This is a genomic window from Microcoleus sp. B5-D4 (genome assembly GCF_036705145.1).
Lineage (GTDB): Bacteria > Cyanobacteriota > Cyanobacteriia > Cyanobacteriales > Microcoleaceae > Microcoleus.
Genome location: NZ_JAUBTV010000060.1, coordinates 1 through 47,431 on the forward strand (window position 1 = coordinate 1; position 47,431 = coordinate 47,431).

Annotated in this window: 36 protein-coding genes; 25 read left to right on the plus strand and 11 right to left on the minus strand. The window is 46.2% G+C overall.

The features are described 5' to 3' along the window. The first annotated feature begins 243 nt into the window (after positions 1 to 243). The 4 genes from QUB10_RS23545 to QUB10_RS23560 all read left to right on the plus strand — a co-directional run bounded on the left by QUB10_RS23545 (position 244) and on the right by QUB10_RS23560 (position 7,764). Entirely contained in the window at positions 244 to 1,794 is a 1,551-nt protein-coding gene (locus tag QUB10_RS23545; RefSeq protein ID WP_333205669.1) for an adenylate/guanylate cyclase domain-containing protein, read from the plus strand. 237 nt (positions 1,795 to 2,031) lie between these two features. Continuing rightward, positions 2,032 to 6,246, plus strand: a complete 4,215-nt coding sequence (locus QUB10_RS23550; RefSeq protein ID WP_333205670.1) for a chemotaxis protein CheB — start codon at positions 2,032 to 2,034, stop codon at positions 6,244 to 6,246. A 193-nt stretch (positions 6,247 to 6,439) separates the two neighbouring features. Beyond that, positions 6,440 to 6,823: an endonuclease domain-containing protein gene (locus tag QUB10_RS23555; protein WP_333205671.1), complete on the plus strand. Its 384-nt coding sequence runs from the start codon at positions 6,440 to 6,442 to the stop codon at positions 6,821 to 6,823. Between the two features lie 200 nt (positions 6,824 to 7,023). After that, positions 7,024 to 7,764: an HAD family hydrolase gene (locus tag QUB10_RS23560; RefSeq protein ID WP_333205672.1), complete on the plus strand. Its 741-nt coding sequence runs from the start codon at positions 7,024 to 7,026 to the stop codon at positions 7,762 to 7,764. Between the two features lie 280 nt (positions 7,765 to 8,044). On the opposite strand, the gene QUB10_RS23565 is transcribed toward QUB10_RS23560, so the two are convergent. Further along, complete coding sequence (locus QUB10_RS23565) at positions 8,045 to 8,536, minus strand: N-acetyltransferase family protein (RefSeq protein ID WP_333205673.1); 492 nt, start codon at positions 8,534 to 8,536, stop codon at positions 8,045 to 8,047. Between the two features lie 195 nt (positions 8,537 to 8,731). Continuing rightward, positions 8,732 to 9,805: a tRNA (adenosine(37)-N6)-threonylcarbamoyltransferase complex transferase subunit TsaD gene (gene tsaD, locus QUB10_RS23570; protein ID WP_333205674.1), complete on the minus strand. Its 1,074-nt coding sequence runs from the start codon at positions 9,803 to 9,805 to the stop codon at positions 8,732 to 8,734. 330 nt (positions 9,806 to 10,135) lie between these two features. Between tsaD and QUB10_RS23575 the strand changes: the two genes are divergently transcribed. The 4 genes from QUB10_RS23575 to ilvN all read left to right on the plus strand — a co-directional run bounded on the left by QUB10_RS23575 (position 10,136) and on the right by ilvN (position 13,161). Further along, positions 10,136 to 10,624 carry a Photosystem I reaction center subunit III gene (locus tag QUB10_RS23575; RefSeq protein ID WP_333138816.1) on the plus strand — a complete coding sequence of 163 codons (489 nt, stop codon included), beginning with the start codon at positions 10,136 to 10,138 and terminating at the stop codon, positions 10,622 to 10,624. Between the two features lie 118 nt (positions 10,625 to 10,742). Beyond that, positions 10,743 to 10,871 (plus strand): photosystem I reaction center subunit IX, encoded by a 129-nt coding sequence (gene psaJ, locus QUB10_RS23580; protein ID WP_106151078.1) that lies wholly within the window; start codon positions 10,743 to 10,745, stop codon positions 10,869 to 10,871. A gap of 245 nt (positions 10,872 to 11,116) precedes the next feature. Then, a complete protein-coding gene (locus QUB10_RS23585) occupies positions 11,117 to 11,929 on the plus strand; it encodes a carbon-nitrogen hydrolase family protein (protein WP_333205675.1) in 813 nt (270 codons plus the stop codon). Between the two features lie 713 nt (positions 11,930 to 12,642). Further along, positions 12,643 to 13,161 (plus strand): acetolactate synthase small subunit, encoded by a 519-nt coding sequence (gene ilvN / locus QUB10_RS23590; RefSeq protein WP_332945237.1) that lies wholly within the window; start codon positions 12,643 to 12,645, stop codon positions 13,159 to 13,161. A 131-nt stretch (positions 13,162 to 13,292) separates the two neighbouring features. On the opposite strand, the gene QUB10_RS23595 is transcribed toward ilvN, so the two are convergent. Both QUB10_RS23595 and QUB10_RS23600 read right to left on the minus strand, forming a co-directional pair. Then, positions 13,293 to 16,838, minus strand: coding sequence for an EAL domain-containing protein (locus QUB10_RS23595; RefSeq protein ID WP_333205676.1), 3,546 nt, complete (start codon positions 16,836 to 16,838; stop codon positions 13,293 to 13,295). 156 nt (positions 16,839 to 16,994) lie between these two features. Beyond that, positions 16,995 to 17,702 (minus strand): transposase, encoded by a 708-nt coding sequence (locus QUB10_RS23600; RefSeq protein WP_333205677.1) that lies wholly within the window; start codon positions 17,700 to 17,702, stop codon positions 16,995 to 16,997. 634 nt (positions 17,703 to 18,336) lie between these two features. Here QUB10_RS23600 and QUB10_RS23605 point away from each other — a divergent pair. Next, on the plus strand, positions 18,337 to 19,353 hold the full coding sequence (locus QUB10_RS23605; protein ID WP_333205696.1) for a zinc-dependent alcohol dehydrogenase family protein: 1,017 nt from the start codon (positions 18,337 to 18,339) through the stop codon (positions 19,351 to 19,353). 253 nt (positions 19,354 to 19,606) lie between these two features. Here the strand turns inward: QUB10_RS23605 and QUB10_RS23610 are convergent, their stop codons facing one another. The 4 genes from QUB10_RS23610 to QUB10_RS23625 form a co-directional block, all read right to left on the minus strand. Further along, positions 19,607 to 19,753 (minus strand): hypothetical protein, encoded by a 147-nt coding sequence (locus QUB10_RS23610; protein WP_333205678.1) that lies wholly within the window; start codon positions 19,751 to 19,753, stop codon positions 19,607 to 19,609. Between the two features lie 198 nt (positions 19,754 to 19,951). Further along, positions 19,952 to 21,625: an asparagine synthase-related protein gene (locus QUB10_RS23615; RefSeq protein ID WP_333205679.1), complete on the minus strand. Its 1,674-nt coding sequence runs from the start codon at positions 21,623 to 21,625 to the stop codon at positions 19,952 to 19,954. 88 nt (positions 21,626 to 21,713) lie between these two features. After that, entirely contained in the window at positions 21,714 to 23,174 is a 1,461-nt protein-coding gene (locus tag QUB10_RS23620) for a serine/threonine-protein kinase (RefSeq protein ID WP_333205680.1), read from the minus strand. 132 nt (positions 23,175 to 23,306) lie between these two features. Beyond that, the gene (locus QUB10_RS23625) at positions 23,307 to 24,311 is read right to left on the minus strand and encodes a LysR family transcriptional regulator (RefSeq protein ID WP_333054398.1); all 1,005 of its coding nucleotides are present in this window, start codon (positions 24,309 to 24,311) and stop codon (positions 23,307 to 23,309) included. A 296-nt stretch (positions 24,312 to 24,607) separates the two neighbouring features. Between QUB10_RS23625 and QUB10_RS23630 the strand changes: the two genes are divergently transcribed. The 7 genes from QUB10_RS23630 to QUB10_RS23660 all read left to right on the plus strand — a co-directional run bounded on the left by QUB10_RS23630 (position 24,608) and on the right by QUB10_RS23660 (position 32,033). Beyond that, positions 24,608 to 25,321, plus strand: a complete 714-nt coding sequence (locus QUB10_RS23630) for an NnrU family protein (protein ID WP_333205681.1) — start codon at positions 24,608 to 24,610, stop codon at positions 25,319 to 25,321. A 44-nt stretch (positions 25,322 to 25,365) separates the two neighbouring features. Further along, on the plus strand, positions 25,366 to 25,743 hold the full coding sequence (locus tag QUB10_RS23635) for a thioredoxin family protein (protein WP_333205682.1): 378 nt from the start codon (positions 25,366 to 25,368) through the stop codon (positions 25,741 to 25,743). A gap of 363 nt (positions 25,744 to 26,106) precedes the next feature. Then, positions 26,107 to 28,152 carry an NAD(P)H-quinone oxidoreductase subunit 5 gene (locus QUB10_RS23640; protein WP_333205683.1) on the plus strand — a complete coding sequence of 682 codons (2,046 nt, stop codon included), beginning with the start codon at positions 26,107 to 26,109 and terminating at the stop codon, positions 28,150 to 28,152. 458 nt (positions 28,153 to 28,610) lie between these two features. Beyond that, complete coding sequence (locus QUB10_RS23645; RefSeq protein WP_445300801.1) at positions 28,611 to 30,197, plus strand: NAD(P)H-quinone oxidoreductase subunit 4; 1,587 nt, start codon at positions 28,611 to 28,613, stop codon at positions 30,195 to 30,197. A gap of 223 nt (positions 30,198 to 30,420) precedes the next feature. Then, the gene (locus QUB10_RS23650) at positions 30,421 to 31,407 is read left to right on the plus strand and encodes a hypothetical protein (RefSeq protein ID WP_333205684.1); all 987 of its coding nucleotides are present in this window, start codon (positions 30,421 to 30,423) and stop codon (positions 31,405 to 31,407) included. Positions 31,408 to 31,482: 75 nt separating this feature from the next. Continuing rightward, entirely contained in the window at positions 31,483 to 31,719 is a 237-nt protein-coding gene (locus QUB10_RS23655) for a type II toxin-antitoxin system Phd/YefM family antitoxin (protein ID WP_333205685.1), read from the plus strand. After that, positions 31,716 to 32,033: a type II toxin-antitoxin system VapC family toxin gene (locus QUB10_RS23660; protein ID WP_333205686.1), complete on the plus strand. Its 318-nt coding sequence runs from the start codon at positions 31,716 to 31,718 to the stop codon at positions 32,031 to 32,033. Before QUB10_RS23655 ends, QUB10_RS23660 begins: the two co-directional genes overlap by 4 nt. 120 nt (positions 32,034 to 32,153) lie before the next feature. On the opposite strand, the gene QUB10_RS23665 is transcribed toward QUB10_RS23660, so the two are convergent. Continuing rightward, positions 32,154 to 32,498 (minus strand): metalloregulator ArsR/SmtB family transcription factor, encoded by a 345-nt coding sequence (locus QUB10_RS23665; RefSeq protein WP_333063467.1) that lies wholly within the window; start codon positions 32,496 to 32,498, stop codon positions 32,154 to 32,156. Between the two features lie 97 nt (positions 32,499 to 32,595). Here QUB10_RS23665 and QUB10_RS23670 point away from each other — a divergent pair, with 97 nt between their 5' ends. The 4 genes from QUB10_RS23670 (at position 32,596) to QUB10_RS23685 (ending at position 35,457) form a co-directional block, all read left to right on the plus strand. Then, positions 32,596 to 33,297 carry an MBL fold metallo-hydrolase gene (locus QUB10_RS23670; protein WP_333205697.1) on the plus strand — a complete coding sequence of 234 codons (702 nt, stop codon included), beginning with the start codon at positions 32,596 to 32,598 and terminating at the stop codon, positions 33,295 to 33,297. Between the two features lie 31 nt (positions 33,298 to 33,328). Next, positions 33,329 to 33,880 (plus strand): rhodanese-like domain-containing protein, encoded by a 552-nt coding sequence (locus tag QUB10_RS23675; protein ID WP_333205687.1) that lies wholly within the window; start codon positions 33,329 to 33,331, stop codon positions 33,878 to 33,880. After that, the gene (locus tag QUB10_RS23680) at positions 33,877 to 34,761 is read left to right on the plus strand and encodes a sulfite exporter TauE/SafE family protein (RefSeq protein ID WP_333205688.1); all 885 of its coding nucleotides are present in this window, start codon (positions 33,877 to 33,879) and stop codon (positions 34,759 to 34,761) included. Before QUB10_RS23675 ends, QUB10_RS23680 begins: the two co-directional genes overlap by 4 nt. A 306-nt stretch (positions 34,762 to 35,067) precedes the next feature. Continuing rightward, positions 35,068 to 35,457 carry a hypothetical protein gene (locus QUB10_RS23685; protein WP_333205689.1) on the plus strand — a complete coding sequence of 130 codons (390 nt, stop codon included), beginning with the start codon at positions 35,068 to 35,070 and terminating at the stop codon, positions 35,455 to 35,457. Positions 35,458 to 35,464: 7 nt separating this feature from the next. Here the strand turns inward: QUB10_RS23685 and QUB10_RS23690 are convergent, their stop codons facing one another. Further along, entirely contained in the window at positions 35,465 to 35,626 is a 162-nt protein-coding gene (locus QUB10_RS23690; RefSeq protein ID WP_333205690.1) for a hypothetical protein, read from the minus strand. Between the two features lie 515 nt (positions 35,627 to 36,141). Here QUB10_RS23690 and QUB10_RS23695 point away from each other — a divergent pair. Continuing rightward, on the plus strand, positions 36,142 to 38,172 hold the full coding sequence (locus QUB10_RS23695; protein ID WP_333205691.1) for a bifunctional serine/threonine-protein kinase/formylglycine-generating enzyme family protein: 2,031 nt from the start codon (positions 36,142 to 36,144) through the stop codon (positions 38,170 to 38,172). A gap of 450 nt (positions 38,173 to 38,622) precedes the next feature. Here QUB10_RS23695 and QUB10_RS23700 read toward each other — a convergent pair whose 3' ends face one another. After that, positions 38,623 to 40,398, minus strand: a complete 1,776-nt coding sequence (locus QUB10_RS23700) for an EamA family transporter (protein ID WP_333205692.1) — start codon at positions 40,396 to 40,398, stop codon at positions 38,623 to 38,625. 810 nt (positions 40,399 to 41,208) lie between these two features. On the opposite strand from QUB10_RS23700, the gene QUB10_RS23705 reads away from it, so the two are divergent. From QUB10_RS23705 to QUB10_RS23720, 4 genes are all read left to right on the plus strand, one after another. Beyond that, positions 41,209 to 44,544, plus strand: a complete 3,336-nt coding sequence (locus QUB10_RS23705) for an amino acid adenylation domain-containing protein (protein WP_333205693.1) — start codon at positions 41,209 to 41,211, stop codon at positions 44,542 to 44,544. A 237-nt stretch (positions 44,545 to 44,781) separates the two neighbouring features. Further along, on the plus strand, positions 44,782 to 45,879 hold the full coding sequence (locus QUB10_RS23710; protein WP_333205694.1) for a HAMP domain-containing sensor histidine kinase: 1,098 nt from the start codon (positions 44,782 to 44,784) through the stop codon (positions 45,877 to 45,879). 732 nt (positions 45,880 to 46,611) lie between these two features. After that, positions 46,612 to 46,779, plus strand: coding sequence for a LysM peptidoglycan-binding domain-containing protein (locus QUB10_RS23715; RefSeq protein WP_194067329.1), 168 nt, complete (start codon positions 46,612 to 46,614; stop codon positions 46,777 to 46,779). Between the two features lie 191 nt (positions 46,780 to 46,970). Further along, the gene (locus QUB10_RS23720; protein ID WP_333205695.1) at positions 46,971 to 47,231 is read left to right on the plus strand and encodes a beta/gamma crystallin-related protein; all 261 of its coding nucleotides are present in this window, start codon (positions 46,971 to 46,973) and stop codon (positions 47,229 to 47,231) included. Positions 47,232 to 47,431 lie beyond the last annotated feature (200 nt).

Here is a 47,431-nt window from a genome sequence, read left to right on the forward strand (position 1 = left end):
ATTAGTCATTAGTCATTAGTCATTAGTCATTAGTCATTAGTCATTAGTCATTAGTCATTAGTCATTAGTCATTAGTCGCTGCTGGGTGGTTGACAATTCCCAATTGCCAATTGCCAATTCCCCATTCTTAATTACCGAGATTTAAGATATTTCTGTAGGCCGATGCAGCGATCGCACTTTGAATTAAAAAAAGTGACAGCGCGATCAATCTGCCTAAATAGGCATGGCCTTCAGGAGGTTAATTTGTTAACATTTATAAAGCTCAGAGACATCGGCACAGGTGCAAACTCATCAGAATTCTCACGCCAGAACCAACCAGACGAGCCAAGTATACAACAAAATTCTTATAAATTTCTTGCCCTGACGCTCAAAGGCAAGTGGATTATGAACCTCGAACTATTAAAAGAAAAATTAGAACAGCTAAAAAAACGTCCCAATTCGAGCAAAGGAACGATCGACCAAATCGAAAACTGGTTAACCGGTTCCCACATTTTGCAGAGATTGAGAATTAATCCTTACTACGTAGCAGGCGATACAGTCAAGAATGTTAAAAAAATTACTTCCGAATTTCTGCACGGAGTGAAAGCCGGTGCCTTCGACTTGCACTGGGATATTCACTGCCCCCACTGCAACATGATTACAGAAGAATTTAAAGATTTGGCAGACACATCAGAAATGTCTTTTTGCCCGATGTGCGAGCGCGAGTTTAAAATTGATTTGCTCGATCGTGTCGAAGTTACTTTTTCCCTAAACAAAGAAATCGAAGACCCGCAACTGCGGCCCGTCTGCGCTCCCCCTCCCGTACTCCAGAGCAAACTGCAACTGGTGACACCTCTCTACTGCACCGAATCCGAGATAGTTAGCTTAGAAGAAGGTCGATACCGCTACTGCTGTCCCCTGACTTTAGCTAAAGGGATTTTAAAGGTTGAAGGCGAAGAAACAGAAGAGATACAAGAAATTAAACTCCAGCAGTTAGCCGGTCCAGATTTTGATAAAAAAGAGCTTGCCGTGCGTCCGGGAAAAGTTAAGCTCGAATTAACTAATACCGAACACAATTTGTCGGGACTGATTTTGCATTCCGATGAATTGCCCGATGAATTGACAGTAGAACAACTGCCCCTGCGGCTGTCAGGAATGCAACTGCTTCATCACCCGGATTATAAGCGTTTGTTCGGCAATCAAGTAATATCGGAAAGAGAACGAGTCAAGATTCGGGCGATTACTATTATGTTTACTGATATTACCGGTTCTACCAGAATGTACGAAACACTGGGAGATACTAAAGCTTACAATATTGTCCGCGATCATTTTGAAATTTTCTTTGAGTCGATCGAGAAATTTGGCGGTAAAGTCATTAAAACTATCGGCGATGCTGTCATGGCTTCTTTTATCAGCAACGAACAAGCAATTAGGGCGGTCGCTGGTGCTGTAGGCTGTTTGAGAGAGTATAACTCAACTCGCCAACCGCAAGAGTGGATTCAAGTCAGAATTGGCATTCACCGAGGTACGGCTTTGCTGGTAAATCTTAATAATTCGATCGACTATTTTGGTTCCACAGTCAACAAAGCCGCCCGGATTCAAAATCTTTCTAAAAGTGACGAAGTTTCGTTTTCCGAAGAGGTTTACAGCGACGCAGCATTTTTAACAGCATTAAAAGCTGCTGGAGTCTCCGAAATTCAAAAACGAGTAGAAGATTTAAAAGGAATACAAGGGGCACAAGTCGCTTATACTGCTAGAATTAATACTGAATCAGTAATCCCGCTGTCTGCTACACTTGTCGCTGAAAAAAGCTAAGTACAAAAGCTGATATACTACTTGGCTATTGCCAGCCTCTTGTTGTGCTCGCCCCAACAGCATATAGAATTGTTCGATAGCGCTCAGATCATGGCTCCCACAGTGTAGCTCATGCTTAAGGGAGCTTCATAATGCCGATAACTTAAGTAGGCTTTGATACAAATAGTCCGAATTACTTAGCCACACGCTTACCAAATATGTTGGCTCCTAAATAACTGAAGTCGAGGACTTCACATTATGACTTCTCCTCAATTATCTCCAGAAAATACACTCGAATCGATCGCACCAGCCGCCCTCGATTGCGAACAATTAACCGAAACCGATGCCCCCTTCCCCATTGTTGGGATTGCCGCCTCAGCAGGAGGTTTGGCAGCCTTCACGGGGTTACTGAGCCATTTACCGACTGATACGGGTATGGCGTTTGTGCTGATTCAGCATTTAGAGCCCAATCACAAAAGTCTGCTGAGCGAGATTCTCGCGAGAACGACGCAAATGCCTGTTAATGAGGTAAAAGACGGCGTAGCTGTAGAGCCCAATCAAGTCTACGTTATTCCGCCCAACACCAAGATGGTGCTATGTAAAGGCGTGCTGCAACTATCACCTCGCGAGAAGATTTATGGCAAATATATGCCAGGAGATGCGTTCTTTACCTCATTGGCGATCGATCGCGGGCACAAAGCAATCGCCGTAGTTTTATCCGGGGGAGACGGAGACGGTTCGCTGGGGCTCAAGGCAATCAAAGCAGCCGGAGGCATGACTTTTGCTCAATGTCAAGACACAGCAAAAGTCGATAGTATGCCGAATACCGCTGTTGCGACAGGCAATGTCGATTTCATTCTGCCACCGGAAAAAATTGCCGAGGAACTGGGAAACTATAGTCGCAGTCCCCTTCTCACTGGCCCGCTTCCCCTGACAAAAGTTGAGGAATCGCCCGAACAGGGAGATGCCCTGACAACTATTTTTGCGCTGCTGAAATCGAGCACAGGCGTTGATTTTAGTCACTACAAACCCACCACGATCTCTCGACGCATCCAGCGACGGATGGTGTTGTACAAGCTGGAAAGCTTGAATGATTACGCCCAACATCTTCGACACAATTCGGCTGAAGTCACAGCCCTGTATGAAGAAATCCTGATCCACGTTACCAGTTTCTTCCGCGATCCCGAAGCCTTTGAAAAGTTAAAAGAACTGGTTTTCCCCACGATTACCCAAAATAAATCGGCCGAAACTCCGATTAGGATTTGGGTGGCAGGATGTTCGACAGGTGAAGAAGTTTATTCGATCGCCATTTGCTTGTTAGAGTTTTTGAGCGATCAAGTTATCCAGCCACCGATCCAGATTTTTGCCACGGACATTGGCGAACAGGCGATCGGCAAAGCGAGGTCTGGCGTCTACTCAGAAAACCAGATGGTAGATGTTTCACTAGAACGACGTACTCGCTTCTTTATTGCCGAAGCAAGAGGTAGCTATAGAATCAGCAAGGCAGTCCGCGAACTTTGTGTATTTGCCCGACAAGACTTAGGCAGCGACCCGCCTTTTTCCAATATCGATTTAGTTAGCTGTCGCAATGTGCTGATCTACTTGGGAGAGTCATTGCAAAAAAAAGTGATGCCGATTTTCCATTACAGTCTTAAGCCAACGGGCTTTCTCCTGTTAGGCACTTCTGAGAGTACCGGAGAATTTTCCTACTTGTTTACTTCAGTGGATAAAAAGTCTAAAATTTATGCCAAAAAGTTGACTGCGACTCGTCCCAATTTTTCGTTTACGCCGAGTTCCTATCCCGTAGCTAAAGCACGTGAACGGCAGGAAGTGAAGGACAATTTTACGAATAGCTTGGATTTACAACAAGAAACTGACCAACTGATTTTAAATCGATATGCCCCAGCCAGTGTGGTTGTCAACGAGCAGATGAAAATCCTGCAAGTGCGGGGAGACATCGATCCTTACTTGAGAGTGGTAGCCGGAACGCCCGACTTAAACTTGCTGGCAATGGCAAGGGCAGGCTTGCTGGTTGAGCTTCGCACCGCGATTTATCAGGCACAAACGCAGAACGTAACCATTAGGAAAGAAAGGGTATTGCTTGAATCGGGCGGACGATCGAGTATCGTCAATTTTGAGGTGATTCCCTTCCGGCCACAGGCCGTCGAAGGACGCTACTTTTTGGTGGTATTTGAAGAGGCTTCACCCACGGTGCTTAACCTCAGCACCCTTACTTCTGAAAGCTTAGATCAAGCTGATCTATATCGTGAAATTGAGCTGCTGAGGCAGCAAGTTGCAGCCGCTAACCAAGAAAAAACTGCGGCTCAAGCCCAACTGCAAGCGGTGATCCAGGATCAGGAAAGTCTCAACCAAGACCTCAAAGTTGCGAACGAAGAAATCCTATCGAGCAATGAGGAGTTGCAAAGCACCAATGAGGAGTTAGAAACTGCCAAAGAAGAGATTCAAGCCACTAACGAGGAACTCACTACCACTAACGATGAACTTCGCAGCCGAAATATTGAACAAAGCCTGGTCAATAACGATCTGATAAATTTGCTTTCCAGTATCAATATCCCTATCTTAATGCTGACAAACGATTTACAGATTCGACGTTTTACGCCAACGGCACAGCAAATTTTTAGTGTGATTCCCACAGATGTTGGACGACCTTTTAGCGACATCCGCTCAACTCTGAACGTTCCTGACTTGGAACAGATGATTTTGGAGGTGATTGATACTCTCCAGACGAAAGAACAAGAAGTTCAAACTTTATCGGGATATTGGTACAACCTCCGCATTCGTCCTTACCGGACAACGGAAAACCAGATTGACGGTGTGGTGATGGTTTTGCTCGATATTGATGCTCTTAAACGCAGTGCCAGAACCTTGGAGGAGGCCCGAAATTATGCTGAAACCATTGTGGAAACTGTGCAAACGCCTTTAGTCGTCCTAGATGCTGATTTCCGAGTGAATAAAGCAAATCGATCGTTTTATGAAATGTTTCAGGTTTCACCGTCAGAAACAGCAAAATCTTCGCTGTTTGAGCTAGGCAACGGGCAGTGGAATATCCCCCAAGTGCGATGGATTCTGGAAGATATTCTGGTTAGTGATGTTCAGCTTGAAAACTTTGAGTTGGATCACCTATTTGATAATATCGGGTCCAAAACCATGCTGCTGAATGCTTGTAAACTTGAACGAGAAGATCGAGCTTTAATGATTCTGTTGTCGATCGAGGATATCACGGAGCGCAAGCAGTTGGAGACAGTACGATCGCAGTTATTACTGCAGGAACAGTTTGCCCGCCACCAGGCAGAAACAGCCAACCGTAGTAAAGATGAATTTCTGGCGAATCTCTCCCACGAATTACGCAATCCTTTGACTCCGATCCTGGGCTGGGCACAAATTCTGCGTTCCGGGAAACTGAAGGAAGCAGCCGTTACTAAGGCTTTAGAGGTGATCGAGCGCAGCGCGAGAGCGCAATCTCAGTTAATCGAAGATATCCTGGATATTTCCCGGATTACGAGTGGCAAGCTTCAACTGTGCATTTGTCCGATCGATCTGCGGTTAGTGGTGCAAGCTGCGCTGGAGGGGGTTCAATTATCAGCCGAAGCAAAAAACATTCAAATTGTTTCGCAGTTGATTTCTACGACTGTTTTAGGGGATATCAATCGCTTGCAGCAAGTTGTGTGGAATCTTCTGTCTAATTCGATTAAGTTTACTCCGGCGGGGGGACGAGTGGAAATCAGGCTATCGACGATCGATAATCATGCTCAACTTCGAGTCAGCGATACGGGAAAAGGCATTGGGGCACAGTTTTTGCCGTATATTTTCGATCGTTTCCATCAAGGCGATTCCAGCAGCGTTAAGACGAATCAAGGGCTGGGATTGGGTTTGTCGATCGTGCGTCACCTGGTTGAATTGCACGGGGGAACGGTGCAAGCCGAAAGTCCGGGTGAGGAACAAGGAACTACAATGACTGTGAGATTGCCGTTGCGATCGCTACCTCCAGAGTTGACATCGGCGATCGATTTAAAGTCAACTGCTTTGGTAGGGCCTTTAAACGCCTCTAGCGAGCGCGTCCCCTCTCTAGAAGGCTTGCACATTTTAGCCGTAGACGATCAGATCGATACGCGCGACTTCTTACAATTTGTGCTTGAAGGCTACGGGGCGGAGGTTTTGGCAGTTGCATCTGCCAGAAGTGCGATCGCTGCTTTGACTGAAAATCCCGGCAGATATGACGTGCTCATCTCCGATATCGGAATGCCAGAGGAAGATGGGTATTTCTTAATTAGAGAAGTGCGAGCTCTTGCTGCGGCAGCCGGAGGAGAAATCCCCGCCGCGGCGCTGACTGCCTATGCGGGCGATAAAGAACGCGAAAGGGCGATCGAAGCAGGTTTTCAAAGACATATGGTTAAGCCCATCCAGCCGGTTGTACTAGCATTAATGGTGGCTAATTTAGTAGGACGATTTTAAATATTGTGGAGTTTTGATTTATCATGTTTGAGATTAGATTAGGCAGTTAAACTCTTGTCCCCCGGAGATCCCCCTAAATCCCCCTTAAGAAGGGGAGTAGGGGTTGACTTTGAGTGCTTCATGTCCCCCCTTTGTAGGGGCGGTGCCCCCGTGCCCGCCCTTGGCTAGGGGGGATCGATCCGAGATTAGGAGGATGATGACCAAATTAAACGACTCGAATTTCCACCTACCTTACAACCCAAAACTCATCCCTATCGCCAAGGAACTTCGGAAAAATCCAACTCCAGCCGAAAAGAAACTTTGGGAAGATTTTCTGAGAAATTTCCCTTTTAGAGTTTTGAGACAGCGGCCGATCGACAATTTTATTGTAGATTTTTATTGTGCTGCTTTAAGATTGGTAATTGAGGTTGATGGCGAGAGTCATTTTACTGAACCGGGGAAACAATATGATGCGGAAAGAACAGGGATTTTCGAGGGGTATGGACTGCAAGTTGTCAGGTTTACGAATGTTGATGTGTTGCAGTGTTTTGAGGGAGTTTGTCAGGAGTTGTTGGGTGCGTGCGATCGTCATTCTTAGGGCTATATCCCCTCTAACCCCTTTTAATAAGGAGGGGACAAGAGTGCGATCGGGCATCTCGTAATAGTTAAGGCCAGATCCCCCCTAGCCCCCCTTAATAAGGGGGGGACAAGAGATTTAGGTTGCGCTAAAAACAATTGCTAAAAATACCACAATATGAGACTATACAAAAAAATATAAAAATTACGGAGTTCAGATTCTTGGTAACTATTAAATGTCGGGGCATTACCTTCTCGAACATCCAAGCCGTAATCTTTGACAAAGACGGCACTCTAGAGGATTCTCAAGAATTTTTGAGATTGTTGGGGATGAAGCGAGCGCGCCTCGCAGACGCTCAAATTCCGGGGGTTGGAGAGCCTTTACAAATGGCTTTCGGCATCGAAGGTGGCAGCATCGACCCCACAGGCTTGCTAGCAGTCGGTAGTCGCAGGGAAAATGAGATTGTGGCGGCGGGATACATCGCCGAAACCGGCAGAGGATGGCTGGAATCTTTAACTATTGCGCGCCGCGCTTTTGATGAAGCTGACGAAATGTTTAAAAATAGTGCTGTTTCTCCTTTATTTGTCGGCAGTTTGGAAGTGCTGAAATATCTTTCGGAAGCGGGTTTAAAACTGGGAATTCTTTCGGCGGCTACGACGGAGGTTGTGCAGAAGTTTGTGAAACACCACGCATTAGCTGACTACATTCAGTTAGAAATGGGAGTTGATTCAACGGTTCATAAACCCGATCCGAAATTGTTTTTGCAAGCTTGTGAGAAACTCGGAGTAAATCCCGCAGCAACTTTGATGGTGGGAGATTCAGCGGGCGATATTCAGATGGGTAAAAATGCGGGCGCGGCTGGCTGTATCGGGATTTGTTGGGGAAAGGCCCAGGTTAGTCATTTGGAAAATGCTGATGTGGCGATCGCATCTTTGGAGGAAATTACAATTTTAGCAGATTGAGGTAGGGAAACGGCATTGCCGTTTCCTCCAAATTAGGACACGGCATTGCCCATTGGTGACAACTTAACGTACAACCGATAGTCCGGCAGGGAATGAATTCCCTGCCTCAAAGCGAAAGTCCTCTTAAGAGGACTCAGAAGAAAAATTTAAGATTCATTAGTCCTCTTAAGAGGACTTTCGCTATTAGACAGGGAATTCATTCCCTGGCGGACTGACGGGCGGACGGAAGGATTGGGCGGACTGACAGTTTAAGTTGACACCAATGGCCATTGCCGTTTCCCTACAGACAGCGCAAACCCAGAATTACGACATCTCTTTCAAGGCCGTCAAGTTCGGCAACTTGTGGCAGATATCCCCACCGCTGAAAGCCAAATTTCTCAAACAATCTTACACTCGGCTGATTGTGAGCAAAAATTATTCCTATGAGAGTTTTAAGCTTCAATTCTGGACTCCGCACAATTGCCGATTGCAATAATTTTTGTCCGATTCCGCAGCGTTGGCGATCGGGTGCGACGTAAATGCTAACTTCTGCTGTATGCTGATAGGCGGCGCGTCCGTAGAAAATCTGCAAACTCAGCCAGCCAACAATATTTTGTTCTGATTCCATTACCCAAATCGGCCAGGAATTGGAGGAGTGTTCTCTGTACCACGGGAGGCGGCTTTCGACTGAGACTGGTTTTAAATCTGCTGTGGCCATTCTGCCCGGTATTGCTGCGTTATATATTTGGACAATTGCTGGCAAATCGCTTTCTTCTGCGTCGCGGATTTTCATCGTTGGGTTAACTGTTGACTGTTGACGGTTAACTGATACCAATTTAAGGTGAAGTTGCACATATCTCGATCCCCCTAAATCCCCCTTAAGAAGGGGAGTAGGGGTTGACTTTGAGAAGAATCTTGTCCCCCCCTTATTAAGGGGGGCTAGGGGGGATCAGATTCTATGCAGCCTCATAAAAAATTCGTATAATAACTAATGACTCTTGTACATTTCCATAATATCGCTGACAGCCATTCTTGAATTTGCTCCCAAAGTTAGCGGTGATGTGTGTCCTCGCTGCAAGTGTTCTGCGGCTGCACAGCCAATCATTGCTGCGTTGTCTGTACAATATTTTAATGGCGGAAACAATACCCGCAAGTTGTGTTTTGCTGCTGCTGCTTGTAAGTGTTTTCGGAGTCCGCTGTTTGCTGCAACTCCCCCGCCGACTACAATAGTGGTAAGCCCGAAATTTACGGCACAGTCGATCGCTCTTTTTGTTAAACCCTTAGCTACAGTTTCCTGAAAGCTGGCCGCAATATCATTAATTGTAGAGGCAGGCAAGATGCCTTCCTCACCCACATTGTTATTTTGTTTCTTGAGTTTCTGCACTAATTGCAAAACTGCGGTTTTCAACCCGCTAAAACTACTGTCGTAAGGATGATAGCCACCACCAGGCAAGGAAATTCTGCCTTCTGGTAGGGGGTATGCTTGGGGATTGCCAAGGGCGGCCAATTTGTCAATCAGTGGCCCGCCGGGATATCCTAGCTGCAATAGTCTCGCGACTTTATCAAAAGCTTCGCCGGCTGCGTCGTCGCGTGTTTGTCCTACAGTTTCATAAACGCCGCAATCTTTGACGTAAATGAAGCTAGTGTGTCCCCCGGAAACTAACAAACACAAAAACGGTGGCTGCAAGTCGGGTTCGGTAAGGTAAGAAGCGTAGATGTGTCCTTCGAGGTGGTGGACGCCTAAGAAAGGTTTTTGATGGACTATTGCCAAGCTTTTCGCCGCTGTCAGCCCGACTAACAATGCACCTACTAAACCGGGGGCACAAGTCGCTGCAATGCCGTCAATTTCTGACCAACTCAGGTTTGCTTCACCGAGACACTGGGCAATTACCTGATTGAGCATTTCTAGGTGACTCCGCGAAGCCACTTCCGGCACTACCCCGCCATACTGCTCGTGGATTTTAATTTGTGATGCTACAACATTGCTGCAAACTTGACGATTCTTAACAATTGCTGCTGCTGTTTCGTCACAACTTGTTTCGATTGCGAAAATGGTTGCCATTAACTGCTAATTTTATTTGATAGGTTAGTTATTGCTAGCTTAACTAATTCGGCGCAAGTCCCCCGCTCAACCTGTACTCAGGTTATTGTTAAGGGATTTTTGCCCGATCGACAGCTAAGGCCATCATCGGATGCAATGAAGGAATATCCTCGCGGTATTGCTAGCTCAGCATTGACCTATGAAAACGGGAATCCCTCATTCTATTGGGCTTTGCCGCATTAATGGTGGATACTTTACACTGTCAACAAACACGGTAATCTGGATTCCAGATCGGCAAGTTGAAATGCTTGTACAAAAACTTATTGTTTTGTAACAAAAGGAAACAATTCCATGCGACGATTGTTTGCTGCAATTTTAGTGTTGAGTGTCTGGATCAGTTTTGCTCCAGTTGCTTCGGCTTACAATTTAGTGCCGTGCAAAGACTCTCCCGAATTCAAGGAACTGGCTAAAAATGCACGTTCTACCAATGGCGACCCCGCATCTGCGAAAGCAAGATTCGATCGCTATTCTCAAGCTATGTGCGGCCCGGAAGGATACCCGCACTTAATCGTAGACGGCAACTTGAGCAAAGCAGGGGACTTTTTGATTCCTAGCATACTGTTCTTGTATATGGCTGGTTGGATTGGTTGGGTAGGCCGTTCTTATCTGCAAGTTACCAAAAAATCAGCAACCCCAGAGGAAAAAGAGATTATTATCGACGTTCCTTTGGCAATCAAATGTATGCTGAGCGGCGTTTTATGGCCTCTGGCAGCTCTCACATCAATCACCAGCGGTGAAATGTTTGCCAAGGACGACGAAATTACTGTTTCCCCCCGCTAAAATTGGGAAATGGAGAAGAGCTAATAGCTAACAGTTAAGTAATTAACTAGAAATTAGCAATTAGCGCGCTTATCGATCGGCAATTACCAACTGTCTCGAATTTTCAGGAGCAGAATTCATGCAATACTTTGTCAAGTTTCTTTCGACCGCCCCAGTATTGGCTATCCTTTGGCTATCTATTCAAGGCGCGGCTTTAATTGAATTTAACCGCTTTTTCCCCGACCTGCTTTTCCATCCGATGCCTTAAGATTTGAGGGAAATTAGGTTGCAAAACCTAGGAGAAAAAAGTTGAGAGTTTTGAGTTTTGAGTGATGAGTTACAGGTTAATTTAAAGCTCAAATATCAAAACTCTCAAACCAGATTAGTTGGTGCAAAGCCAGCCCCTAAATGGGTTAAAGCCAAGGATATAAACTATTTAGTTATCAAATTAGTTCCCAATGACTAATGACTAATGACTAATGACTAATGACTAATGACTAATATTTGGAATCGATGAAGTCTTATCTCGCCGCAGCAATTCAAATGACTAGCTTGCCTGACCTGCAAAAAAATTTGGTTCAGGCAGAGGAATTAATCGACCTGGCAGTGCGTCGGGGTGCGGAGTTAGTTTCCTTACCAGAAAATTTTTCGTTTATGGGAGAGGAGGAGGAAAAGATTGCTTCAGCAGAGGCGATCGGGCTCCAAAGCGAAAAATTCCTCAAAACGATGGCCCAACGGTTCCAGGTAACGATTCTGGGCGGCGGATTTCCAGTGCCGACGGAGGGGGGGAAGGTATACAATACTTGTTTGCTGGTAGACCCAAACGGCACTGAAGTGGCAAGGTACAGAAAAGTCCATTTGTTCGATGTGAATGTGCCAGACGGCATTACTTACAGGGAATCGAACACGGTGAAAGCTGGTGAAGATTTGCCGCCTGTTTATGTGTCACCGGATTTGGGGACGCTGGGACTTTCGGTGTGCTATGACGTGCGGTTCCCGGAAGTGTACAGGCATTTGTCGTACAAGGGGGCTGATATTTTGTTCGTGCCGGCGGCGTTTACCGCTTACACTGGCAAGGATCACTGGAAGGTTTTGTTGCAAGCTAGGGCGATCGAGAATACTTGTTATATGATTGCCCCTGCACAAACTGGCCACCACTACGGCCGCCGTCAAACACACGGTCACGCGATGATTATAGACCCTTGGGGTGCCGTTTTGGCGGATGCTGGAGAGGAACCGGGTGTGGCAATTGCAGAAATTAATCCCGATCGACTAGAACAAGTCCGCCGCCAGATGCCATCTCTGCAACACCGGGTTTTTCTTTGAAGGAATTTTGAGACCAATTGGTCTCAAAATTTCAGTCCCAGTGGCCACCCAACCTTTCAAGTTTTTATTCGCTCAAGTAATTGTGTAGGTTCGTACACAAAAAACTTAGATCGTGTGGGTGCGATCGACCAAAATAACGGGGATGTAGCGGGTTTACGCCGATCTGTGACTGATATTGTCCGGGCGTGACTGTGGGCCCCGACAGCTTAATATATTGTTTTTTCCCGGAGAGGAACGGCCAATAACTCGCGATAAAATGTCTAAGGCAGGTTCAATGGGCGTGCACTTCTGCTAAAAGGCGAATTGGCGAAAGTAGAATTGCACGAAATGCGTCTTTTTGGAGAATTGACATCCACCCCGACCGTCGCGGACGGGGATTCCCAAACCTCACGATTTGAATTTCTGCTTCTTCGCAACTGCCTCCACCCTAAAAGAGATTTGGTCTTATGTTCGCTCTCGCGCACTAACCCCGCAAGCCCTGCGGTTTTTACGTATCGAATACCAAACGGAATTCTTCGTAGTTTTGATTCTAGGGATGCTTACCATTGCCCTATCCTCTTTTCCCGGTCTACCGATTTTGCTTCGCCGCCAGCACCTCGGGCTGAACTTCGCTCGTATAGGCTGTTTGATCCATCGTCTCGGGTGGGTCGTTGACCAATTATATTGTAATATAAAGCCGTCCTAAAAGGACGAGGTTTCTACCCAATTTTCTGATGAAACACACTCTTTCGGTTTTAGTTGAAGATGAAGCGGGTGTCCTCACTCGAATTGCTGGTTTGTTTGCCCGTCGGGGTTTTAATATTGAAAGTCTGGCCGTTGGCCCGGCGGAGCAAGTGGGAATATCTCGGATTACGATGGTTGTACCCGGAGATGACCAGATTATCGAACAGTTGACAAAGCAACTGTACAAGTTGATTAACGTGCTTAAAGTTCAGGATATAACGGAAATTCCCTGTGTCGAACGGGAGTTGATGTTGCTGAAAGTTAATGCTGCTAGCGGAACGCGATCGGAGATAATTGAGTTAGCTCAAATTTTTAGAGCGCGAGTGGTGGATATTGGTGATGATACGCTGACATTGGAAGTTGTCGGAGATCCCGGTAAAATGGTGGCGATCGTCCAGGTTCTGAATAGATTTGGGATTAAGGAAATTGCTCGTACTGGAAAAATTGCCCTGACGCGAGAGTCGGGGGTAAATACTGAGTTTCTCAAGTCTTTGGAAGCGAAAGTTTAAGTCATTAGTCATTAGTCATTAGTCATTAGTCATTAGTCAGAAAGAATGTTTTAACTTTTAACTTTCGACTTCTTATTACCAACTACCAATTACCAATGACTGATGACCAATGACTAATGACTCCTGACTAATTACCATTTGGGTTGACTTTCTATCAAAAGTGTGGCTGCGATGCTGTCTATCGGCTTTGAGAAAAAGTATCCTTGTCCGTATTCGCATTGCAGGGCTCTGAGTAAATTAAGCTGTTCGCTGGTTTCGATGCCTTCAGCAATTACATCCATACCTAAATGACTGGCTAAAATTAAAATAGTCTGTACAATCGCTTCGTTGCCTTCATCTTCAGTCATGCGGCTGACAAAAGCTCGATCAATTTTTAAAGCATCAGTTGGAAAAGTGTGCAGGCGACTCAAAGAAGAATAGCCTGTGCCGAAATCGTCAATATATAATTGAATTTCTAAATTTTTCAATTCCGCGAGGATAGCGACTGCTGATTCGGCATTCTCCATGATGACGCCTTCAGTAATTTCTAACTTTAAACTGCGGGGGTCAAGCTGAGTTTCTTGTAAAATTTCGCGAATGCGATCGATTAAATCCGGTTGTTTAAATTGTTGGTTAGAAAGGTTGACGCTGACAGTCAACGGCGGATTTGCGGGGAATTTTTGGTGCCACTCGTGGATCTGATGACAAGCCGATCGCATCATCCACCAGCCCATAGGTATAATCAATCTAGTTTCTTCAGCTACTAAAATAAACTCGCCAGGAGATACGACACCCCGCTGCGGGTGATACCACCGAATCAGCGCTTCAAAACCGCTGATTCTACCAGTAACTAGAGAGACGATGGGCTGATAGTAAAGCTGAAATTCCTGGGAGTCTAAAGCGCGTCGCAGGTCGTTTTCCAGTTGCAAAAGGGCGACGGCGCGAGTGTGCATACTTAAGTCAAAAACTTCGTGGCGAGCTTTGCCCAATCCCTTAGCATGATACATGGCAGCATCTGCATCTCGGAGCAGTTCTTCAGGCCGATCGTACAATATTTGGCACGGGACATTGGGAACAGGAGAGTCGGAAGATAAGCAAGACAAAGAAGTTTCCCGATCGAGATTTCCCAGATTTTCGGGACTCGACAGTTTGCGGGTTTCCCTTGGATACCGAGGAAAACCAGAACAAACAATCCCAATGCTAGCGCTGGTAAAAACTTGATACTCGTTAAGGTAAAAAGGCTCTGCCAGTTCCGCTTGCACTCGTTCGGCAACCTGGATCGCATCCTCGGTGCTTTTGATATTTTCCAGCAAAATCGCGAATTCGTCGCCGCCAAGACGGGCAACGGTATCTCCAGCGCGCAAACAGATTCCCAGGCGCTGCGCGATCGCGATCAGCAACCGATCGCCCACTAAATGCCCCAAACTGTCGTTAACAACCTTAAAGCGATCGAGATCGATAAACAGCACCGCAAACAAAACCTCGGGGCGGCGTTTTGAAAGCTCGATCGCGTGTCCCAAGCGATCCATAAATAAAGATCGGTTGGGCAAACCGGTTAGCATATCGTGCAAAGCATCGTGTACTAACTTATCTTCTGCTATTTTGCGGAGGGTGATATCTTCGACAGTGCCTTCGTAGTAAAGTAAATTTCCGTCAGGGTCGCGAACTGCCCGCCCGTTCTCGGAAACCCAGATAGTAGTGCCGTCAGCGCGGTAAACTTGGGACTCGAACTCAGACACAAAACCTTGTTTTTCGATCGCGCGCAAAAACTCCGCGCGCCGGTTGGGATCGAGGTAAAGTTGGCGGTCTATATCTTGGATATTCGCGATCAATTCGGCGGCCGACTCGTAACCGTAAATTCTCGCCAAAGCAGGGTTAGCGCTGAGGTAGCGTCCGTCGGGCGTTGTCTGGAAAATGCCTTCGATCGCATTTTCAAAGATACTGCGGTATTTCTCTTCCGCCTGTTGCAGCGCGAATTCTGCCTGCTTGCGATCAGTGATATCGGTCAACGTGCCGAGATAGCCTAGAACTTCCCCACTTTGGGTAATTTCTGGCACTGCTTGCCAAAATACCCAGGTGGTGAAGTCACCGTTGCAAAAGCGGTACTCTAACTTACAGGGCAACTTGTCTGTGACAGCGCGATACCACTGGCTCAAAACACGCTCGCGGTCTTCGGGATGCAAACTTTGCGCCCAACCTTCGCCTAGTGCCTTTGGCGCAGTCAGTCCCGCCATCTCTAAAAATCGCTCATTGACGTACAAGCAATCTCCAGCAGCGTCGGCGCGGAAAATCCCGACAGGCAGTATTTTTGCCAAGGTGTAATAGCGATATTCGCTTTCTAGCAGCGCGCTGGCAGCTACTTTAGTCTCGGTGATGTCAAACATGGCGCCTTGAAGGATGACAGACTTGCTTGCTTCATCGCGAACTGCGGTCGCTTGATCGCGGAACCAGACGACTCGACCGTTGCGGGCGATCGCGCGGTATTCTGAAACCAGCGACCCCTCGCAGAAGATATCTTCTCCATCGCTGAATTTCTGTGTGGCGTTTTCCACTAACACGCGGTCACGGTCTTCTGGGTGAACGAGTTTCAGCCACAGGTCGGGATCTGCTCTCCATTCAGCTACAGAATAACCTAGAAAAGTCTCGATTTGCGGGCTGATGTAAAGTTTGGCTGCCTTGCGGTTGAGGGGAGAAATGTAGGTGACAGCGGGCATTTGTTCTACCAGGGCGCAGTATTTCGCTTCTACAGTGGACAGTGCTGCTTCTAGGCGCTGCCGCTCTAATTCGGCGGCGGCCCGTCCCGCAAAGATGTTGAGAATTAATCGGAATTTGGCAAGATGTGCTTCCACCAGCGGTCGATCGTGAAAAATACAAATAATGCCTAAAGGTTCGCCGTAAGAGTTTTTCAGCAAGACTCCCAGGAAACTGCGCGCACCCGTAACTACCGGTCTGCGGTCTTCTGGAAAGGTTTCCCCGAGGTAGTCTGGACAGGAATACATTCCCTCCTCCAGCACCCGCGCTTCGGGAGTATTGGCGGTGTCGCAGTCAAAGTTTGGCTGCTGCTGTCCGTCGCTCCAAAAACTGATAAGTTGCAATCTATCGGCCGCAGCATCAGTGCGTGGCTTCGACTTAATCGATTTGGCAGCGACGGCGGTGCGAACTCCGAGTGCTGAGGCTAAGTGGCAAACTAAGGCATCAAAGAATTCTGCCCCCCCTGGCGAATCAGTACCTGCTAGGATTTCGCCCAGCAAATCTTCCTCTAATTGCTCAGAAGCAGTAACTTTGGGAGAATTCTCGGCATTCGGGCGATCGGGATTTTCCCCCATCGAACCCGAAATGCTCAGACTTAGGGTTTTGCTATTTCCAGGCCCCACAAGAGGCGAAGAATTCAGACTTAGGCGCTGTTGCTTAGCCAAGAATACAGGGCGACCCATACCTAAAACTTTACCCAAGAAGCTGTCAGTTGCCGGCCACCGATTTGAGGTGGGAAAAATCCAAAAGTTTTTCCGCATTTTCAATCCCGCAGATAAATCGTCGGGCTTTAAGTCTGCCAACTGCCGTTGCTGTTGGGCTAGCGGTAGACTGGAATGCCTTCGGTGCCACTTGAGACAAATCGCGGGCACCAAGGCTAAAGTCGCCAATAATCCCAGAAGATATGCAAGAATCTCAAAGTAAAAAAATAAATCTAGCTCGAACATCGATTAGCACCGCTCGACAATTATTGTAGTTATCTGAAGCCAATCTATTTAAAAATAACTAAGTATCGTCACGGATGGGTAACGAATACAAGGTCAGATCGCCGTGAAGGCGACAAGAGAGTTAACTGTTCACAAAAAACCGGGCAATACTTGACATTACCCAACTTTTTGTGGTTCTTTTTGTACAGGAGCAACCCGTACAGGTGAAACTGCCAACACATCTCTAGGGTTGTGGCACTCCTCTAAGGGTGAGTTTACGTTTAATTTTATAATCATCTTTAACGCTGCATTCGCATCAGCATTAATCCGACTTTCATTCCAAGACCGAAACCACCCACCTTTACCTCTTTTACCCTGGTAAGGCTCTTGCTTACCGACAGGCTCTAAATCCCCAAATCTGCACTTATTTGTATAATATGCTTGTGTAACTCTTACCTTGATACCGACTAACTCAGTTTGGTAAGTAATAAATTTTATGAGCTGGGTATAAGGAATCACTCCAAAATTGTGATGTTTTTTTTCTAATTTGATATTTTGTTTACCCCTCACGTTTGGGCAAATAATTAACTGGATTATTTTCTCATCCCCCAACCGCTTGACAATCAAACTGCTGGTCTGATGAAGGTAGTTTTCTAATCGCTTGTTGCGATTAAAGGTGATTCGCTGGCTTTGGCGCGTGGTAGATTTTCCCTGGTAAAGTTTTGACTGTAAAAATGCTCGGCGCTGATTAAAACCTTGATTAATTGATTTGAGATGTTTTTTCTCATAAGTAGTTGGAGTAAATGTTGGCTTATTAGATGCCAAAGCGACGAGGTGATCAATCCCTAAATCTATACCTGCTCTGATGTGGTAATTTAAATCCACCAACGTTACAGGCTTTTGATTAGCAACCTCAAAAAAGTATAGCGCTGTTGCAGGAACTACCCTTACCTTTATGACATCTTGGGACTTTGTAGAAATTATTAGGTCACTTTGAGATAAATGAATTAGTCCATTATTGGGGTTTCTCCCCCTTTTTTCTAGGGAGTGGTTCTCCTGACTTAACAAGTTACGTCCCCAGCTTTTCTGTTGGTATTGGGGGATGCTGGGTAGGAATGAAAATCGAGGGATATCTCGACCATAAGCTATTCTTGACTTTGGGCAATCCTCCCAATCGGGAACAACTTGTTTGAGAACTTGATTGCTAATTTGAGCAGGCAATGATTGAGAGCAGTTGGGAGGTTTCAATATGGCAGATAACTGTCTGGTGATTCTGCTACCACCAACTTTAGATCCAGAAGTGAAAAACTGTTTTCTCATATAATATTTACCATGATTGTAGAGATTTATCAACAGAAACGATAAGTCATCAAACTGTTTATAAAACTGATGCTGCCGCTCTCTGTAAGGCCTTTCAACAACAATCATAAATTTTGGGATAAACGAAAAGTTTTTTGTTGCTTTGCTAAGCAAAGTACAATAAAGTCTAGGGATTATCTGATCTAGTGTAACACCCATGATGAAAGCGATCGTTTTTCAAACCCCCGGAAGCCCGTCCGTATTGAAACTGCAAGATATCCCCGCCCCTACTATACAAACAGAAACTGAAGTTTTGGTAAGGTTGCGAGCGGCGGGTATCAATCCGATAGATACTAAGTTGCGATCGCGCGGCACTTTTTACCCCGAGAAAACTCCTCACGTTTTGGGGTGCGACGGTGCTGGAGTCGTAGAGTCTGTCGGTGCTAGTGTGCAAAGTTTCCAAGTGGGAGACGAGGTTTTTTTCTGCAATGGCGGTTTGGGCGGGTCGATCGGTACTTATGCCGAGTTTGCCGTTGTAGACGAACGTTTTCTCGCCCTCAAGCCTGCTGCTTTAAGTTTTGCTGAGGCGGCGGCGGCACCGTTAGTTTTAATTACAGCTTGGGAATCGCTGTACGATCGAGGGCGCTTGCAAGCCGGTCAGGTGTTATCAAAGAAGGTGCTGATTCAAGCTGGTGCCGGCGGTGTCGGCCACGTCGCGATACAGTTGGCGAAGTTACAGGGGGCAGAGGTTTGCACGACTGTTAGTTCAGAGGAAAAAGCCAATTTTGTCAAGCACCTAGGTGCAGATTCAGTTATTTTATACAAAAATACCAATGTTGTCGATGAGGTTTTGACTTGGACTCAAGGACAAGGAGTTGATTTGGCTTTCGATACAGTCGGGGGAGAAACTTTTTACCAAACTATTCCGGCTGTGAAGATTTATGGAGATTTGGTAACAATTTTGGAACCAGATCCGGCTTTGGGCAATTTGAAAACAGCGAGAATGCGGAATCTGCGAATTAGTCTGGAATTAATGTTGACACCGATGCTGGAAGGTTTGGTGGAGGAACAGGAACAGCAGGCTCATATTTTGCAGAAGTGTGCTCGTTTGTGCGATCGCAACTTGCTAAAAATTCACGTCAGCAAAACTTTCCCTCTCGAAGAAGCGCAAGCCGCTCACGAACTGTTAGAAACAGGCTCAGTAACCGGTAAAATAGTGCTGGAAATTGGGGGTTAAAAATGCGGATGCTTAAATAAGAAATTCACAAATGATATCATGTCCGGTCGAGGAACCGCGATTTTTGTAGGGCGAGTTCACCAACAATACCTGCCAATAATTGACACTCTCAAAAACCCGCCCCGACCGGGATATTATCGTTAATCGATCAGACATGATATGAAATTATTGGATAGAAAAGTGCAAAATCCTCGTTAATAATTTTGAGAGAACTCTGGCTAATTCGACGACCAAGGTGAATCTTTGTTTTCTATCAAATCCGTTGGCATCGGAATGATTCATCTGTCTCTTCCGTTTCTCTGTATCCTCTGCGCCCTCTGCGGTTTAATTCGGTTCTATAAACAAGAGCGAAAACCGCATAGGGAAAATGCCATTGTCGATCGAGAAATTTGGGGGTCATTCGATTTTAGATTTTAGATTTTAGATTTTAGATTATATACCTATTTTAAAAAAGAATACTGTTGCATTCTTTTTTAAAATAGGTATAAATAACTTCCACTCTTGAAAGTGGGATGGGCGTCCCGCCCGTCTTTGTTGGACGGGCGGGACGCCCATCCCACAATAACAATTAAAATTGTAAGTTATTTAATTCGCCATCCTAACGGCGATTAACTTGTAACCAAATTTCCAGCGTCACCAGCAGCCACAGCTTCAGCCCATAGCGGGGAAAAACTTCCCCACGATAGTTTAGCCATTCGCGGATTAGTGTTCGATCGAGGTAAGGCGCGATCGCCGCATGACGATTCAGCAACAACGATCGCGCTTGCCACTGCCAATCCCTCAAAAACCACTGCTGCATCGACATCACCATGCCACTTTTCGGACGATTGACAATGACATCGGGCAGCAAATCCGCCACAGCAGCCTTGAGAACCGCTTTTTCCTGCGCGCCCGAAAGCTTGTACTCTGGGGGAATTTGTAAACTCAGCGCCACCATCCGCGCATCGAATAGGGGCGATCGAGCTTCCAATCCCGCCGCAGCCGTGAGATTATTCACCTTGGTCAAAATGTAATCGGCTCCTTTAAACTCAATGTTGAGCCGCATCAGCCGATTCAAAAACGTCGTTTCTGTCTGTTGCAATTCCTCAGCAAAGACGGAAGGCGCATTCTTCACCTTTTCCCAAACCTCCGGCTTCAGCAAACGTGGCAAATCCACATAGCATTTTTGAAACGAAGTCAAGTAAGCTGCGATCGGATCGGATTTAACCTGAATTGAACCATACAAACTGTTGAGCAGCATCGGCTTATTTTTCGGCCCGCCAAAGCACGGATCGCCACCTTCGCCATTGAGTACCACGTCTGCGAATTGCTTTGCCGATCGCCCCAGCAGCAAATTTGGCACTGTCAAGCCTTCCCCCACTGGATCATCCATCGCCGCCAGCGTTTCCGGTAGCAACTCCCAAATTTGCTTTGGCGAAACTTCTAAAATATGGTGCTCAGTGCCACAATGTGCTGCGACGATGTTGGCAAATTCAATCTCGCTGGGATATTGAGCACCAAAGTGCATCGAAAAAGTGTGCACCGGACGATCGTGCAACCGGGCGGCGATCGCAGTCACGCAGCTTGAGTCAATCCCGCCCGAAAGGTATGCTGCAACTGGTTCTCCCGCTGGTAGCGCTGACTGCACCAGTTCTTCCAAGAGCGATCGCACTTGTTGACTGTGCCACTCCAAAGGGCGATCGGCGTTAGCAATTTGCTCCTGTGGCTGCCAGTATCTCTGCGCCTCAATATCCGGTAAGTACAGGTAGCTACCGGGCCGCAACTCTCGCACGGCTTCCCACAGCGTTTGTGCTCCCGGTACAAAGGCACAGCACAAGTAGTCGCGCAAAGCAACTAAATCAAGTTCTCGATCGTGATACAGATTGAGCGATCGCAGTCGAGGCGCGATCCAGCGAGTAGTTCCTGCACGGGTGTAATAGAGCGTTTTGGCTCCCACGCGATCGCGCCCCAGACACAAGGTTTTCTCGTCTCTATCCCACACTGCCAAGGCAAATTGTCCTGACAGTAAGCTCAAAGTTTGAGGGCCTGACTGTTCCCATAGCCGCCCGACGATCGCCAAATCGGTCAATCCCTCGCTATCAATCTGTTGTTTGAGCATTGGAGTGCGATCAAAACAGCAGTCACCTACCAGCACAAATCGCTGATTGGGGCTGAAGGTGGGTTCAGCTCCGATTATGGCAAAACCGGAAGTTTCCCAAGTTGCAGGGTGCGATCGGGCTTCTGGGCCCCAAGCAATGACCCAATTAGGGTAGATAGACTTCTGAGTCTGCATTTTAAATTAGAGATCTCCCATAATTAATTATTGTGGAACAGGCCGGAAAGCCTGTTCAAAACAGGCTTTTCTTGAGATGACTATTAGCTTAAAAAATATTAGAAAGTAACTTATAAATCAGGCGAAAAATAGCTGTTCCAGCGATCGCACCCAAAGCACCCAACCATCCCACAAATAACACGCCAGTGATCGGAGAATTCGGATCAATCGCAAGTGCCGCCGTCTGCAAAGCCGGGAAAAACCACAGCAAAGCCACAGTACCTGCACCAATAATCAACATCTCAGTTTGTTCGATCGCCCTGCGGTACTGCCCGTAAATCAAACCCGCCACAATCATCCCCAACAATCCGATACTCAAGCCAGGAGAGGGCAGCAAACTCGTCAGGGCGATCGTCAGCACCCCCGCCTCAAAACCCGTAAACGCCGCCCCCGACAAAACCTCCCAAATCGAAAAAGTCGCTCTCTGCGAAGGTTGCAGCCCTCCGGGATGTGTGGCAGGAACAGGTATAGGAGGCTGCTGAGTCGGTGGTAGCTGCTGAGTCGGTAGGGGAGTCGGAGTCCGTAGGGTCGGTGGCAGCACGACGATGTTAGGCTGTTGAGGCCGAGACATCAGAGCCGCTTCCACCTCACTGGCAGATTGAAACCGCTGGCTGGGAGCTGATAATAACATTCGATCGAGAACATGAGCCAAACGCGAACTTACCTGCACCCGCGACTGCCAATTCCACTCATTTCTGTAACTATCAAACAACTCCGTCGGCTGCAAACCACTCAGCAAAGTAATACAAGTCACAGCCAAAGCATACAAATCCGTTGCCGGATAAACTTCTTGCCCGCTCATCTGTTCTGGCGGAGCATAACCCAAAGAATAAATACCAGTCGAAGCTTTTGCACTCCCAACACTTTGTGTTACTTGTTTAACAGCCCCAAAATCTAATAAATAAAGCCGACCGTTTTTACCCCGCATAATATTAGCAGGTTTAATATCCCGGTGAATCGAACCGCGAGAGTGCACAAAATCGAGAACCTTCAAAATTTCCCGCAGCACCTCCACCGTTTCCGCCTCCGAAAATCGGCCTTTAACAGCCTGTTCATCCTCCAAATTTTTACCGTCAATAAATTCTTGAACCAGATAGAAAAACTGATCGTTTTTTCCCGGCTGCAAACTCGTAACAGTCAGCTCAAAAAACGCCAGCAAACTCGGAATTTGCGAATGTTCGTTTCCCAGTTCTTCCAGCACCGCAGCTTCCCGTTCAAACAGAGTTTGAGCGATTTTTAGCTGGGGCGGAGTCAGACTTACCGACGGCTGCAAAAGTTTAGCAACGCACTGCCGCATCGCCGGAGTATCCCGGTCTCTGGCCAAAAATGCCGCCCCAAAACCGCCTTGACCCAACAACCTCACGGGCAAATAGCGGCCCCTCAAAATCAGGGGCATCCCGCAAGTCGTGCAAAACTTTTGCTGCACGGTTTTCAGCCGCGAACTGTCATCGAGGTCGGGAAAATAGTTTTGAGGGCGCGGGCAGCCCGGTCGGGTGCAGTAAACTTCCATTTTTGTTTGGTAAGGAGAAGGAAGAGGGAAGAGGAAAGAAGGAAAAGGGAAGAACGAAGAAAAAGTGATGGTTAAACCAGATTTCGATTTCTCAACTCACCGCGAACTGCTAACTGCCAGCGACCTAAGAGATTAACTTCCCGCCGAGTTGGGAGTTCCTATTTCTATGAATCCCAAATCGAGCGCCGGGGGTTCTTTCTTCTCCAGGATGGTCGAATAAGTAGCAAACTGGGGCAAAATTTCATTGCTGAAAGCCTCTGCTGCTTTAGAACGGTAGCGGTTGGGGTTGTAAATCAGCGACAAAATGCGAGTTACCAAAACTTCGTCCATTTGAGATTTGTGCAAGACGCCCATAAGCAACTCTTTTTCGATCGCCGAAACCGAGACAAAAGCAGCTCCCAGCCCCGACTGAACGGCATTTTTAATGGCTTCGATCGAATTTAGTTCCATCTCGATTTTCAAGCGGCGCGTGTCTATGCCGCAGCGAGTCAGTACCTGATCGATTACTTTGCGGATCGTAGACTGCGAATCGAGGGAAATAAACTGCAATTTGTAAAGGTCTTCTTTTTGGATAGTTTCTTGTTGTACCATCGGGTGAGATGGAGGAAGAATCAGAGCAAGTTCGTCCTCAGCGTAAGGAACAATTTCTAAAGCTTCTACAAGTTCGGTAGGAATTTCTCCGCCAACAATTGCCAAATCGATTTGCCCGTTTGCCACACTCCACGCCGTGCGGCGGGTCGAGTGAACGTGAAGCTGTACTGCTACATCCGGGTACTTTTGGCGAAACATCCCGATCATCCGGGGCAGCAAATAGGTTCCCGTTGTTTGAGAAGCGCCGACGATCAAAGTACCACCTTGGAGATTTTGCAAGTCTTCCAGAGCTCGACAAGTTTCCTGGCAAAGCGATAAAATTTTCTCGCCGTAACTCAGCAGCAGGTGTCCGGCTTCGGTTAGTTGCGCCCGCCGCCCCCCCCGGTCAAACAGTGGCACGTCCAATTGTCTCTCTAAGTTTTGCACCTGCAAGCTAACTGCTGGCTGGGATACATAGAGGCTGTCCGCGGCGCGTTTGAAGCTTCCTTCAGAGGCGATCGCCTTGAGAATGCGTAACTGGTCTAAAGTGAAAGGAAGGTCAGACATATATCTAAATTGTCAGTAGGTGTAGGGGCGGGTCTTCTGTCAATCTCTGCGGTCAATCGACAAGCTGGTTCGATTTGGTGTGCAACAGTCGGAGTTGACTTCGATGCCAGTCATTTGGCTGCAACACACGCAACCTTAAAGTCAGTTGTACTCGTCCTCTGTCTGCGGTCTTTAGTTGCGATTGGGTCACTAATGACTGATGACTGATGAGTGATGACTGATAACCGCTGAATGCTCCCATAGATACTTTGTGACACAAATTGGCCGAGAATCAATAACTTTTCTTAATATTTGCAATGACGATCGACTTGGCGCTCGACTCCCACTTAGTTATTCTGGGTCTATTACTGGTTTTTGCGATCGCCCACAGCGGTTTAGCAGCCCTCCGGCCCAAAGGTGAAAAGCTTATCGGGCCGAGACTTTATCGCGTTTTGTTTGCCCTTGTCAGTTTGCCGCTAGCCGTCATTCTGATTGTCTACTTTTTCAACCACCGCTACGACGGCGTACAGCTTTGGCAAGTACAGGGAGTACCCGGAGTTAAACCCGCAGTTTGGATACTTTCGGCAATTTCCTTTCTGTTTTTGTACCCAGCAACTTTCAACCTCCTAGAAATTGCCGCCGTCCAAAAGCCCCAAGTTCACCTCTACGAAACTGGCATCATTCGCATCACCCGTCACCCGCAAATGGTGGGACAGGTGATTTGGTGCGTGGCCCACACCCTGTGGATTGGCACTAGCTTTACCCTTGTCACTTCCATCGGTTTGGTACTTCACCACCTGTTCGGAGTGTGGCACGGCGACAGGCGACTTCAGGCTCGTTTTGGAGAATCCTTTGAAACCATCAAATCTCGAACATCAATCATGCCTTTTTTGGCAATCCTACAAAAGCGTCAAACCCTTGATTTGCTTGAATTTCTGCGCCCTTCCTATCTAGGTGTAGTCATTTTTACGGGCCTGCTGTGGGAAATTCATCCTTTTTTGATGCGTGTAACTAGGAACATATACTGGTAGCATGATCCCTAGGATAGAAAAAAATTATTAAATTTTGAGGGCTCATGGTGTTGTCGGTTAGCGAACGCACTTTTGCACAAGAGGTGTTTCAAGCCTCTACCCCCGTTTTAGTTCACTTTTCGGCTCCTTGGTGCGGTTTGTGCCGCGCGATCGACCCCACGCTTAAGACTTTTGAAGCACAGTGGGCAGGAAAAGTCAAGCTCGTAGGGGTGAATGCCGATCAATGTTTCAAGTTGGCCCACACTTATCGGCTGACAAGTCTGCCCACGCTGATTTTGTTTGAGGGCGATAAAGTTCTATTTAGATTTGAAGACTACCAAGGACGCGAGGAACTGCGGCGGACTCTGGATTCCTGGATGCTGGCGGCTCAGGTAGCTTCCCCATCTCAACGGCTGCAACTTCAGGAAGTAGTCAACAGGTAAGGGTTCCAAGGCATTCGGCTCTTGTTTAGAAGGCCTTCGGCTTTTATGTCGGAAGCAGAAGGCATTCCCCATTTTTCCATCAACCATCTGACACCAAAATAAATCACGCCGTCTTGAAGGTACAGGACTGTGAGATTTGTTGTATAGTTTTCCTTTGCACCGGAATAATAATTTTCGGCGTTTATTGCGATCGTCTCGCCCGCGATGAAAAAAGTAGTGAGATCGTCTCGCTCGTGATCGCACTCGGCTATAGCAATACTTAAAGAATTGGATCGAGTATTTTGGCCCAGTCGCGCAGGCGTGTGTCACAATTGTTTACAGTTTTGGCAATATCTAGTAGAAACTTTAAACTACCTATCAGTGATGGAACTGCTTTATCAATATGCTTGGCTGATTCCTGTCCTGCCACTGGCAGGCGCAATGCTAGTAGGTCTAGGCTTAATCACCTTTAACCAGGCAACCAACAAACTCCGACAAGCGAATGCGATATTAATCGTCTCCGCACTCGGAGGGTCAATGGTACTCTCCTTCGCATTGCTGTGGAGTCAACTACAGGGCCACGCACCCTACACCCGCAGTATTCAGTGGGCTTCTGCTGGCGACTTCTCGCTGAATATGGGCTATATTATCGACCCCCTAACGTCGGTGATGCTGGCGATCGTCACTACGGTCGCCTTTTTGGTGATGATTTACACCGACGGCTACATGGCTCACGATGACGGGTACGTGCGCTTTTACGCCTACCTGAGCATCTTCAGCGCCTCGATGTTAGGTCTCGTAGTCAGCCCGAACATCGTTCAGATTTACATTTTTTGGGAACTCGTAGGTATGTGTTCGTACCTGCTAGTCGGATTTTGGTACGATCGCAAACCCGCTGCTGACGCTTGCCAAAAAGCTTTTGTCACCAACCGCGTCGGCGACTTCGGCCTACTGCTGGGCATCCTCGGCATTTACTGGGCCACCGGCAGCTTTGAATTTGAGGTGATGGGCGAACGCCTGCACTCCTTAGTAGAATCCGGTGCTCTTTCGGCTACTCTGGCGACAATCTTCGGCGTCCTCATATTTTTGGGGCCAGCCGCCAAATCCGCTCAATTCCCCCTCCACGTCTGGCTGCCAGACGCAATGGAAGGCCCGACACCGATTTCTGCCTTAATCCACGCCGCGACAATGGTAGCCGCCGGCGTATTCCTGATCGCTCGGATGTACCCGGTGTTTGAAGGGCTGCCGACAGTCATGAATTTGATCGCCTGCACCGGCTGTTTTACGGCATTTATGGGTGCTTCGATCGCGATTACCCAAAATGACATCAAAAAAGGCCTCGCCTACTCCACCATCTCCCAACTCGGCTACATGGTGATGGCAATGGGCGTCGGCGCTTACAGTGCCGGACTTTTCCACTTGATGACTCACGCTTACTTCAAAGCAATGCTGTTCCTGTGTTCAGGTTCAGTGATTCACGGTATGGAAGCAGTTGTAGGCCACAACCCCGCACTCGCTCAAGATATGCGAGTCATGGGCGGCTTGCGGAAATATATGCCGATTACCGCTTCTTGCTTTTTAATCGGAAATTTGGCAATCTGCGGAATTCCGCCCTTTGCTGGTTTTTGGTCAAAAGACGAAATCCTCGCCAGCGCCTTCTCCGCAAATCCCGCTCTGTGGGCTGTTAGCTGGCTGACGGCCGGGATGACCGCGTTTTATATGTTCCGAATGTATTTCAGCACCTTTGAGGGCGAATTCCGGGGCAATAACAACGCTATCAAACAGCAACTTCTGCAACCGGGTTTAGTTTTCGGCCCCGGAGCAATGAACGTTAAGGAATTGGCATCAACTGGCGACAGTCACGATGAGCACGATCATTTGCCTCACGAATCTCCTCTGACAATGGCTCTGCCGTTAGTGTTGCTGGCAGTACCTTCTGTGTTTATCGGTTTTCTTGGTACGCCGTTTGCCAATTATTTCGAGCAGTTTGTTCGCGCTCCGGGCGAGTCTCTCGAAGAAGTTTTGGAACACGCTGCTGAGTTCAATTTGACGGAATTTTTGATTATGGGCGGGAGCTCTGTAGGTATTGCTTTGCTGGGCATTACTTTGGCTTCTCTGATGTATTTGAGCCGTAAAATTGACGCAAGTGCGATCGCCCAAAAAATCAAACCGCTTTACGAGTTCTCCCTCAACAAGTGGTATCTCGACGATATCAACGAATTTCTCTTTGTCAAAGGCAGCCGCCGTTTGGCACGGCAAGTCATGGAAGTTGATTTGCGAGTCGTCGATGGTGTCGTCAACTTGACAGGTTTTATCGCCCTGGTTAGTGGCGAAGGTTTGAAATACTTTGAGAGCGGTCGCGCTCAATTTTATGCCCTGATTGTGTTTGTCGCAGTTCTGGGTTTTGCGATCGTTTCTGGAGTCGGTTAAATCTGTAGGGACACGGCCTTTAGTGTCAACTTAATGTCAAACCGACTGTATCTCTTGTTTGTCTCGAAGTCTAGATCCCCCCTAACCCCCCTTGATAAGGGGGGAACAAGAGTATTCTCTCAAAGTCAACCCCTACTCCCCTTCTTAAGGGGGATTTAGGGGGATATGAACTGGGCGAGCAACGAAAGATACAAAAGTTTTTAGGGTTAATTTTACACGCTTTGGGCATTGCTGTATGCCCACCAGAAGATATTTTAAGAACGGGTATTAGCTCAAAAACTCACAATTGACAATTAGCAAATAGAAATAAATTTTTGATTAAACTTAACTGTTGCGATCGCATAAATTGTCCAAATAATAGCCAAAAAAATTGTTACGTCTAAAGAAAGTATAAAATTTACGCCAAAATTGGCAAAATGTGTTTAAACCTAATAACTGATGGATCATTTTAAAACGCAATGGATACAGCTAACTTTCCCTGGTTAACAACAACAATTCTGTTTCCCATTGCTGCGTCCTTGCTGATTCCTTTAATTCCCGATAAGGATGGCAAGACGGTGCGGTGGTATGCCCTAATTGTGGGTTTGATCGATTTTGCCCTACTTGTTTACGCTTTTTACACTCAGTACGACTTCAGCAATCCAGATTTGCAACTGGTAGAAAGTTATACTTGGGTGCAGCAACTCGATTTAAATTGGTCTGTGGGTGCTGACGGTTTATCGATGCCGCTGATTTTGCTGACGGGTTTTATTACTACGCTGGCTACTTTAGCAGCTTGGCCGGTCACATTTAAACCGAAGCTATTTTACTTTTTGATGCTGACAATGTACGGCGGCCAAATCGCAGTTTTTGCCGTACAGGATATGTTGCTGTTTTTCCTAGTTTGGGAACTGGAATTAGTCCCGATTTACCTGATTTTGTCAATCTGGGGCGGCAAGAAGCGCCTCTACGCAGCAACTAAGTTTATCCTATACACCGCAGGCGGTTCGCTGTTTATTTTGCTGGGCGCGCTAACGATGGCGTTTTACGGGGATACGGTGACTTTCGATATGCGGGCGATCGCAGCTAAAGATTACGCCCCCACTGTAGAATTGCTCCTGTATACAGGTTTCTTAATAGCTTACGGCGTCAAACTGCCAATTTTTCCGCTGCACACTTGGCTCCCTGATGCTCACGGCGAAGCAACCGCACCCGCCCACATGTTGCTAGCAGGAATTCTGCTAAAAATGGGCGGCTATGCTTTACTGCGGATGAATGCGGGAATGCTCCCCGATGCTCACGCTGTCTTCGCACCCATCTTGGTAATTTTGGGTGTGGTTAACATTGTTTACGCGGCTTTAACTTCTTTTGCTCAGCGAAATTTGAAGCGGAAAATTGCTTATTCTTCGATTTCGCACATGGGGTTTGTGTTAATCGGGATAGCTTCGTTTACCGATTTGGGTGTTAGCGGTGCAATGCTGCAAATGGTTTCCCACGGTTTAATCGGGGCGAGTTTGTTCTTTATGGTGGGTTGCACTTACGATCGCACTCACACGCTCATGCTGGACGAAATGGGCGGTGTAGGACAGAAAATGCGTAAGGTTTTCGCGATGTGGACTGCTTGTTCTATGGCTTCTTTGGCTTTACCGGGAATGAGCGGTTTTGTAGCAGAATTGATGGTGTTTGTAGGTTTTGCAACGAGCGATGCTTACAATCCTGTGTTTAAGGTTTGTGTGGTATTTCTAGCTGCTGTCGGGGTGATTTTGACTCCGATTTATCTGCTGTCGATGCTACGTGAAATCTTCTACGGCCCTGAAAATAAGGAATTGTCGGCTCACGAGGAATTGGTGGATGCGGAACCGCGAGAAGTGTTTATTATTGCGGCTCTATTAGTGCCGATTATTGGCATTGGTTTGTATCCGAAGATGCTGACTCAGGTTTACGATGCGACGACTGTACAGTTGACGGCTAAGCTGAGGGATTCCGTGCCTTCGTTGGTGGCTAAGGCTGCTGCGGATAAAACTGTGTCTCTGCGTGCTCCGGCGATCGAGCCGAGCAAGTTGTAATTTGAATTGGATTTAGGAAGAAAACCCCCAAACCCATTTTAAAGATAGAGTTTGGGGGTTTTCTATTTTTATTGATAGACAAATCAGGGAAACTTTGGCTCTCAAGCAATTACAATTTGGGTTGAAAAAGAAAGTGAGTATGCGGTATAATTAATAGTCATGCTGCTGAGCGAGCACTTAGCTCAAATTTAGAATTTGACCCCTATATTCAAAGAGGTAAGTTATGTCGCTGCTTCAAAACGCCATTGATTCCATACAGGTGGGTGTTGAAGACTATCTGATGGAGGACGACAGAAGAAACCTGTCTGCGGTGAGAAACATTTGCGCTGGAATACTTCTTCTCTACAAAGAAAAACTAAAGCGCTTATCGCCAGAACATGACAAAGAAGTTTTAATCAAACAATCTATCGTGCCTATTTGTGATGAAAATGGTAACATCTCATTTGTGGGAGATAGTGATAATAAAAAAACAGTAGATTTTTTCACAATTCAGAAAAGATTTAAAAGTTTGAAAATAATAGAAAACCCATCAGATTGGAAAAGCTTTGAAAAGCTCAACAAGCTCCGCAATAATATAGAACATTACTATACAGCTAACCCGTCTAGCGCAGTTCGTGAAGTCATTGTGAAGTCATTTCCTATAATTCAAGATTTCATTAGTCGATATTTAGAGGAAGAACCGTTTAACCTTCTTGGTGAAGAGTGCTGGGAAACTCTATTAGAAACAGAAGAGGTGTACAAAGCCGAAGAGGAAAATTGTAGACAATCCTGGGAGAAATTGGGCTTTAAAAGCTCGGTGTTAGAGCATATAGTAGAAAATATTAGATGTCCAGTCTGCCACTCAAATTTAATCAAAGCTCAAGATAAATCTAATATTTTTCCCTCTTTGAGTTGTAGCTCATGTAGTAACTCTTTTGAGATGAATGATGTAGTAGAAGATAACTGCTCATCATATGATGATGCTGATGATGCTGAAGATGAAGATAGTTTTGCTCATTGTAGCGATTGTGAAAGCTTGTCATCTGTAGTGAAATTGGGAGAGAAATGGATGTGCTTTTCTTGCCATAAAATTCACAACGATAACGATGTAGGCTGCTGTGAATACTGTAATAGATTTATTGCGGGAAATTTAGAAGATAGTTTTGTATCAGGTTGCTTCATGTGTGAAGGTCAAATGGGACATTACATGAATTCAAAAGCATACGATTAAGGTGTCCCCAGTGGACACGGCATAACAACGCCCATGCACCCGACAATCGAATGAGGTTTATACTGAGGCATTTTTATGTTGAACGTGACAGTTGACGAAATTCAGCGCGATCCTTCAAAGTATCTGCGTCAAGTGGAAGCAGGTGCAACTTTTGTTATCCTGCAAGCAGATAAGCCGATCGCCGAACAAATACCTATTTCTAGCAGCAAGCAATTACGACCATTCGGTTTGTATGCAGGCGAGTTTACTGTTCCAGATGATTTCGATGACCCTTTGCCAGAGGATATCCTCAGTGCATTTGAAGGTAAATGAAGATTCTGCTAGATACGCACATCTTTTTATGGTTCATCAGTGGCGACGCCCAGTTATCAACAGATGTTCGAGATGCAATTCGCGATCCAGATAATCAGGTATATTTGAGTGCACTTTCAGTCTGGGAAGCAATTGTCAAGTACCAATTGGGTAAGTTACCTCTGCAGGAGCATCTCGAAACATATTTACCCAAACAGCGCTATCTTCATCAAATTTTCAGTCTTGCTCTTCATGAAAGTAGCGTAGCTCAACGGGCTAAACTGCCACCATTACATCGCGATCCATTTGACACAATGCTTATCTGTCAAGCTTGACAGAATGGTCTGACTATTGCGACATTGGTGATGAATTATAAGCGTGCAGATAGCTAGATTTAGTGACATTTTTAGCACCACTATTGAGCGCACACAACACTTGCAACCAACAAAGCGTGGTTAGAGTTGACGCAATCTGTCGAGCTTTTTTAACTGTTGTGACTGTTCTTGCAATCGAGTTTCGAGCTTCTGACACACAAGTTCGCATAAATCAAAAATCATCGGGTCAGTGATTTGATAGTAAACACTGACTCCCTGCGGCTGCCGTTGAACGATGCCTGCCTGGGTCAAAATCTTGAGGTGCTTGGAAACATTGGCTTGCCCCAGCCCTGTTTCTTCAATGATTTCAGTGACATTTTTAGCACCACTCTTAAGCGCGCACAGCACTTGCAGGCGGCTAAGCTCTGATAAAACTTTGAAGTAGTCAGCAACCTGAGCGAGAGCGGAAACAGGAATTTGAGACATAAGCAGGAGTGAATAGATTTTGAGCGAGACTTGTTTTTAAGATAATACTACTATATAGTAATATTATCACTAAATATGTAATGAGAGGCTGATGGCTATGCTGTTTCGTCAACTTTTTGATCGGGAAAGCAGTACCTATACTTACCTGATTGCCGATCGCGCTTCCGCAGAAGCCCTATTGGTCGATCCAGTGTTGGAACAGGTTGAGCGAGATCTCAAATTGCTGAAAGAACTGGGTTTGACATTGCGTTATTGCTTGGAAACTCATGTTCATGCCGATCACATTACCAGTGCGTCTCAACTGCGGGAAGCAACAGGCTGTGTGAGTGTGGTTCCAGCCCAAGCACAGGTTAACTGTGCAGACCGTTTTATCCATCCAGGGGAAACGCTACAGCTTGGAACTGTGGAAGTGCAGGCGATCGCCACGCCAGGACACACAGATAGCCATATGGCATACCTCGTCAATGGAAGTCACTTGCTGACCGGCGATGCGTTATTTATTCGCGGCTGTGGACGCACAGATTTTCAAAGCGGGGATGCAGGAACCTTGTTTGATTCAGTCACTCAACGATTATTTACCTTGCCTGACTATACCTCGATCTATCCAGGACACGACTATCGCGGGCAAACTGTTTCTTCCATTGAGGAAGAAAAACGCTGGAACCCTAGGTTTACAGGGCGCAGCCGGGATGAGTTTATTCAATTTATGAATGCACTGAATCTGCCCAACCCTCAAAAAATGATGGAAGCCGTGCCAGCTAATGAACGGTGTGGCAACCTCACCTCAATTTCTGCCTAGACCTTTGATCTATTTTATTTGGAGTACAACTATGACACTGACTAACGATTCTCAACTTCAAGAAATTGATGCTCAAACCTTGAAACAATTGCTTGAGGAAAACGCCGTAACTTTAGTGGATGTTCGGGAATCTGCCGAATATGCAACTGAACGGATTCCCGGCGCAAAATTGCATCCACTTTCACAATTCGATCCACTTCAAGTACGACCGTCGGCGGGACAAAAACTCGTTCTCTACTGTCAATCGGGAAATCGCTCTGCCAAAGCCGCCAGACAATGTTTAGACGCAGGATTCAATTCTGTGATTCATCTGCGTGGCGGAATTCCTACTTGGAAAAATGCAGGGTATCCGATTGAAAAAAGTCAAAATGCGCCGATTAGCTTGTTTCGGCAAGTGCAGATTGTTGCAGGCTCATTGGTTGTTCTGGGAACAGTTTTAGGGGTGTTTGTCTCACCTAATTTTTTACTTCTGAGTGGATTTGTGGGTGCTGGCTTAGTGTTTGCTGGAATCACTAACACCTGTGCGATGGGAATGCTATTGGCAAAGTTACCTTATAACCAACAAGCCGGAAATAAATCATGATCTGGATAATTGGACATTTCCTGGCAGTTGGTATTGGTGTGAGTTTAGGCTTATTGGGCGGTGGTGGTTCTGTGCTAGCACTGCCTGTGCTAGTTTATGTGATGGGTGTTGCGCCTAAACCTGCGATCGCCATGACTTTGATTATTGTCGGGACTGTTAGCTTATTGGGCAGCATTCCCCATGGGCGGCGCGGTAATCTTAATCTCAAAACCGCAGTTATTTTTGGAACTGCAACCATGTTGGGGGCTTACCTCGGTGCAAGAATTGCGACGCTGCCGTTCATTACCAGCGCATTCCAGATGACCCTATTTGGATTGTCGATGCTGATTGCCGCAGGCTTGATGATTTATCGCACCACCTTATCAAAGACCGTATCTAGTAAGGATGAGCTAGAGGCTATCCAGTACGTCAAACCTGTTTGCAAATACTGCTGGCTATGGCTGATGACTGAAGGGATTGCAGTAGGGATTTTGACAGGATTAGTCGGTGTGGGTGGAGGGTTTGCGATCGTCCCGGCCTTGGTTTTATTGGGAAACGTACCCATGCGACAGGCGATCGGGACTTCTCTGCTAATTATTGCGTGTAATTCGGTCGCGGGTTTGCTAGGTTATTTAGGGCATATTTCCTTAGACTGGAATCTCACTGTTTCATTCACCTTTTTAGCTGGATGCGGAACGGTGATTGGGGCTTATCTTGCACAGTTTATTCCAGCGCAACAACTTCAAAAAGGCTTCGGTTACTTCCTGCTAGTAGTCGCCACATTCGTATTAGTCCAAAATCGTGATAGCTTACAGGGAATCAAAAAGTCATCTGCTGACCAGCCACCTCACAACGCACTTTCTGCAGACGGACGGGAGATGTCGGCTGTGATGCCGAGGTGATCTGCCGCTACTCATCTTAGCCCTTAGCTCGCGATCGCAATACCCAATACATTAAAAATACCAGTAGCTCGATCGCCCTTCAATGAGCGTGCGATCGCGCTTTTAGTTTTTACCCTTAATTCTTCTAGTTTCTATACTTGCTAGAATAAAATCGAATACTAACCGGACTGCAACTCATCCTAAAAACCATCAAAGACCTTTGCATCACTTGCCAAACAATCCTATGATGGTTCATCATGATCTTGATGATTGTTTCATTCTTATAAATCAGTTAATATGCGATCGCTTGTCTTGAGTCTAGGTCTCATGTGTTTAGCCACCCCCGCTGTTGCCACAACCTGCGAAGAAAGCTTTCAAAAAAAGGGCGACTTTTTGAATGGTGCCGCCTTTTCTGCCCGTGTTCAGGTTGAGGGGTTATCGGTAGAGAGAGCATTTTCCCAATTACGACCCATTTTGGCCCGCGAGAGCATCAAAACTATTAGCACCGATGTGAGCGCAGGTGTAATGAAAGCTGAAAATCCCGCAACAGCATTTCAGCGTGCTTTGCCAATTGATGTGTTTGCCTCAATGGATGGCAACCTATTAACTGTCGAGATGATCTTTACCATTCCGAGTGGGGTGGGTGCAAGTAAAGACACGGTGAAGGGATACTTGTGTGGCGCACTAAATCAATTGTTGCCCCCAACTACAAAGTAATATGTAATCATTCATTTGATGAATTGTAGTTTCCCACACTCGATCGCCATACCGAATATTTCAAAATTACCTGCGCGCGATCGATCTTGGGGTTTCTAGCCTGATTGTTATACGGAGAGTGCGATCGCTCTTTGGTTTGGGCGATCGCCGATTTGTACCATACTGGCATCTGTGAACAGATTATTGATTCCCCCAATTACGATAAGTTTAGATATATCAGCCGCTCGCAGTTTACTCCCAATTTAACTGCGTATTAAACGGAATGTGGCAGGTGTCTGGATCTCACGGAAATATCCATGTCAAAAGTGCGATCGGGATTTATCTTTAAATATCTTGATGCCTGCTTCCCAACATTTAGCAGATAATTCTAGTGTTTTTGGTTTGATCCCGGATGCAGCAGATTTCATCGGCTTAACCCGATCTTGAAGAAATCGAGGGATTGATATCAGTCGATTGGCGACTGTGGCGAGGAATATTGGCGTTAAAGAATAATGAACAAGTCAGTAAGTTATAATTCCTAAGTCAGAATATATTCGCCACGCACAAATGAGGGGTAATACCCACCGATTAACGATTAACGATTAACGATTACCGATTACCAATTACCAATTACCAGCCGAGTATCAATTAACAAATCAACCCGACATGATATCATAACCTTAACCAGATCATTTCTTCCCAGATATGTTCTACTGTTCTAATCCAAGTTGCTCCAATCCTTTCAATCCCGACAATTCTAAATTCTGTCAAAGTTGCGGCCAGTCCGACCTCACGCCTCTCTTCAGAAACCGCTACCGCGTGATTCGACTGTTGGGCGAAGGGGGATTTGGCAGAACTTATGAAGCGGTAGATACGGATCGCATGGACGATCCCTGCGTAATCAAGCAGTTTGTACCCCAATTTCAAGGAACCTCAGCACTTGAAAAAGCCGCACAATTGTTTAAGGAAGAAGCGAAACGACTTTACGAACTCGGCGAACATCCCCAAATTCCTCGATTAATTGCTTATTTTGAACAAGACAAGCGACTTTATTTAGTACAAGAGTTGATTGAGGGGCAAACTTTACTAGCAGAATTAACTCAGCAGGGTGTTTTTAGCGAAGAAAAAATTTGGCAGTTGTTGGCAGATACTTTGCCGATTTTGAAATTTGTGCACGATCGCCATGTCATTCACAGAGACATCAAACTTGAGAATATCATGCGCCGCCGCACCTCTGTTAACTCCTCCCTACCAAAGGCGGGAAATTTTCGGAATTCAGCTTTCCGAAGGGGAGGGCGGGGAGAGTTAGTTTTGATAGATTTCGGCATTTCCAAACAAGTGACGGGCTCCCTGATGAGCAAAGTAGGCACGACGGTAGGAACGCCCGGATATTCGCCTGTAGAACAAATGCGCGGTCAAGTTTTCCCCGGCAGCGATTTGTACAGTTTGGGAATAACTTGCCTGAGACTACTAACTCAATGTTTGCCAAAAATTGACGGTTCCGATGACCTTTATGACCCGATCAACGGCGGCTGGATGTGGAGAGAACGGTTGCCAGTCGGCACAAAAGTCAGCAGCGAGTTGGCAAATGTTTTAGACAAATTAATTCAAGATTATCTCAAAAATAGATATCAATCTGCTGATGAAGTAATCAAAGCTTTAAATCTCTATTCTTTACCTCCCCAACCCCCTTTTGTCAAGGGAGGACAACTTGCTTTAAGTTCTTCTGTGACAAAGGGAGGGCCACTTGCTTTAAAGTCTTCTGTGACAAAGGGAGGGCCACTTGCTATTAATACTCCGCTCAATCACAGCGGGCAAATCAATAGCAATATCTCTGTCAATCCCAGGGGAAAATCCAACACCAATCCGCCTCCTAACAAGGCATCGCAGAAAATTGCGGCTGTCAAAAACACTTTTGAATTTCAGGTGGTGACAGTAGACAAGCGCGGGAAGCCAACTAATGTTAACAGCGGCCAAGCGCGTTTTTTTGAAGAACATCTTGGTAGCAGTACAATGCTGGAAATGGTATCTGTTCCTGGCGGTACTTTCCTCATGGGTTCTCCAAAAGATCGGGGTGACAGCGACGAAAAACCGCAGCACCCAGTAACTTTAGGCTCTTTCTATATTAGCAAATTTCCAGTCACTCAGGCCCAGTGGACAGCAGTTGCAGCGCTGCCGGAAATTAAAATATTTCTGAATCCCAATGCGGCCCGTTTTAAAGGTGCAAATCGACCTGTAGAAAATGTATCTTGGTACGAGGCTGTGGAGTTTTGCGATCGACTTTCTCGCAAAACTGGTAAGAATTATCGCTTGCCTAGCGAAGCCCAATGGGAATATGCTTGCCGGGGGCAAACTACGGGGCCGTTTCATTTTGGGGAAACGATTACCAGCGAGTTAGCAAATTACAACGGAAATTCTAATTACGCTGATGCGTCGAAGGGAGTTTATCGCTTTCAAACGACAGATGTTGGCAGTTTTAAACCTAATGCTTTCGGATTGTACGATTTCCACGGAAATGTTTGGGAATGGTGCGCGGATTCTTGGCACAATAATTATAACGGTGCGCCTGCGGATGGTAGCGTTTGGGAGTCTGACGGGGACTCTTCGCTGAGGTTGTTGCGGGGGGGTTCTTGGAACGATCATCCTCCGAATTGTCGCAGCGCGTGTCGCCTCAGATATCAGCCGGATTGTAAGGCTAGTATTGTGGGTTTTCGAGTGGTTATTTCTGTTGTTTAAACTCCAATTGTAGGCATTCGTTCTCCTATCTTGAAATCAATACGGTTCAGTTAAGCCCGCTCCCCCCTTAGCTTGCCCCCTACTCAACCCCTACTCCCCTTCTTAAGGGGAGTAGGGGGTTGGACAAGAACTTACTCTTGCGTCCCCCTTAAGAAGGGGGATTTAGGGGTATCTCCGAAGAATAAACAGTTTTAACCCAAGCGTATTGATCTTGAAATGCCTCTGCGGTTTCCCTATCATATCGTTTCCGGTTGTATCGGAATGATTTAACCGCAGAGGGCGCAGAGAACGCAGAGGGAGAGAATACAGAGAGGAATAATTCCGATGCTACCGGATTTGATATCAATCAAAGATTTATGCAATAAGCCTATTGATATTGTCTCGGCATAGAGAAACCCGGTTTCTTCAAGAAACCGGGTTTGGGAATGGCCGATCGCCCAAATTCTTGCCTTAACTAGCCTTCTTTTGAGGAGCGACTATGCGTTCCACACTCATAGCAGCCACGCTCAACGTCACCACAGCCATGCCGAGAATTGCCACCGGCTGCAACTTTTCATTGATAATTAGAAAACCGAATAGTGCGGTCATTGCCGGCCCCAAAGTGCCAATTACTGACGCTAAGGCGGCCCCCGCAAACCGGATGGCAAAATTATTCAAAAGATAGCTAAACAGGGTCAGCACCCCTAAAACAACGCCTCCCAAAATCAAACCAGGCCAAACATTTTGGTCAATTTTAGGAGAAAAATTTTCCGACAGTGGCACCCACAAACTCAGGGAGGAAAATACAAAAATCGCGGCGAAATTAACTAAACTAAAAGGAATTGGGTGCAGCTTGCCCGCAGCCATTTGCGTCAGCAATACGTAACCTGCAAAGGTAATCCCAGAAGCCAGTGCTGCAGCGACTCCCACTCCAACATTGCCGCCGCCCGGAGCTGGGGCCGCAAAACTCGGCCACCCAGCTAAAATCAGACCTACGGTAATCCCGAATATCGCCAACAAACCGACTGTGCTGGGGCGAGAGCCAAACAAGATCCAAGAACCTAGTACGGTGACGATCGGATAAATAAAGAAAATCGTAATCGCAATCCCCGCCGGAATATTGCCGATCGCCAAATAAATCAAAACCTGAGACAAAAACAGAAAAAATGCGCTTCCTAAAACTTTACTCCACAAAGCTCGATCGCCCGACTGGAACAACCGCCTAATATCTTTCCAAACAGAAGGATACAGAAATGTCGCCAATATCGGCATCAAAGCCATCACCACGATCAGCCGCATCAACAAAATCAACAAAGAATTTCCAAAACCCGGAGTCACCACCCCCGGAAATTCAAACAAGCCAAAAACCACCCGAGGAGTTTTGCCTTTAATCAGAATTCTTAAACAAACATTAAACAGCGACAATACCACCGCCGAAGACAAAGCCAGCACCAAACCTGTCTGTACAGAAGGTGCTTTAGCGGATGCGGTCGAGGGCACTGAAGAGGGTGCCGGTACGGCTTCCCGCGGCCTTTCCACAGGTGTTGGCTGCAGAAGTTGCGGGCGGACAGAATTAACAGAATTAGTTGATTCTTCGACATAGGAATCTTGAGCATCGAAAGGATTCTCAAGATATTCTTCTTCTTCTTCGAGTTCTTCCCTGATGCGGTTTACGAGATTTTGTAACAGTTCTTCCCCTTGCCGCTCTAGGGTTTGCATATTGTTTAGCCGCACGGAAAGCTCGCTTTCATAGCTGCTCAAATCTTGTTCCAGCATCTGGAAACTGCGATCGATCCTTTCATCCAGCGCCGCCAGCAACTGCGAGGCGCGTTCGTCGTAGTTGCTTGGCGGCAGGGGTATCGGGAACTCGCCGCTGGGAATAGGGCTGCTGAGAGAATTTCCAGAGTTAGCGCTGAGTTCGTTGAACCGCTGCACCAACAAATCCTGCAAATTGTGAGCCAAAACTTGAGCCAACTGCTTCAGCCACAATTGCTGCTGCTGAATGTATCGCCCCGACAGAGATTCCATTTGCTGAGACTGCAATTTGCGATATTGCTCCCGCAGGTCTTCAATATCCTCAATCAGGTGATTTTTTTCAGTTTGCAGCCGAGTAATGTCTTGATTTAACTGACCTTTGACATTTTGATGCAAAGCGTCCAGTTCTTGCATTACTGAGTGGAGGACTTCTTCTGCTGATTGTACTTCCTCTGGCTCGTCCTTTGACGAGTATACGTTCCGCTGCGCCATTAGCCTATAACCTCTAATTTAAACTGCACGTTCACTGTTCTTAAGTATTTTGCCAAATCAGGCCGCAAGTTCTAGTGAGTTGATCTAAGAAATTGCGGACACTGTTGAATCAATAGTAGTCGCTAAGCTACAAATGTGAGAAAATTGCGTGAAGCAAAGCTATCCCGCTCTTAATCCCCCCAAGAACACTTTGTGCAATTAGAAATCATACTATAGCAATCCTCGCATCAGTTGTAAAAATATGTAGGGGTAGTGCTAAGAGTGCCTACCCCAGCCTGCATCGGGGCAACCGGGCGTGGGTTTCGCCCCTACAAGAATTACACAAATCATTGAGGATTGCTATACAGCTTGACCTCTCCACGAATTGCTCCCGGTAATTCTCGCATATAACTCACCCGATTGCACCCGACTCACAAACCTAAGAGCCCGTTCCGCGACTAAATTTGATTGGGGGGTGGCACTCCTAGCCCCTCAATGGATAACTCGATCCAGCAGGCAGAAACCCCGTTTCTTTTGCCCGCGTCTCTCCCGCACTCCCGCACCCAGATTTATTATATTAAAGGTTCCGATCTTTTGCTCGCGAAAGTTTTAAGAGGCGATCGCACCGTCAATCGATTTTAGATTTTAGATTTTAGATTTTAGAATTGAAGCCTTGACCCCACGGATAAATTCGGGGGGCAAGTTTCTCGGATACAGGTTTTTTATTTCTGGACGGATGAATCCGCAGGCTTGTATCCTGGATGCTGTCGGTCAAAAAACAACCCCACGCATCAAAAAATTAACACATCCCATCCCCTAAGAGCAACAGATATGGCCTCCGAAATTTATGACAATTCCTTTACAAAGGATATACAAAAACTGAATATTTCCTCAGAAGCCGAAGTGTTTGTCTTTCCGGCATCATTTGCCCAGCAGCGCTTGTGGTTTCTCGACCAATTCGCACCGGAAAACCCTTTCTATAATGTAGTAACAGCACTGCGCTTAACTGGTTCCCTCAACTTAACAGCCTTAGAGCAAACCTTCAACGAAATAGTGCAGCGCCACGAAACTTTGCGAACCACTTTTGCCGCGATATCAGGCCAACCAGTACAGATAATCTCTGCGGCTTTCAAGACTAATTTAAAAGTATTAGACTTGCAAGATTTGCCGCCAGAACAACGGCAAACAGAAGCCAAAAAACTCTCCGCAGCAGAATCTCTTCGCCCTTTCAATTTATCCACCGGGCCGCTGATGCGAGTCACCATCCTGCGGCTGACGGAGACCGAGCATATTCTATTGCTAAATATGCACCACATAGCCTCCGATGATTGGTCGATCGGTGTGCTAATTAGAGAAGTGCAGAGTATCTATACAGCTTTGATAAATCAACAGCCATCTCCCCTGCCAGAATTATCACTTCAATATGCCGACTTTGCCGAGTGGCAACGCGAATGGCTGCAAGGTGAAGTATTAGAAACTCAGCTTGCTTATTGGCGGCAGCAATTGCACGGAATTTCTGTGTTAAATTTGCCGACAGATCGCCCTGCACCAGCTAGGCAAAATTATCGCGGAAAAACTCAATATTTAGAACTGCCGAAAAAGCTGAAGGACGCACTTGTAGCGCTCTCGCAGCGAGAAGGAGCGACTTTATTTATGACAGTGCTCGCTGCATTTCAAACTTTGCTTTACCGCTACTCGCAACAAGAAGATATTGTTGTCGGTTCGCCGATCGCCAATCGCAACCGCAGCGAAATCGAAGCATTAATCGGCTTTTTTGTCAATACTTTAGTGCTGCGAACAGACTGTTCGGGAAACCCGACATTTCGAGATTTTTTGGGCCGGGTGCGGGAAGTAACCCTGGGAGCTTACGCTCACCAAGATTTGCCTTTTGAGAAGCTAGTCGAGGAATTGCACCCAGAGCGATCGTTGAATCGCCACCCGCTGTTTCAGGTGGTATTCGGGCTGCAAAATGCGCCGCTGGACGAGCTAGAATTGCCAGAATTAAAGTTGAGTTCTTTTCCTTTGGAGACTCAAACCACGCGCTTTGATTTAGAGCTGTATTTGTGGGAAGCTTCTGATAATTTTAGGAGCAGATACGGCGAACATTGGGAAGATTCGGAAGGACTCCGAGGCTTAGCTGTGTACAATACAGATTTATTTGATGAAGTTACGATCGCCCGAATGCTGAGGCATTTTAAAACGCTACTGGAAAGCATTGTGACTAATCCAGAACAAAGAATCGCTAACTTACCTTTATTGAGCGAGGATGAAGTGAATCAATTATTCAGAGAATGGAACGATACTCGGACAGATTATCCTCAAAATAAGTGCATTCATCAGTTATTTGAAGAGCGAGTCCAGCAGCATCTGGAGGATGTCGCCCTAACTTTCGACAGCCAGCACCTCACTTACAGAGAACTCAACAGTCGCAGCAACCAACTGGCGCGCTACCTACAAAAACTGGGCGTGGGGGCGGAGGTTTTAGTGGGGCTTTGTGCAGAGCGCTCGATCGACCTAATTGTCGGGATGTTGGCTATACTGAAAGCGGGAGGGGCTTATCTACCGTTAGATCCGAGCTATCCGCGCGATCGGCTAAACTTGATGCTGGAAGATGCTCAAGTTAAAGTCTTGCTAATTCAGGATAAATTGATTGAGAATTTCCTAGACTTCTCAAACTCGGTGATTTACTTCGATCGCGACTGGGAACACATAGCCAAAGAAAGCGCCGAAAATCCCGCCAACACCGTAACAGCAGACAACCTAGCTTACGTTATTTACACCTCTGGATCTACAGGAAAACCCAAGGGAGTTGCTGTCACCCACAAAGCAGTAAATCGGCTGGTACTCAACACAAATTATATAAAAATAGAACCTACAGATAAAATTGCCCAAGCATCAAACGCTTCATTCGATGCAGCCACATTCGAGATTTGGGGAGCTTTGCTTAACGGCGCTCAACTCGTGGGAATTAGCACAAATATTACCCTTTCGCCTCACGATTTAGCTTTAGAACTGCGCCAAGAAGGCATCACAGTTTTGTTTTTAACAACGGCATTATTTCAACAAATTGCTAGAGTTTTACCGCAAGCTTTTGATTCGCTGCGCTGCTTGCTGTTTGGCGGAGAATCTGTCGATATGAGATGGGTTAAAAAAGTCCTAAAACAGGCGCAAACCACTCAATTAATTCACGTTTACGGGCCTACAGAAAATACCACATTTTCGGCTTATTATTGCGTGCAAGACGTACCAGAAACCGCAACCTCTATCCCCATCGGCCGCCCGATCGCCAATACGCAAATTTATCTCCTCGATGCGGATTTGCAGCCGGTGGCGATCGGTGTTATAGGTCAATTGTACGTCGGCGGTGACGGACTAGCGAAAGGCTACCTCAACCAGCCAGATTTAACTGCTGCTGCATTCATTCCTAATCCTTTTAGCAATAAATCTGGTTCTAGCCTTTATAAAACAGGTGATTTAGGTCGCTATCTGGTTGACGGCAACATCGAGTTTTTAGGCCGCGTTGACGACCAAGTAAAAATTCGCGGCTACCGCATCGAGTTGGGAGAAATTGAAGCGGCTTTGTGCCAGCATCCACAAGTGCGCGAAGCAGTAGTAATTGTGAGGGAAGACATCCCCGACGATAAACATTTGGTAGCTTATGTTATTCCTGACGGTATTAATGAAAAATCAAAAAGTCACAATCTCAAGTCAAGTGACTTGCGCCAATTTTTGAAAGAAAAGTTACCAGGATATATGGTTCCTGCAAGTTATGCAGTGTTGGAGAATATGCCGCTGACGCCTAATGGCAAACTAGACCGCCGCGCCTTGCCTGATATAGAGACAGACAGCGAGGATATAACAGAAAATTATGTAGCGCCTAGGACTGATATCGAAGAAATGCTGGGGAAAATTTGGGCTAAGGTTTTGGGAAAACAGCAGGTTAGTATATACGATAATTTCTTTGAACTAGGGGGGCATTCCCTGCTAGCAACTCAGTTAATTTCTCGCATCCGAGACGCTTTGCAAGTCGAGTTATCGGTCAGCAATTTGTTTGAGGCTCCGACTGTGGCGAGTCTGGCAAAATACATTGAAACAATGCGCTGGGCCGCGACTGGTTTGGATACTCCCAGAACAGAGGAAAATGAGCGAGAAGATGTGGAATTCTAAGCCCTTACATAATTGGATGATTTTGATTGTTTTGTGGAATTGGCATTTGCCTGTCGGTAGAAATTACCGCAATGGGAACTGATATTCAAGCCTGTTTCACGAGGAGATTTAGACCTGTTACTTGCTAACCTCCTAAAGGCTGATGCTGCCTATATACTTGCAAAATTGCTCGCGGGGCATTATAAATAAGGGAGAAAATGTTCTCCCAACAGCGACTCATCCCGAAAATAAGAAACGATGTCCAACCAAGCGTCTGACCGTCTTAAACAAAATGCTGAAAAAATTATGCGGATGTGGGAGAAGCGGGCGCGTGATGAAGTCAGTGCATCAACGCATCAAAATTCTCTTGTCTTGCAAGATTCCCTACCTCTGTACTTAAACCAACTGGTGGATGAACTCTCAAACAGAATTGTCAGGACATCTGCCCGCATCACAGCCGACGAGGTAGAAAGTACGCGGATTGGCAAGCTGCATGGGCATGAACGGGCGGGGTATGCGGACTACTCCATGAGTCACCTCATTTTCGAGTATCACCTCCTCCGTCAAGTAATATTTCAAGTTTTAGAAGAAGAAGCACCTTTGGAAGTGCAAGATAGAGACATTATTATCGGCTCCATTGAGCAAGCCGTTAATGACGCCGCCACTCAATTCTCCGAAACGCTGCGAGATATTCAAGAACTATTTATGGTGACGCTAACTCACGACCTCAGAAATCCCATCAATGTCGTAAAAATGGGAACTCAACTAACTCTGCGGCGGCTTGAACGAGGAGATAGCCACGCGGATGTGGCCGCAAGGATGCTCAATGCGATCAATCGGCTGGATTCGATGATTCAAAATCTGCTGGATGCGAGTCGGCTGCGGGCAGGGCAGAGCTTAAAGATTGAATTTGAAGAATGCGATTTTGTGATGCTAGTCCAAGAGGTGGTAGAAGATTTGAGGTTCGCGTATGGAGATCGGTTTGTTGTAGTCTCTGATTCTGATATCACGAGCTATTGCAGTCGAAAAGAAATACGGCGGGTGATTGAAAATTTAGCAATTAACGCTGTGAAATATGGTGCGCCTAGTACGCCGATTACACTCACGCTCCAGCAAACTGAAACGCAGATCAGCCTCACCGTCCATAATGAAGGCGATCCGATCGCCCTAGACGCTCAATCCATCCTCTTTCAACAATTTCGTCGAACCATTTGTGCCGAGGAGCAAACTGGCTGGGGATTAGGATTATTTTTAGCAAAGAGTATTATTGAAGCCCATAAAGGGACACTTGCGGTTGAAAGTGCAGAGGGCAAGGGGACAAGCTTTATTATCAATTTACCAAAGGTTCTTCTTTAGTTCGGGACATTAAGACTAAGAAGAAAAATAGGTTATAAAATAATGAATCCACAGTCCACATTTTGAGTTGATCCAGAGAGGAAGCGCTTCAGCAAAGGCGATCGCTCTACACCCGCTATTTTTAAGCCGTCTGTCGTGCGAAGCAACGTTTTTCGGGAGTGACAAATCAGGGAGATATCTACCTCACGATATCCTCACATTTTCTTCACATTTTAAACGTAATATTGATCGCCCTAATTCCGCATCATGAAATCATAAAAGAGTAATCTCAGTTTTTTACCCGTACAGTAGATGAGGTCATTTACAATAACGACTTTTATGCCTGCCTGGTAATTTAATAACACTATTGATGAGTACGATAAACTCAACATAAGTAAGCAGCCTGACGCATTAAAACTGCAATTTAGTTATCTCAATATGGCTGTCAAAGTTATACTGTCAGGGAGACAAACAAGTTTTTACTAACAGCAATTATGAGGGTTTTTCCAACATTAAACTTGCGGATAAATCTTTAAATTTCTAATAACCTATTCACAATGATAGATATTTTATTCAACGATTAGGCTTAAGTTAGGTTTACGAGGAAAGAAACCAAATCTGAGATTCAATCGAAACTCGACGAGGTGAACAAAAGCCTCTAATTAGATCGAGAAAATCTGAATTTGCCTGCTGGAATCGTCTGAGAGAGTTTAGAAACAAAAGACAACGACCTTAACAACAAAGGAAAAAATCATGTCTAACAAAACACATACTGTAGCCGCTGGAGAAACATTTTCCAGTATTGCAGAGTTCCACTATGGTAATGGCAGTGATGCGAACGCGCAAAAAATTGCAGCTGCTAATCCTGGTGTTAGCCCTGGAAAATTACAAGTTGGTCAAACACTTCAAGTTCCTGCATAACAGGTTTGAAAAGCTTGTCAACATAGCTGCTTCTAATAGCAGCTATTAAGTAAGCATCCAGGAGGTTAGCCAATAAAACTAACCTTCTGCCCGCCCAAATTTCCCATAAAAAAGTTCCTGGTTAACAAAACTTTCGGTTGGATATTTTTTGGACTTTTTTAAATAAAACTGACTAATTTAGGAGACAGATAATGGCTGAAATAACTGTGTATAGCGATTCCAATTTTGGAGGTAATTCCAATACCTTTACCCAAGACTTAGCTAATATCGGAACTTTTTGGAACGACAAAATTACATCAGCTAAAGTAATCTCTGGTACATGGCAAGTTTTTGGGGATACTAACTTCACCGGGAGTAATGTGAAACTTCCACCGGGAGAGTATCCTAATCTTGCAATCAGCCCTGGTCGTATCAATAACGATAGCATTTCGTCGCTCAAGATTGTAGGATAACGAGCCAGAAAGCATCACATCCGTTGACCCCATTGCCTGTGGTGGCAGTGGGGAATTTTGATTTATGATTTAAGGAGAATACTCATGTCTTATCTTACGAAACTCTGTCAATCGTCAAGTTTAATATAGCCTTTCTCTGAAAGATGAGGTATCATGTTACTGACACTCACTCGTGAGGGTCAAACAGAGAAAATCAGCTC

Excerpts from the sequence above, each read along its gene's own strand:
- QUB10_RS23550 (WP_333205670.1), top strand. The coding sequence starts at position 2,032 with ATGACTTCTCCTCAATTATCTCCAGAAAATACACTCGAATCGATCGCA.
- QUB10_RS23555 (WP_333205671.1), top strand. The coding sequence starts at position 6,440 with ATGATGACCAAATTAAACGACTCGAATTTCCACCTACCTTACAACCCA.
- QUB10_RS23565 (WP_333205673.1), bottom strand. The coding sequence starts at position 8,536 with ATGAAAATCCGCGACGCAGAAGAAAGCGATTTGCCAGCAATTGTCCAA.
- tsaD (WP_333205674.1), bottom strand. The coding sequence starts at position 9,805 with ATGGCAACCATTTTCGCAATCGAAACAAGTTGTGACGAAACAGCAGCA.
- QUB10_RS23575 (WP_333138816.1), top strand. The coding sequence starts at position 10,136 with ATGCGACGATTGTTTGCTGCAATTTTAGTGTTGAGTGTCTGGATCAGT.
- psaJ (WP_106151078.1), top strand. The coding sequence starts at position 10,743 with ATGCAATACTTTGTCAAGTTTCTTTCGACCGCCCCAGTATTGGCTATC.
- QUB10_RS23585 (WP_333205675.1), top strand. The coding sequence starts at position 11,117 with ATGAAGTCTTATCTCGCCGCAGCAATTCAAATGACTAGCTTGCCTGAC.
- ilvN (WP_332945237.1), top strand. The coding sequence starts at position 12,643 with ATGAAACACACTCTTTCGGTTTTAGTTGAAGATGAAGCGGGTGTCCTC.
- QUB10_RS23595 (WP_333205676.1), bottom strand. The coding sequence starts at position 16,838 with ATGTTCGAGCTAGATTTATTTTTTTACTTTGAGATTCTTGCATATCTT.
- QUB10_RS23605 (WP_333205696.1), top strand. The coding sequence starts at position 18,337 with ATGAAAGCGATCGTTTTTCAAACCCCCGGAAGCCCGTCCGTATTGAAA.
- QUB10_RS23610 (WP_333205678.1), bottom strand. The coding sequence starts at position 19,753 with ATGACCCCCAAATTTCTCGATCGACAATGGCATTTTCCCTATGCGGTT.
- QUB10_RS23615 (WP_333205679.1), bottom strand. The coding sequence starts at position 21,625 with ATGCAGACTCAGAAGTCTATCTACCCTAATTGGGTCATTGCTTGGGGC.
- QUB10_RS23620 (WP_333205680.1), bottom strand. The coding sequence starts at position 23,174 with ATGGAAGTTTACTGCACCCGACCGGGCTGCCCGCGCCCTCAAAACTAT.
- QUB10_RS23625 (WP_333054398.1), bottom strand. The coding sequence starts at position 24,311 with ATGTCTGACCTTCCTTTCACTTTAGACCAGTTACGCATTCTCAAGGCG.
- QUB10_RS23630 (WP_333205681.1), top strand. The coding sequence starts at position 24,608 with ATGACGATCGACTTGGCGCTCGACTCCCACTTAGTTATTCTGGGTCTA.
- QUB10_RS23635 (WP_333205682.1), top strand. The coding sequence starts at position 25,366 with ATGGTGTTGTCGGTTAGCGAACGCACTTTTGCACAAGAGGTGTTTCAA.
- QUB10_RS23640 (WP_333205683.1), top strand. The coding sequence starts at position 26,107 with ATGGAACTGCTTTATCAATATGCTTGGCTGATTCCTGTCCTGCCACTG.
- QUB10_RS23645 (WP_445300801.1), top strand. The coding sequence starts at position 28,611 with ATGGATACAGCTAACTTTCCCTGGTTAACAACAACAATTCTGTTTCCC.
- QUB10_RS23650 (WP_333205684.1), top strand. The coding sequence starts at position 30,421 with ATGTCGCTGCTTCAAAACGCCATTGATTCCATACAGGTGGGTGTTGAA.
- QUB10_RS23655 (WP_333205685.1), top strand. The coding sequence starts at position 31,483 with ATGTTGAACGTGACAGTTGACGAAATTCAGCGCGATCCTTCAAAGTAT.
- QUB10_RS23660 (WP_333205686.1), top strand. The coding sequence starts at position 31,716 with ATGAAGATTCTGCTAGATACGCACATCTTTTTATGGTTCATCAGTGGC.
- QUB10_RS23665 (WP_333063467.1), bottom strand. The coding sequence starts at position 32,498 with ATGTCTCAAATTCCTGTTTCCGCTCTCGCTCAGGTTGCTGACTACTTC.
- QUB10_RS23670 (WP_333205697.1), top strand. The coding sequence starts at position 32,596 with ATGCTGTTTCGTCAACTTTTTGATCGGGAAAGCAGTACCTATACTTAC.
- QUB10_RS23675 (WP_333205687.1), top strand. The coding sequence starts at position 33,329 with ATGACACTGACTAACGATTCTCAACTTCAAGAAATTGATGCTCAAACC.
- QUB10_RS23680 (WP_333205688.1), top strand. The coding sequence starts at position 33,877 with ATGATCTGGATAATTGGACATTTCCTGGCAGTTGGTATTGGTGTGAGT.
- QUB10_RS23685 (WP_333205689.1), top strand. The coding sequence starts at position 35,068 with ATGTGTTTAGCCACCCCCGCTGTTGCCACAACCTGCGAAGAAAGCTTT.
- QUB10_RS23690 (WP_333205690.1), bottom strand. The coding sequence starts at position 35,626 with ATGCCAGTATGGTACAAATCGGCGATCGCCCAAACCAAAGAGCGATCG.
- QUB10_RS23695 (WP_333205691.1), top strand. The coding sequence starts at position 36,142 with ATGTTCTACTGTTCTAATCCAAGTTGCTCCAATCCTTTCAATCCCGAC.
- QUB10_RS23700 (WP_333205692.1), bottom strand. The coding sequence starts at position 40,398 with ATGGCGCAGCGGAACGTATACTCGTCAAAGGACGAGCCAGAGGAAGTA.
- QUB10_RS23705 (WP_333205693.1), top strand. The coding sequence starts at position 41,209 with ATGGCCTCCGAAATTTATGACAATTCCTTTACAAAGGATATACAAAAA.
- QUB10_RS23710 (WP_333205694.1), top strand. The coding sequence starts at position 44,782 with ATGTCCAACCAAGCGTCTGACCGTCTTAAACAAAATGCTGAAAAAATT.
- QUB10_RS23715 (WP_194067329.1), top strand. The coding sequence starts at position 46,612 with ATGTCTAACAAAACACATACTGTAGCCGCTGGAGAAACATTTTCCAGT.
- QUB10_RS23720 (WP_333205695.1), top strand. The coding sequence starts at position 46,971 with ATGGCTGAAATAACTGTGTATAGCGATTCCAATTTTGGAGGTAATTCC.